This window comes from Nocardia sp. NPDC004260, assembly GCF_053603155.1.
Window position 1 is genome coordinate 1 of record NZ_JBSGEZ010000034.1, and the last position, 56,779, is coordinate 56,779.

53 protein-coding genes and 4 tRNA genes (1 of these 57 cut by a window edge) are annotated in these 56,779 nt (G+C 69.5%); 38 read left to right on the plus strand and 19 right to left on the minus strand.

Annotated elements, in window-relative coordinates; all coding sequences use genetic code 11:
• The first annotated feature begins 226 nt into the window (after positions 1-226).
• Positions 227-2,122: a 1-deoxy-D-xylulose-5-phosphate synthase gene (dxs, locus tag ACWEO7_RS20510; protein WP_452425294.1), complete on the plus strand. Its 1,896-nt coding sequence runs from the start codon at positions 227-229 to the stop codon at positions 2,120-2,122.
• Positions 2,123-2,156: 34 nt separating this feature from the next.
• On the opposite strand, the gene ACWEO7_RS20515 is transcribed toward dxs, so the two are convergent.
• Both ACWEO7_RS20515 and ACWEO7_RS20520 read right to left on the minus strand, forming a co-directional pair.
• Positions 2,157-3,395: an HRDC domain-containing protein gene (locus ACWEO7_RS20515; RefSeq protein ID WP_452425296.1), complete on the minus strand. Its 1,239-nt coding sequence runs from the start codon at positions 3,393-3,395 to the stop codon at positions 2,157-2,159.
• 138 nt (positions 3,396-3,533) lie between these two features.
• Positions 3,534-4,172: a DUF3000 domain-containing protein gene (locus ACWEO7_RS20520; protein WP_084823786.1), complete on the minus strand. Its 639-nt coding sequence runs from the start codon at positions 4,170-4,172 to the stop codon at positions 3,534-3,536.
• A gap of 132 nt (positions 4,173-4,304) precedes the next feature.
• On the opposite strand from ACWEO7_RS20520, the gene hemE reads away from it, so the two are divergent.
• From hemE to hemQ, 4 genes are all read left to right on the plus strand, one after another.
• Positions 4,305-5,360: a uroporphyrinogen decarboxylase gene (hemE, locus tag ACWEO7_RS20525; protein ID WP_452425298.1), complete on the plus strand. Its 1,056-nt coding sequence runs from the start codon at positions 4,305-4,307 to the stop codon at positions 5,358-5,360.
• 324 nt (positions 5,361-5,684) lie between these two features.
• Positions 5,685-7,046, plus strand: a complete 1,362-nt coding sequence (locus tag ACWEO7_RS20530; protein ID WP_452425300.1) for a protoporphyrinogen oxidase — start codon at positions 5,685-5,687, stop codon at positions 7,044-7,046.
• A gap of 88 nt (positions 7,047-7,134) precedes the next feature.
• The gene (locus tag ACWEO7_RS20535) at positions 7,135-7,299 is read left to right on the plus strand and encodes a hypothetical protein (protein WP_452425302.1); all 165 of its coding nucleotides are present in this window, start codon (positions 7,135-7,137) and stop codon (positions 7,297-7,299) included.
• 4 nt (positions 7,300-7,303) lie between these two features.
• Positions 7,304-7,999, plus strand: a complete 696-nt coding sequence (gene hemQ / locus ACWEO7_RS20540) for a hydrogen peroxide-dependent heme synthase (RefSeq protein ID WP_452425303.1) — start codon at positions 7,304-7,306, stop codon at positions 7,997-7,999.
• Positions 8,000-8,096: 97 nt separating this feature from the next.
• On the opposite strand, the gene msrB is transcribed toward hemQ, so the two are convergent.
• From msrB to ACWEO7_RS20560, 4 genes are all read right to left on the minus strand, one after another.
• Positions 8,097-8,540: a peptide-methionine (R)-S-oxide reductase MsrB gene (gene msrB, locus ACWEO7_RS20545; RefSeq protein ID WP_450021905.1), complete on the minus strand. Its 444-nt coding sequence runs from the start codon at positions 8,538-8,540 to the stop codon at positions 8,097-8,099.
• Positions 8,537-9,871 carry a glycosyltransferase family 87 protein gene (locus ACWEO7_RS20550; RefSeq protein ID WP_452425304.1) on the minus strand — a complete coding sequence of 445 codons (1,335 nt, stop codon included), beginning with the start codon at positions 9,869-9,871 and terminating at the stop codon, positions 8,537-8,539. The genes msrB and ACWEO7_RS20550 overlap by 4 nt, the downstream gene beginning before the upstream one ends.
• Before the next feature lie 82 nt (positions 9,872-9,953).
• Positions 9,954-11,510, minus strand: coding sequence for an alpha/beta hydrolase (locus ACWEO7_RS20555; protein WP_452425306.1), 1,557 nt, complete (start codon positions 11,508-11,510; stop codon positions 9,954-9,956).
• Positions 11,511-11,541: 31 nt separating this feature from the next.
• Positions 11,542-12,321, minus strand: coding sequence for a pyrimidine reductase family protein (locus tag ACWEO7_RS20560; protein WP_452425308.1), 780 nt, complete (start codon positions 12,319-12,321; stop codon positions 11,542-11,544).
• Positions 12,322-12,338: 17 nt separating this feature from the next.
• Here ACWEO7_RS20560 and zapE point away from each other — a divergent pair, with 17 nt between their 5' ends.
• The 3 genes from zapE (at position 12,339) to ACWEO7_RS20575 (ending at position 15,033) form a co-directional block, all read left to right on the plus strand.
• Positions 12,339-13,355 (plus strand): cell division protein ZapE, encoded by a 1,017-nt coding sequence (gene zapE, locus ACWEO7_RS20565; RefSeq protein WP_450021913.1) that lies wholly within the window; start codon positions 12,339-12,341, stop codon positions 13,353-13,355.
• 74 nt (positions 13,356-13,429) lie between these two features.
• Entirely contained in the window at positions 13,430-14,212 is a 783-nt protein-coding gene (locus ACWEO7_RS20570) for a tyrosine-protein phosphatase (protein ID WP_452425309.1), read from the plus strand.
• Positions 14,213-14,280: 68 nt separating this feature from the next.
• Positions 14,281-15,033 (plus strand): alpha/beta fold hydrolase, encoded by a 753-nt coding sequence (locus tag ACWEO7_RS20575; RefSeq protein WP_452425311.1) that lies wholly within the window; start codon positions 14,281-14,283, stop codon positions 15,031-15,033.
• A gap of 7 nt (positions 15,034-15,040) precedes the next feature.
• Here ACWEO7_RS20575 and ACWEO7_RS20580 read toward each other — a convergent pair whose 3' ends face one another.
• Positions 15,041-15,583, minus strand: coding sequence for a GNAT family N-acetyltransferase (locus ACWEO7_RS20580; RefSeq protein WP_452425312.1), 543 nt, complete (start codon positions 15,581-15,583; stop codon positions 15,041-15,043).
• A gap of 96 nt (positions 15,584-15,679) precedes the next feature.
• Entirely contained in the window at positions 15,680-16,906 is a 1,227-nt protein-coding gene (locus tag ACWEO7_RS20585; protein WP_452425314.1) for an MFS transporter, read from the minus strand.
• Between the two features lie 166 nt (positions 16,907-17,072).
• On the opposite strand from ACWEO7_RS20585, the gene ACWEO7_RS20590 reads away from it, so the two are divergent.
• The 3 genes from ACWEO7_RS20590 to ACWEO7_RS20600 all read left to right on the plus strand — a co-directional run bounded on the left by ACWEO7_RS20590 (position 17,073) and on the right by ACWEO7_RS20600 (position 21,313).
• Complete coding sequence (locus ACWEO7_RS20590; protein WP_452425316.1) at positions 17,073-18,305, plus strand: cytochrome P450 family protein; 1,233 nt, start codon at positions 17,073-17,075, stop codon at positions 18,303-18,305.
• Between the two features lie 58 nt (positions 18,306-18,363).
• Positions 18,364-19,923: a flavin-containing monooxygenase gene (locus ACWEO7_RS20595; protein ID WP_452425318.1), complete on the plus strand. Its 1,560-nt coding sequence runs from the start codon at positions 18,364-18,366 to the stop codon at positions 19,921-19,923.
• Between the two features lie 418 nt (positions 19,924-20,341).
• Positions 20,342-21,313, plus strand: coding sequence for a LysR family transcriptional regulator (locus tag ACWEO7_RS20600; protein ID WP_452425320.1), 972 nt, complete (start codon positions 20,342-20,344; stop codon positions 21,311-21,313).
• Here ACWEO7_RS20600 and ACWEO7_RS20605 read toward each other — a convergent pair.
• Positions 21,280-22,326 carry a hypothetical protein gene (locus ACWEO7_RS20605; protein ID WP_452425322.1) on the minus strand — a complete coding sequence of 349 codons (1,047 nt, stop codon included), beginning with the start codon at positions 22,324-22,326 and terminating at the stop codon, positions 21,280-21,282. The genes ACWEO7_RS20600 and ACWEO7_RS20605 overlap by 34 nt on opposite strands.
• Before the next feature lie 537 nt (positions 22,327-22,863).
• On the opposite strand from ACWEO7_RS20605, the gene ACWEO7_RS20610 reads away from it, so the two are divergent.
• Positions 22,864-23,808 carry a hypothetical protein gene (locus ACWEO7_RS20610; RefSeq protein WP_450021928.1) on the plus strand — a complete coding sequence of 315 codons (945 nt, stop codon included), beginning with the start codon at positions 22,864-22,866 and terminating at the stop codon, positions 23,806-23,808.
• Here the strand turns inward: ACWEO7_RS20610 and ACWEO7_RS20615 are convergent.
• The 4 genes from ACWEO7_RS20615 to ACWEO7_RS20630 form a co-directional block, all read right to left on the minus strand.
• Positions 23,774-25,003 (minus strand): sigma factor-like helix-turn-helix DNA-binding protein, encoded by a 1,230-nt coding sequence (locus tag ACWEO7_RS20615; protein WP_452425324.1) that lies wholly within the window; start codon positions 25,001-25,003, stop codon positions 23,774-23,776. The genes ACWEO7_RS20610 and ACWEO7_RS20615 overlap by 35 nt on opposite strands.
• Positions 25,004-25,240: 237 nt before the next feature.
• Positions 25,241-25,315, minus strand: a tRNA-Val gene (locus tag ACWEO7_RS20620).
• Between the two features lies 1 nt (position 25,316).
• Positions 25,317-25,387 (minus strand) — tRNA-Cys (locus ACWEO7_RS20625).
• Positions 25,388-25,430: 43 nt separating this feature from the next.
• Positions 25,431-25,503, minus strand: a tRNA-Gly gene (locus tag ACWEO7_RS20630).
• A gap of 394 nt (positions 25,504-25,897) precedes the next feature.
• On the opposite strand from ACWEO7_RS20630, the gene ACWEO7_RS20635 reads away from it, so the two are divergent.
• The 15 genes from ACWEO7_RS20635 to ACWEO7_RS20705 all read left to right on the plus strand — a co-directional run bounded on the left by ACWEO7_RS20635 (position 25,898) and on the right by ACWEO7_RS20705 (position 42,839).
• Positions 25,898-25,969, plus strand: a tRNA-Val gene (locus tag ACWEO7_RS20635).
• 328 nt (positions 25,970-26,297) lie between these two features.
• A complete protein-coding gene (locus tag ACWEO7_RS20640) occupies positions 26,298-28,526 on the plus strand; it encodes a SulP family inorganic anion transporter (protein ID WP_452425326.1) in 2,229 nt (742 codons plus the stop codon).
• A gap of 244 nt (positions 28,527-28,770) precedes the next feature.
• Positions 28,771-31,020, plus strand: a complete 2,250-nt coding sequence (locus tag ACWEO7_RS20645; RefSeq protein ID WP_452425328.1) for a SulP family inorganic anion transporter — start codon at positions 28,771-28,773, stop codon at positions 31,018-31,020.
• Between the two features lie 109 nt (positions 31,021-31,129).
• Positions 31,130-31,555, plus strand: coding sequence for a TIGR02611 family protein (locus tag ACWEO7_RS20650; protein ID WP_450021936.1), 426 nt, complete (start codon positions 31,130-31,132; stop codon positions 31,553-31,555).
• Positions 31,556-31,557: 2 nt separating this feature from the next.
• Positions 31,558-32,172 (plus strand): (2Fe-2S)-binding protein, encoded by a 615-nt coding sequence (locus ACWEO7_RS20655; RefSeq protein WP_452425330.1) that lies wholly within the window; start codon positions 31,558-31,560, stop codon positions 32,170-32,172.
• A 222-nt stretch (positions 32,173-32,394) separates the two neighbouring features.
• On the plus strand, positions 32,395-34,458 hold the full coding sequence (thrS, locus tag ACWEO7_RS20660) for a threonine--tRNA ligase (RefSeq protein WP_452425331.1): 2,064 nt from the start codon (positions 32,395-32,397) through the stop codon (positions 34,456-34,458).
• The gene (locus ACWEO7_RS20665) at positions 34,455-35,054 is read left to right on the plus strand and encodes an HIT family protein (protein ID WP_450021940.1); all 600 of its coding nucleotides are present in this window, start codon (positions 34,455-34,457) and stop codon (positions 35,052-35,054) included. The genes thrS and ACWEO7_RS20665 overlap by 4 nt, the downstream gene beginning before the upstream one ends.
• A gap of 23 nt (positions 35,055-35,077) precedes the next feature.
• Positions 35,078-35,773 carry a phosphatidylinositol phosphate synthase gene (gene pgsA, locus ACWEO7_RS20670; RefSeq protein WP_450021942.1) on the plus strand — a complete coding sequence of 232 codons (696 nt, stop codon included), beginning with the start codon at positions 35,078-35,080 and terminating at the stop codon, positions 35,771-35,773.
• Positions 35,774-35,861: 88 nt separating this feature from the next.
• Positions 35,862-36,830, plus strand: a complete 969-nt coding sequence (locus ACWEO7_RS20675) for a phosphatidylinositol mannoside acyltransferase (RefSeq protein ID WP_452425333.1) — start codon at positions 35,862-35,864, stop codon at positions 36,828-36,830.
• Positions 36,827-37,951: a glycosyltransferase family 4 protein gene (locus ACWEO7_RS20680; RefSeq protein ID WP_452425334.1), complete on the plus strand. Its 1,125-nt coding sequence runs from the start codon at positions 36,827-36,829 to the stop codon at positions 37,949-37,951. The genes ACWEO7_RS20675 and ACWEO7_RS20680 overlap by 4 nt, the downstream gene beginning before the upstream one ends.
• Entirely contained in the window at positions 37,951-38,994 is a 1,044-nt protein-coding gene (locus tag ACWEO7_RS20685; RefSeq protein WP_450021992.1) for an NUDIX hydrolase, read from the plus strand. The genes ACWEO7_RS20680 and ACWEO7_RS20685 overlap by 1 nt, the downstream gene beginning before the upstream one ends.
• A 456-nt stretch (positions 38,995-39,450) precedes the next feature.
• Complete coding sequence (pdxS, locus tag ACWEO7_RS20690) at positions 39,451-40,353, plus strand: pyridoxal 5'-phosphate synthase lyase subunit PdxS (RefSeq protein WP_452425336.1); 903 nt, start codon at positions 39,451-39,453, stop codon at positions 40,351-40,353.
• A gap of 24 nt (positions 40,354-40,377) precedes the next feature.
• Positions 40,378-41,265: a LysR family transcriptional regulator gene (locus tag ACWEO7_RS20695; protein ID WP_452425337.1), complete on the plus strand. Its 888-nt coding sequence runs from the start codon at positions 40,378-40,380 to the stop codon at positions 41,263-41,265.
• Between the two features lie 163 nt (positions 41,266-41,428).
• Positions 41,429-41,926, plus strand: coding sequence for a hypothetical protein (locus ACWEO7_RS20700; protein WP_452425339.1), 498 nt, complete (start codon positions 41,429-41,431; stop codon positions 41,924-41,926).
• 178 nt (positions 41,927-42,104) lie between these two features.
• Complete coding sequence (locus tag ACWEO7_RS20705) at positions 42,105-42,839, plus strand: SDR family oxidoreductase (protein WP_452425341.1); 735 nt, start codon at positions 42,105-42,107, stop codon at positions 42,837-42,839.
• Positions 42,840-42,950: 111 nt separating this feature from the next.
• On the opposite strand, the gene ACWEO7_RS20710 is transcribed toward ACWEO7_RS20705, so the two are convergent.
• Positions 42,951-43,577: a hypothetical protein gene (locus tag ACWEO7_RS20710; protein ID WP_452425343.1), complete on the minus strand. Its 627-nt coding sequence runs from the start codon at positions 43,575-43,577 to the stop codon at positions 42,951-42,953.
• Positions 43,578-43,683: 106 nt separating this feature from the next.
• Here ACWEO7_RS20710 and ACWEO7_RS20715 point away from each other — a divergent pair, with 106 nt between their 5' ends.
• The 3 genes from ACWEO7_RS20715 (at position 43,684) to ACWEO7_RS20725 (ending at position 46,107) form a co-directional block, all read left to right on the plus strand.
• Positions 43,684-44,505 (plus strand): acyl-CoA thioesterase, encoded by an 822-nt coding sequence (locus ACWEO7_RS20715; RefSeq protein ID WP_452425345.1) that lies wholly within the window; start codon positions 43,684-43,686, stop codon positions 44,503-44,505.
• 74 nt (positions 44,506-44,579) lie between these two features.
• Entirely contained in the window at positions 44,580-45,236 is a 657-nt protein-coding gene (gene pdxT, locus ACWEO7_RS20720; protein WP_452425347.1) for a pyridoxal 5'-phosphate synthase glutaminase subunit PdxT, read from the plus strand.
• Positions 45,237-45,354: 118 nt separating this feature from the next.
• Positions 45,355-46,107, plus strand: a complete 753-nt coding sequence (locus tag ACWEO7_RS20725) for a YebC/PmpR family DNA-binding transcriptional regulator (RefSeq protein ID WP_355070459.1) — start codon at positions 45,355-45,357, stop codon at positions 46,105-46,107.
• 160 nt (positions 46,108-46,267) lie between these two features.
• Here the strand turns inward: ACWEO7_RS20725 and ACWEO7_RS20730 are convergent, their stop codons facing one another.
• Both ACWEO7_RS20730 and ACWEO7_RS20735 read right to left on the minus strand, forming a co-directional pair.
• On the minus strand, positions 46,268-46,474 hold the full coding sequence (locus ACWEO7_RS20730; RefSeq protein ID WP_355070461.1) for a DUF5988 family protein: 207 nt from the start codon (positions 46,472-46,474) through the stop codon (positions 46,268-46,270).
• Between the two features lie 42 nt (positions 46,475-46,516).
• Positions 46,517-47,449, minus strand: a complete 933-nt coding sequence (locus ACWEO7_RS20735) for an NADP-dependent oxidoreductase (RefSeq protein ID WP_452425396.1) — start codon at positions 47,447-47,449, stop codon at positions 46,517-46,519.
• Positions 47,450-47,545: 96 nt separating this feature from the next.
• Between ACWEO7_RS20735 and ACWEO7_RS20740 the strand changes: the two genes are divergently transcribed.
• Positions 47,546-48,517 carry a GlxA family transcriptional regulator gene (locus tag ACWEO7_RS20740; RefSeq protein ID WP_452425349.1) on the plus strand — a complete coding sequence of 324 codons (972 nt, stop codon included), beginning with the start codon at positions 47,546-47,548 and terminating at the stop codon, positions 48,515-48,517.
• Between the two features lie 20 nt (positions 48,518-48,537).
• Here ACWEO7_RS20740 and ACWEO7_RS20745 read toward each other — a convergent pair whose 3' ends face one another.
• Entirely contained in the window at positions 48,538-49,974 is a 1,437-nt protein-coding gene (locus ACWEO7_RS20745; protein WP_452425351.1) for an alpha/beta hydrolase, read from the minus strand.
• A 117-nt stretch (positions 49,975-50,091) separates the two neighbouring features.
• Between ACWEO7_RS20745 and ACWEO7_RS20750 the strand changes: the two genes are divergently transcribed.
• From ACWEO7_RS20750 to ruvB, 5 genes are all read left to right on the plus strand, one after another.
• Positions 50,092-50,607 carry an O-acetyl-ADP-ribose deacetylase gene (locus tag ACWEO7_RS20750; RefSeq protein WP_452425353.1) on the plus strand — a complete coding sequence of 172 codons (516 nt, stop codon included), beginning with the start codon at positions 50,092-50,094 and terminating at the stop codon, positions 50,605-50,607.
• 97 nt (positions 50,608-50,704) lie between these two features.
• The gene (locus ACWEO7_RS20755) at positions 50,705-51,157 is read left to right on the plus strand and encodes an acyl-CoA thioesterase (RefSeq protein WP_452425355.1); all 453 of its coding nucleotides are present in this window, start codon (positions 50,705-50,707) and stop codon (positions 51,155-51,157) included.
• An 82-nt stretch (positions 51,158-51,239) separates the two neighbouring features.
• Positions 51,240-51,809 (plus strand): crossover junction endodeoxyribonuclease RuvC, encoded by a 570-nt coding sequence (gene ruvC / locus ACWEO7_RS20760; protein WP_379251073.1) that lies wholly within the window; start codon positions 51,240-51,242, stop codon positions 51,807-51,809.
• Positions 51,806-52,411: a Holliday junction branch migration protein RuvA gene (gene ruvA / locus ACWEO7_RS20765; RefSeq protein ID WP_452425356.1), complete on the plus strand. Its 606-nt coding sequence runs from the start codon at positions 51,806-51,808 to the stop codon at positions 52,409-52,411. Before ruvC ends, ruvA begins: the two co-directional genes overlap by 4 nt.
• A gap of 6 nt (positions 52,412-52,417) precedes the next feature.
• Positions 52,418-53,500, plus strand: a complete 1,083-nt coding sequence (gene ruvB / locus ACWEO7_RS20770; RefSeq protein WP_452425359.1) for a Holliday junction branch migration DNA helicase RuvB — start codon at positions 52,418-52,420, stop codon at positions 53,498-53,500.
• Positions 53,501-53,536: 36 nt separating this feature from the next.
• Here ruvB and ACWEO7_RS20775 read toward each other — a convergent pair whose 3' ends face one another.
• Positions 53,537-54,100, minus strand: coding sequence for a DivIVA domain-containing protein (locus ACWEO7_RS20775; protein WP_452425361.1), 564 nt, complete (start codon positions 54,098-54,100; stop codon positions 53,537-53,539).
• Positions 54,101-54,251: 151 nt separating this feature from the next.
• On the minus strand, positions 54,252-54,917 hold the full coding sequence (locus tag ACWEO7_RS20780) for a TetR/AcrR family transcriptional regulator (RefSeq protein WP_452425363.1): 666 nt from the start codon (positions 54,915-54,917) through the stop codon (positions 54,252-54,254).
• Positions 54,918-54,953: 36 nt separating this feature from the next.
• On the opposite strand from ACWEO7_RS20780, the gene ACWEO7_RS20785 reads away from it, so the two are divergent.
• A complete protein-coding gene (locus ACWEO7_RS20785) occupies positions 54,954-56,444 on the plus strand; it encodes a flavin-containing monooxygenase (protein WP_452425365.1) in 1,491 nt (496 codons plus the stop codon).
• 172 nt (positions 56,445-56,616) lie between these two features.
• Positions 56,617-56,779, plus strand: partial view of a preprotein translocase subunit YajC gene (gene yajC / locus ACWEO7_RS20790; RefSeq protein ID WP_397275911.1) — the 5' end (the start) only. 197 nt of this gene lie beyond the right edge of the window; the window shows 163 of its 360 coding nt (coding positions 1-163); it begins with the start codon at positions 56,617-56,619; its stop codon lies beyond the right edge, outside the window.

Consider the following 56,779-nt stretch of genomic DNA (forward strand, 5'->3'; position numbering starts at 1 on the left):
CTTTCTGTCGCAAGGAGACATGATCAACCAAGGGCTTCACCCATGATCACCCGGGGTATTGAAAACCCAGCCCAGAGGTTAAAACTCAAGCTAGGCCGGGTACCGTATGTCGAGGCTCACATTTCGACGCCATGTCGGTTGGTGTGACCGTTCTCGTGCGGGAGCACCGGCCGCCGCTCCGTAGACTGATCGGATCAGATGCGCTATCCGGAGGGAGCTAGTTCAGGTGGGAGTGCTTTCCCGGGTCGACACGCCCGATGATCTGCGCAGGCTGACCGTGCCGCAGGTGCGCGAGCTGGCGGAGGAGGTCCGCGAGTTCCTGGTGCGCAAAGTCGCCGCGACCGGCGGGCACCTCGGCCCGAACCTCGGTGTGGTCGAACTCACCATCGCCCTGCACCGGATCTTCGACTCGCCGGCCGACCCGTTGATCTTCGACACCGGCCACCAAGCCTACGTGCACAAGATCCTGACCGGGCGCAAAGACCAGTTCGACTCGCTGCGCAAACAGGGCGGCCTGTCCGGCTACCCGAGCCGGGCCGAGAGCGCGCACGACTGGGTGGAGTCCTCGCACGCCTCGGCGGCGCTGTCCTACGCGGACGGCCTGGCGAAGGCGTTCGCGCTGAGCGGGCAGGACCGGCACGTGGTCGCGATCGTCGGCGACGGCGCGCTCACCGGCGGCATGTGCTGGGAGGCGCTGAACAACATCGCCGCATCCGACCGTCCGGTGGTCGTCGTGGTGAACGACAACGGCCGCTCCTACGCGCCCACCATCGGCGGTCTGGCCGAGCGGCTGACCGCGCTACGCACCCAGCCCGCCTACGAGCACGCCCTGGACGCGGGCAAGCGCATCCTCAAGAGCATCCCCAGGGTGGGCGAATCGGCGTACTCGATGGTGCACGCGGTGAAGGCGGGCATCAAGGACGCGGTCAGCCCCCAGGAACTGTTCAGCGACCTCGGCCTGAAGTACGTCGGTCCGGTGGACGGCCACGACGTCGTCGCGCTCGAGGCCGCGCTGCGCCGGGCCAAGGACTTCGGCGGCCCCGTCGTGGTGCACGCGGTGACGCAGAAGGGCCGCGGCTACGCGCCCGCCGAGAACCATGTCGCCGACCAGATGCACGCCTGCGATCCCATCGACCCGCTCACCGGCGTCCCGGTCGGGGGTCCGAAGGCGCGCGGATGGACCTCGGTGTTCTCCGAGGAGCTGATCGCGCAGGCCGAGCGCCGCGCCGACATCGTCGCCATCACCGCGGCGATGCCGGGCCCGACCGGACTGGCGGCGTTCGGGGAGCGCTTCCCGGACCGGATGTTCGACGTCGGCATCGCCGAACAGCACGCCATGGCCTCCGCCGCGGGCCTCGCGCTCGGCGGCATGCACCCGGTGGTGGCGATCTACTCGACCTTCCTCAATCGCGCCTTCGACCAACTGCTGATGGACGTGGCGCTGCTGAAGCAGCCGGTCACCGTGGTACTGGACCGCGCGGGCATCACCGGCTCCGACGGCGCCAGCCACAACGGCATGTGGGATCTGTCGGTCCTCGGGATCATCCCCGGCATCCGGGTCGCCGCCCCGCGCGACGCCGCGACGCTGCGAGAGGAACTGGCCGAGGCGCTGGCCGTCAACGACGGACCGACCGCGCTGCGTTTCCCGAAAGGCAGTGTCGCCGAGGACGTCTCCGCGGTCGAACGGCTGGACGGCATCGACGTGCTGCGGATGGCCGAGCCGGACGGTGGATCGGTGCAGGCGGTGCACGGCGACGTGCTGCTCGTCGCGGTGGGCTCGTTCGCGGGCACAGCGCTGGAGGCGGCGAATCTGCTGGATTCCGAAGGCGTCTCGGTCACCGTCATCGACCCGCGCTGGGTGCTGCCGGTCTCCGACGCGCTGCTGAAACTCGCGGAGAACTACCGGCTCGTGGTCACGCTGGAAGACGGTGGCCTGCACGGCGGCATCGGTTCCACGGTGTCGGCCCGGCTGCGCAACTCCGGGCTGGACATCCCGACCCGCGATCTCGGTGTGCCGCAACAGTTCCTGGACCATGCCTCGCGCGGTGAGGTCCACGCCGAACTCGGCCTCACCGGCCCCGACATCGCCCGCCGGATCAGCGGGTGGCTGGCCGCTCGCTGACGCCGGAGCCACGGGCGAGCCGACGGAGCGGGCGCTAGTCCGACGGCGGCAACGCCGCGGCCAGTCGCGGGACGTCGAGTTCCCGCTGCCACGGCCGGGCGCCGCCGGACTTCAGGAATCCGTCGACGGCGGAGGGCTCCACCACCTCGTAGTCGGGCAGTCCGTCCCAGCACAGGCGGCGAACCAGGTCCGGCGCGAGCAGGTTCTCCACCGGGATCGCGTGCTGCGCCGACAGGTCGGCCATGGCGGCTCGTGCCCGGGTCAGGCGCGCCGCCGCGGCCGGGTCGCGGCGCTCCCAGCGGTTGACCGGCGGCGGGCCGTCGAACGGCTGGGTGAGCGGCGGGAGGTCGCTGTCGGGCAACGTACGGCCGCGCTCGATCGCGGCGAGCCATTCGCGGGAGTACCGGCGCTGGCGCGGACCGCCGAACACCGGCAAGGTGCGCAACTGCGCGATGGACCTGGGTTCCGCGGCCGCCGCGGCGATGATCGCGGCGTCCGGGAGGATGCGGGCGGGCGCCACGTCGCGGGCACGGGCCAGCGCGTCCCTCGCGGTCCACAGCTCGCGCACCACCGCCAGTTGCCTGGTGCGGCGCAAGGTGTGGATGCCCGAGGTACGCCGCCACCGCTCGGCCTTCGGCGCGGGCGGGTCCAAGGTGCGAATGTGCTCGAATTCCTGTATCGCCCAATCCGTTTTGCCCTGCGCATCGAGAGCGTCGGCCACGGCGTCGCGCAGTTCGAGCAGCAGTTCCACGTCCAGGGCGGCGTAGTTCAGCCAGTCGGCGGGCAGCGGCCGGGTGGACCAGTCGGCCGCCCCGTGCCCCTTGCGCAGCGCGTGGCCCAACAGCCGCTCCACCATCGCGGCGAGCCCGACGCGCTCGAAACCAGCCAGACGTCCGCCGAGTTCGGTGTCGAACAGCCGGGCCGGGCGCAGACCCAGTTCGGCCAGGCCGGGAAGATCCTGGTCCGCGGAGTGCAGGACCCACTCCAGCCCGTTGATCGCGTCGGCCAGCGGGCCGAGGGCTTCGGTGACCGGGATCGGGTCGATGAGGAACGTGCCCGCGCCCGCACGGCGCAGCTGGATCAGATAGGCGCGCGCCGAATAGCGGAACCCGGAGGCGCGCTCGGCGTCCACGGCCAGCGGGCCGGTGCCCGCGACCAGCCGGGCGGCGGCTGCGCTGATCTCGGCGGCGGTGTCCAGTACCGGTGGCACGCCCGCCACCGGCGCGAGCAGCGGCGTCGCGGCCGAGGGTTCGGATTCGTCTGGTACGGACATGGTGTTGAACTTTACGTGCCGACGCCACGGCGCCGCCGTCCTATCGGCGCATAAGTGTGTCGGCGAATCGGGCGCGATGTGCCCCGCACCCCGGGCGAGGGGGCTCCGGCGCAGGTCACGGCACGCCGACAGGCGTGCTCAGGGGTGATCGCCGGACAGGCCGGGCCGGATCTGCAGCTGGGTCACCCCGGCCGGCGGCAACCCCGCCGCGTAGGCCAGTACCTCGCAGAACGCCTCCAGATGCGGGCGCATATCGGTGGTGACCGGCGTCCACGACGCGCGTATCTCCAGCTGATGGGCGCGCGGCGGGCCGGCGATGTCCCCGTAGCGCACCGAGCTGGTCGAGGTCACCGTGCCGCCGAGCGCGGTGAACGGCTCGGTGCGCGACTCCAGCGCGTCCACCAGCCAGCTCCACGCCACCTCGGGCAGCAAAGGATCGGTGGCGAGCGCGGCGTCGATGTCGGCCTGGATGTAGGCGACCAGACGCAAGGTGCCGTGCCAGGTGTCGTCGCCGTCCGGATCGTGCAGCAGGATCAGCCTGCCGAACGCGTCGCCTTCGGAATCGGCCGGTACGACAGGGGTTTCCGGATGAGCGACCTCCGCGCCGATGGCGTAGGAGAACGGTGCGAGTCGTTGCGGGGGCCGGATGGGCGCGAGCTCGATCCGAGGGTGCACGGTAGCGGTGCCCATCGCCTCGACCGCGGCGCGAAACTGAGCTGGCTCGCCATGAGGTCCTTCGGTCGGTGCGGCGCCGTCGCGGAAGTCGAGCGGTGTCACGAAAGCTGACGGTAGACCTTGTGCACCCGGCGCAGTCGGAGGCGCGCCGCTACGGGCCATGCGGCGTCCGTGCGGTCATCGCTGCCGCCTCCGCGTCCGCCCCTCCCATCGGGCCCGCATACGATAGCCGTGATGAGCACTCATACCCGCCGCCGGTTGACCGATGCCCCGTTCCTGGCCGCTGCTACCGGCGCGACGCCCAGCAGGCGTCCGGTGTGGTTCATGCGCCAGGCCGGACGCTCGCTGCCCGAGTACCGCGGGGTGCGGGCGGGCATCGGGATGCTCGAATCCTGCTTCGATCCCGAGCTGGTGTGCGAGATCACCTTGCAGCCGATTCGCAGGCACCGCGTCGACGCCGCGATCCTGTTCTCCGACATCGTCGTTCCGCTGAAGGCGGCGGGGATCGACCTGGACATCGTGCCGGGCGTGGGGCCGGTGGTCGCCGCGCCGGTGCGGACGGTCGACGACGTGCGCGGGCTGCCCCGGCTGCGCCCCGAGGAGGTCGGGGCGGTGACCGACGGCGTGCGCCTGCTGGTCGACGCGCTGGGGGAGACGCCGCTGATCGGGTTCGCGGGCGCGCCGTTCACCCTCGCCTCCTACCTGGTCGAGGGCGGTCCGAGCAAGAACCACGAGCGCACCAAGGCGATGATGTACGCCGATCCGCGGACCTGGCACGAGCTGCTGGGCGTGCTCACCGACATCACCATCGCGTTCCTGCAGGCGCAGTTGGCGGCGGGCGTCGACGCGGTGCAATTGTTCGACTCCTGGGCGGGCGCCCTCTCGCTGGCCGACTACCGCAATTTCGTGCTCCCGCATTCGGAGCGGGTGTTCGCGGAGATCGCCGAGGCGGGCGTGCCGCGCATCCACTTCGGTGTGGGGACCGGCGAACTGCTCGGCGCCATGAGCGAGGCGGGCGCCGACGTGGTCGGCGTCGATTGGCGGGTACCGCTCACCGAGGCCGTCCGCCGCGTCGGGCCCGGAAAAGCGTTGCAGGGCAACCTCGATCCCGCCGTGCTGTTCGCCGGACCGGAAGCGATCGAGGAGCAGGCCCGGCGGATCGCGCGCGAAGCGGACGAGGCGATCACCCTCGGCGCCGCGGGGCACATCTTCAACCTGGGCCACGGGGTGCTGCCGGACACCGATCCGGGCGTGCTGACCGCCTTGGTGGAACTCGTCCACGAGCTGTAGCGCGGGCGAACGCGGGTAGGCCGCCACGGCGTCGAGCGCCGCGGTGCGGCGGCTGCGTCGAGCGCTGAGTCCGGATCCGCCCGCTGTCGTCGCGGCGCCCGTGTCGGGCGTACCCGGCCGCCAGGCCGACCCGCGTACCCACGCGCCGATGCCCGGCATCCATCCGCGAGCGGTCGAGGCGGTTCAGGTTCCCATCTGCCGAGTCGAGTCCGGCCGACAACCGTATCCGTCATCGCCGCGGACATCGTGGACACAGTGTGTTCCGAGTCATCCGGGCGCCTACCGTTGGACGGCCGCCGTCGCGGTACGCGATACGGTCGAGGCATGCGTATCGCGGTGGTCGGCGGTGGGATCAGCGGGCTGGTGGCCGCGTATCGGTTGCGGATGTCGCTCGGGCCGGATGCCGACGTACTCGTGCTCGATCGCGCCGAACGGGTCGGCGGCATCCTCTACACGGGCGAACTGGGCGGGGAGCCACTGGATCTCGGCGCGGAGGCGTTCGTCGGGCGACGGCCGGAGGTACCCGCGCTGCTGCGGGAACTCGGGCTCGAGTCGCAACTGGTGACCCCAGCGGGTCTGCGGCCGTTGGTGTGGTCCGCCGGCATCGCGCACCCGCTGCCGGAGGGCACCTTGATGGGTGTCCCGGCGAACGCGGAGTCGATGCGCGGGCTGGTCGACGCCGAGACACTGGCACGCATCGCCGCCGAACCCGACCGGCCGCTGGACTGGGAGCCCGGCTCCGACACCGACGTCTACCGACTGGTCGCCGACCGCTTCGGCGCGCAGGTCGCCGAGCGCACCGTGGACCCGCTGCTCGGCGGCGTGTACGCGGGCAGCTCCCGCTCCATCGGTGTCCGCGCCGCGCTGCCCACGCTCGCCGCCGCGCTGGACGACGGCGCGCCCAGTCTCACCGCCGCCGTCGGCGCCGCCCTGCCGCCGCCCTCGAACGCGCCGGTCTTCGGTGGCATCCGGGACGGCTACCGGGTGCTGCTCGAGGCGCTCGCCGAACGTTCCGGGGCGCGGTTCGTCACCACGACGCCGGGCACGCGTCTGGCCAGAGGGCTGCGCGGTTGGGTGGTCGACCCGATCGGCGCCGTCGACGCGGTGGTGCTCGCCACCCCGGCGCCGGTGACCGCGCGACTGCTGACCGCCGTCGCCCCGGTCGCCGCCGCGGAACTGTCCGGTGTCGAACTCTCCTCGTCGGTGGTGGTCGCGCTGGCGCTGCCCCGCGAGACCGCCCTGCCACAGAACTCCGGCATCCTGGTGGCCACCGGAGAGCCGCTGCGGGCCAAAGCCTTCACCCTGTCCAGCCGCAAATGGACACATCTCGCACAACGTGAAACGGCGCTCGTCCGTGTCTCTTTCGGCAAGTTCGGCGACGACTCCCCACTGTCCTGGCCCGACGCCGAACTCGTCGCCGCCGCCACCGCGGACCTGGCTACCGTCACCGGGGTCGCGATCGAGCCCGTCGAGGCCGTCGTACAGCGCTGGCCGGGTGGCCTCGCCCAGTACGCGCCCGGCCATCCGGCCCGCATCGCGGCCGTCGAAGCCGAGGTCGCGGCGCTGGACGGGCTGGCGGTGGCGGGCGCGTACCTGCACGGCGTCGGCGTGCCCGCGTGCGTCGCCTCCGGCGCGGCCGCCGCACAGCGCATCGCGGCGGAGGTCGGTGCGGGCACCGTACGCTGACCGTCGGGTGTCGCGGTCTTCACCAACAGGCCTAGGTCGAGATCTGCTACGAGGAACCGACTCCCGGCACGGCCGGGCCGATCTCTCGGTGCTGAACGTGCCCGAGGACGCCGACATATACCTCTGCGGTCCATCCGGGTTCCTGGGCGATATGCAACGCCAGTTGCTCGCCCTCGGCATCCCGGACGCCCACGTGCACATCGAGCAGTTCACGCCCGGCGACGCGGGCGCTCCAGAGCGAGTGGCACGATAGTGCTATGGCGCGACTCGACTATCAGGCTCTCAACTCCACCATCCGCTACCTGATGTTCTCGGTCTTCCAGGTGCAGCCCGGAGTGCTGGGCGAGGACCGGGAGGCGGCGACCAAGGAGGCCAAGGCGTTCTTCGACGGCCTGGCCGACCGCGACGTCGTGGTCCGCGGCATCTACGACGTGGCCGGGATGCGCGCCGACGCCGATTTCATGATCTGGACCCACGCCGAACGCGTCGAGGACCTGCAAGCCGCGTACGCCGACTTCCGCCGCACCACCGAGCTGGGACGGGCCAGTGCACCGGTCTGGAGCAACGCGGCGCTGCACCGCCCCGCCGAGTTCAACAAGAGCCACATCCCGGCCTTCCTGGCCGGCGAGGAGGCAGGCGCCTACATCTGCGTGTACCCGTTCGTCCGGTCCTACGAGTGGTACCTGCTGCCCGACGCGGAGCGCCGCCGGATGCTGGCCGAACACGGCAAGGCCGCGCGTGGCTACCCGGACGTGCGGGCGAACACCGTCAGTTCGTTCGCGCTCGGCGACTACGAGTGGATCCTGGCCTTCGAGGCGCCCGAATTGCACCGGATCGTCGATCTGATGCGTGACCTGCGCGCCACCGACGCCCGGCGGCACGTGCGCGAAGAGATCCCGTTCTTCACCGGCCCCCGCGTGGAGATCGAGCAGCTGATCGCCGCTCTGCCCTGACGCGCCCTGCCCCGGTGCAGGCAAACGCTTGCCCGAAGTTTTCGGGGCATGCGCCGAGCGCCGGGGCTTCGTACGCTGCCCGTGAGCGTCGGGCTGGTTACTCCGCTGCGCTGTCCGAGGGGTGCAGTCGCAGGGCGATGGAGTTGATGCAGTAGCGCTTGTCGGTGGGCGTGTTGTACCCCTCGCCCTCGAACACGTGGCCGAGGTGGCTGTGGCAGTTCGCGCACAGCACTTCGACCCGATGCATGCCGAGCGAGTCGTCCGACCGGAGAATCACCGCGTCGGACGCGGCCGGATCGAAGAAGGACGGCCAGCCGCAGTGCGAGTCGAACTTCTCGGTGCTGCGGAACAGCTCGGTGCCGCAGGCCCGGCACACGTAGATGCCTTCGGTTTTGGTGTCGGTGTACTCGCCGGTGAACGGCCGCTCGGTGGCCGCCTCGCGCAGCACCGAGTACTCCTCGGGGTTCAGCTTCGACCGCCATTCCTGCGGCGAGAGCTGGATCCGCGGCGCGGGCAGGGACGTGTCGGCTTCGGAACTCATGGCTCCACGCTAATACGATTCTGCTCCGCGGGGGCCGAACCGTTTTGTGGCCTGTGGGTTTCCGCCGGGAGAGCCGCGGCGACCGGCGGCTGCGGCTGTTCGCCGCGCGGGTCCGGGGCGGAACTCATCCACGCGGGATCGATGCCGAACGGCAGTCTGCCTGCCCGCCGCGCGGCCAGATAGCGGTCGCCGAGCACGCAGAACACGACGATGAGCAGCAGGCCCCAGCCGAAGGTGATGCGCAGGTACTCCAGGTTGCGGCCGATGTGCTGCCAGCGGTCCGATAGCCACTTGTCGTAGCTCATGAACCCGAAGATCGCCAGCCAGGCCGGCCAGTTGCGCAGCACCGAGTTGCGCAGCACGACGGTCATCAGGAAGGGGAACAGCATCATCGAGTAGTACATCTGCCCCAGCGAGCTGAGCAGGAACGAGGCCGTCAGCAGCACGCCGGAGGAGGTGCAGACGAAGAACAGTTCGTCCTCGCGGTAGTAGCGGTACAGCAGCCACAGCGAGATCAGCACGAGCACGCCGAGCGCCACGCGCATGCCCCAGGTCAGCCACGGCGGCAGTCCGTAGTACTCGCCGTTGCCGACGATGGCGCTGTTGAAGTAGTCGCGGGATTCGAAGAGGTAGGGCGCGGTGCGGGTGATGAACTTCTCCGGATCCTTCACCAGCGGCCAGGCGATCGCGGTCAGCGCCAGCGGCACGCCGAGCGCCGTCACGAACACTTTCCACTGCCCGCGCGCGAGCGCGATCAACAGCAACGGAGCCAGGGTCGGTTTGACCGCGATACTCAATCCGAGGGCGGCGCCCGCCCAGAGGTCGCGCCGCTTCAGCAGCAGGTGGATGAAGATCAGTTCCGCCAGCAGCACGCAGCCGTTGACGTTGGTGAACACCAGCGTGTTGATCACGGTCTCGGAGGAGAACATCGCCAGCAGCAGCGCGGGCGCGGCGACCGAATTCAGGGTGTACCGGAACAGCCGCAGCAGCAGGTACCAGGCGATGAGAATCGCGATCGCGTTGAGGGCGATGAACAGCCAGCGCGACTTCTCGTAGTCGATGGCGGCGATCGGCGCGATCAGCAGGGTGCCGCTGGGCGGGTACAGGTAGTGCGGGTCCACCGAGTCGAAATTCGCGGTGTAGACCGGCCGCCCGTTCAGGAAGTCGAACGACGCCTGGTAGACAGGCCTGTAGTCGTCGGTGATGAAGCCGTTGACAGCCTTGATGAAAACCCGGTTCAGCACGGTCATGACCGCCAGGGGCCAGAGCGCGAACTTGATCACCTCGGCGGTGGTGCGAGCGGTCCTGGGCTCGAGCTGTCGAAGGAACACTGGGGCACGGTACACCGGATGGGTTACCGGCGGTTGGCCGGACCTGTCGGACGCGCCGCTCGAACGGCTCCCCACGCCCGGGCTACGCCGGGCAGGCGGTGCCATCCGCGGGAAGTTTGCCGTCCTTCAAATAGTCGAGCACCGCCCGCTGCGCGCAGCCGGAATGCGTGGACACCGGATGCCCGAAGCCCTGCCAGGACAGCGCCGCGTGCCGGGCGCCCGCCGCGCCTATCGCGCCGGTCACCGAGGACTGACCGCCGTTACCGACCACCGGATCGGCCACCCCGCCCAGCACGAACACCGGAATACCCAGCTTTTCGGGCAGCGGAGGCGCGGTCGACACCGGCCAGGCAGCGCACTCCATCAGGCCGATGGCCGCCGCTTTGCCGAAAACCGGATACTTGCCCGCCCATGAGCCCGCGAGTTCGTTCGCCTTGGCCGGTGTCGGCGGCAGCTGTGTGTCGGTGCAGCGGTTGACGAACTGGCCGTCGCTCGCGGTGGCAGCGGCCTCCTGCCTGATCAGGTTGCTCAGCGGCCCGCGGTCGCCGCGTCCGGCCGCGGCCAGCGTGTCGGACAGCTCGGTGACCCGAGTGGCCTGGTCGGCGCGCGGGCTGCCGAGGAAGCCCGACACCGCGGTCAGCAACGCGTTCGCCGAGATGTCGCCGAGTTCGCCGCCCGCGGCACGGTTCACCAGATCGGTGACCGCGGCGCGCGGATCGGCCCCGAGTGAGCAGCCGACGCCGACGCAGCGCTGCGCGAAGGCCGTCAGCGCCGCCTCGGCACCCTGCACCGCCTGTTCGGCGCGGGTCACGGCGTCGGTGCCGACCGGTTCCGGGGAGTCGAGCACCAGCCGGGCGACGTGATCGCCGTACTTGCGGGCGTAGCTGAGCGCGACCTTCGCGCCGTTGCCCGTGCCCAGCAGCGCGATGTGGTCCACCTGCCATTGCCTGCGCAACTGCTCGATGTCGTCGGCGGCGTGCGGCGCGTCGAAGGTGCCTTCGTAGGGCTGCAGGAAGTCGCGGCAGGCGATGGTGCCGTCCTGGCTCAACTTCGTCATGCGCGCCACCGGGTCGCTTGCGCCGGGACCGGACTGGGCGTTGTCGGCCAGGCCACGGCGGATCTCCGTGGGCAGGCAATCGATCGGCTGCGAGCCGCCGATGCCGCGCCGGTCCACCGCGACGATCGGGCGGGCGGCCAGCAGCGCGGAGGCGGGGCCCGCGGCCAACCCGGCCAGGGTGGCGGAGGAGGAGCGATCCGAGCCCGAGGTGAGTACCAGCGGCGGCGCGTCGGCCGGGGTCTGCGCCAGCCTGGCCCGCAACGCGGCCGCGCGGAAACTGCCCAGCACCGTGCCCGTCGAGTCGATCGGGGTGGCGTACTCGGCGCAGTCGAGCACCAACCCGGCGGGCGCGGGGCCGAGTCCGAACTGATCCAAGGTGGGCTGGGTGCACTCGCGCCAGCTGAGGTCGGTTCTGGGCAGCTCGGCCCTGGGCGGAGGAGCGGGCGCGGCGGAGGTGGTCGCGGTGCCCGCGACCGGCGGGCGCTGCACCGCGACACCGGGACGATCCGACGGTCCCGCGCCGCAACCGGCGGTCACGATCGAGAGGGTGGCGGCAAGCACGGCGGCCCGAGTCCAGCGCATTGCTACAGCCTGCCAGGTTCGGACGGTTCTTTCATCGACGGGCCCACCGGGTGAGCATGGTGCCGTCGTCGTCCAGCAACACGTGCGCGCGCGTCATGCGGACGCGGAATTCGTGCGCCGACAGCGAGATTCGCCGCGCCGCGCCGCCGACCAGCAGCGGCGCGGTGGTCAGGCACAGCTCGTCGACCACATCCGCCTCCAGCAGTTCGCCGAACAGATGCGGGCCGCCTTCGGTGAGTACCCGCAGCAGGCCGCGCTCGGCGAGCACCCGCAGCAAGCCGCTGGGCGTCACCGCGATGCCACCCGCTTCGATCACCTCGGCGCCCGCGTCCGCCAGCCGCTGCTTGCGGTCGGCGGGCGCGGTGGACGTCGTGATGATCAGCGGCGGCACCTGGGTATCGGTGAGCAGGCGCGCGCCGGGGTCGATCGCCGCGCTCGCCGTGACGACCGCGATCGGCGGCGGTGCGCCGTCGGGATGCCCGCCGATGCCGCGCTCGTGGAACGCGCGGCGGCGCGCCGGGTCGGTGCGCGCCCCGCCGTAGTTCTCCGCGCGCGCCGTGCCCGCGCCGACCACGATCACCTCCGCCAGTTCACGCAGCAACATGAACACCGTTCGGTCGGCCGGGGTGCCCAGCCCTTCGGTCAGGTTGCCGCTGGTGGCGGCGCCGTCGATGCTGGAGACGAAATTGGCGCGGACCCAAGGCGCGTCGAGCGCGGCGGGGAAGGCGTACATCTGCGCGAGGTCGTCCGGGCCGAGTGCTGTGAGCTGGATCGCATTCTGGCTACGCTGCATGAAATCAGATCTCACCACGTCTTTAGGCTTCGTCCATGCAAGAACGCCTCGTCGATCGTCACCCGGAGGTCCCGGCCGATCAGCTCGTCGCCCAAATGGTGCCGCCGCCCATGTTCGACGAGGTGAGCTTCGCCTCCTACATTCCCGATCCGAAGGAACCGAGCCAGGCGGCCGCGGTCGGCAAGGCCGAGGAGTTCGCCGGGCAGGTCGCCAAGATCAGCAAGGCCGCGGGCAAGAAGAGCCTCTTCGGTAAGAAGAAGCAGGTCAGCGGCGCCGGCCTGTACCTGGACGGCGGATTCGGCGTCGGCAAGACCCACCTGCTGGCCTCGATCTTCCACAGCTCGCCCGCGCCCAAGTCGTTCGGTACGTTCGGCGAGCTGACCAATCTGGTCGGCGCGCTCGGCTTCGCCAATGCCCTCGAGCGGCTCTCGGGCAACAGCGTGCTGTGCATCGACGAATTCGAGCTCGACGATCCCGGCGACACGATGCTGGTCTCGCGCCTGCTGACCGAACTGTCCGCGGCCGGTGTCTCGATCGCGGCCACGTCGAACACCTTGCCGGGGCAGCTCGGTGAAGGCCGTTTCGCCGCACAGGATTTCATGCGCGAGATCAAGAAGCTGGGCGCCATCTTCGAGGCGGTACGCGTGGACGGGCCGGACTACCGCCACCGCGATCTGCCGCCCGCGCCGGAGCCCACCGCCGCCGCGGTCCTGGCCGAACGGGCGGCGCGCACACCGGGTTCCACGCTCGACGAGTTCGACGCGCTGCTGAAGCACCTCAGCACCCTGCATCCGTCGAAGTACGGCGCGCTGATCTCCGGGGTGTCGTCGGTGTTCGTCTCCGGTGTGCATCCCGTCACCGATCAGGCCGTGGCGCTGCGCATCGTGGTGCTGGCCGACCGGCTCTACGACGCGAGCGTGCCGGTGACGGTGTCCGGCGCGAAACTGGACGAAATCTTTTCCGCCGAGATGCTGGAGGGCGGCTACCGCAAGAAGTACCTGCGCGCCATCTCCCGCTTGCTCGCACTGTCGCGGTTCGAGGTGGCGGCCTAGCGCTGCGTGCCCGGCCTCGGCGGTCGGCGAGAGAACGGGGCAGATCCCACAGATCCGATGATTGGAGCAGCCGAATGGCCACTCGTTTCCGCGCCCCGGTCGCGATGGCGGCCGGCCTGGCGGTCGCCTTCGGGCCGGTAGCCGCCATCGCGCAGGCCGACCCGCCTGCGGCCGTCGTCGCCGATCCCTCCCTGCACCTGCAAGGGGTGCAGAACGCGCGGGACATCGGCGGGTATCGCACCACCGACGGCCGGATCGTGCGCACCGGTCTGGTGTATCGGACCGGGCAGCTGAACAACGCGACGCCGGAGGATCTGGCCGCGCTGACCGGCCGCCGCGTGCGCTCCGTGCACGACCTGCGCACGGTCTACGAGCGCGCGCTCGGTCCGGACCGGCTGCCCGCGGGCGCGACGGCGCACTGGGCCGACGTGATCGGCCAGGCTCCACCGGAGGTCATCGCCACCACGCTCACCGGAGGCGACGGCCTGTATCGCGCGTTCATCACCGCGCCCGGCGCGAACGAGGCGTTCGCTTCGGTGCTGCGCGATCTCATCGGCGCCGACGGCGCGGTGTTGTTCCACTGCACCGCGGGCAAGGACCGCACCGGCTGGACGGCGGCCGTGCTGCTCACGCTGCTCGGCGTCGATCGTGCCACGGTCACCGAGGACTATCTGCTGTCCAACCGATTCCGCAACGCGAGCGAAAAAGACCCGCTCAACGGCGTTCAGGGAGCCTGGCTCGACGCCGCCTTCGACGAGGTGGATCGAACCTACGGAAGTTTCGACGACTATGTCCGGGACGGCCTGGGACTCACCGGCGGCGAGATCGCGGCCTTGCGGGACCGACTGCTGGGCTGAGCGCGGCCTTCGGCCCGATACGTCCGCTTCGGCAGTTTCGGTGGCGTGCCGTGCACTACGATCCCGGCATGGCGAAGTTTGAGACATGGGACGGCCTGGAACTCAATTACCGGGTGTGGGAGGGCGAGGGCATCCCGGTCGTGCTGCAGCACGGAGTGGTCGCGGATACCAACGCGAACTGGATGAGCACCGGTGTGGTCGCCGCACTGCAGTCCGCCGGGCACACCGTGGTGTCCCTGGACGCGCGCGGTCACGGCCGTTCCGGCAAGCCGCACGACGCGGCGCGGTACTCGTGGCAGGCGATGGCGCGTGACGTACGCGCCCTCTACGACGAACTCGAATTCGAGGAGGTCGCGCAGGTCGGGTACTCGATGGGCGGGGTGATCTCGCTGATGGTGGCCGCGACCGACCGGCGGGTGCGGCGGCTGGCCGTCGGCGGTATCGGGTCGGGTGTGCTGGACTGCGGTGGCGTCGATCGCCGCGTGATCGACCTGCCGGATCTGCAGGCCGCGATGACCGGAGACGGCGCGGACGCGTCGCCGACCGCGAAGATGTTCCGGGTGCTCGCCGACGCGGTGCAGGCCGACGTGCAAGCCATCCACGCGGTGGCGACGGGTCTGGACGATCGTCCCATCGAGACGCTGGCGGACATCACCATGCCCGCGCTGGTGCTGGCGGGCGAGGGCGACCCCTTCGCCGCCGAACCGGAGCGACTCGCCGACGCCCTGCCGAACGGTGAACTGGCCGTGGTGCCCGGCGATCACCTGATGGCGGTGCTGGACCCCGCGTTCCACACCGCACTCGTCGATTTCCTGCGCTGAGGCGGGATCAGAAGACCAGCCGCAGCACGTAGTCGTGATGCACCTGGGTGCCGATGGTGAACGTCCTGGTGCCGGCCTCGGTGAAACCGTGTTTGGCGTAGAAGCGCCGAGCGCGGACGTTCTCCTGGTTGACGCACAGCCAGACGCCCGGATATCCCGCGGCACGCGCCCAGTCCAGCGCGGCGTTCATCAGCGCGGTGGACACCCCGGTGCCGTGCCAGCCGGGCAGCACGTACATCTTGCTGATCTCCACCATCATCGGGTGCGGCCCGACCGGCTCGGCCACCGCAGGGTCCGCGGGGCCGCCCGTGACCACCATCGCGTAACCGACGATGTCATCGTCCGCGACAGCCTTGAGCACGATCCGGGCCGGATCGCTCAGATATTCGCCGAACCGTTCGTCCGACAGGACCTCGCCGACGAACACCGCGATGTCGTCGGGCGTCGCCTCGGGCGGGCACGCCAGTGGAAAAGTCGCGGCGGCAACATCACTGAGCGCTTCCGCGTCCCACAGCCCGGCCCGGTCGACGATGACGGGGATGTTGTGCATGGCTACATCAGAGCATACGGATTTAAGAGAATGTCATTTCCAGTGGGACTTCTTCCTGGCGCATCCGCTGGAAGGTCCGCTGCACCGCTGATCGCACTACCCGGTGGCAGGTCCGAGTTCGGTGGGCTGGTCGAGCGTCCGCGAAGGAGGCGCGCTCGCGACCCGATCGGAGCGGAAGACGCGGGAGAGCCCGATCAGGGCCACGGCGAACAGCAGCGGGATCACGAATCCCACGCGGTGCCCGACGCTCGCCGCGACCGCGCCGACCAGACCGCCGCCGAGCAGTGTCCCCGCGTAGTTGAACAGGTTGAGACGCGCGATCAGTGCGTCGAGCTCCCGTCCGGTCGCGAGTTGCCCGGCCGCGCTGAAGCACAGCGGCGCGATCACGGGCAGCCCGGCGCCCGCGACGAGGAAGCCGGCGATCGCGACCGCCGGACTCGGCGCGGCCACCACGAGAGCCAGACCGAGGACTCCCGTGCCCGCGGCGGCCCGCACCACAGGGCGCGGACCGAAACGGCGCACCAGCGAATCCCCGGCGGTCCGGGAGACCAACGACGTGCCCTGATACGCGGCGAAGGCGAGCGCCGCCGTCGCCGAACCGGCGAGCAGGTCGTCGGTCAGGTACAAAGCCGACCAGTTGCCCACCGCGAGGTCGACCGCGAAGACGAACGCCATCGCGATCCCGAACCCGGCATACGCGCGCAGCGCGACGGTGGGGCCGGACGCGGCGGTCTCGATGGGACTCGTCTCCGCGTCCCGCACGCCGAGCAGTCCTCGTCCGAGCGCCCAGCCGAGCAGCAGCACGATCGCGGCGGCCGCGAGCAGCGATTCGCGCAACGTCACCTCCAGCGCCTCGCACCCGGACACGAACAATGCCCCGGCTATCGTTCCGGCGCTCCACGCGGCGTAGAACGACGACAGGATGAACGTCCCGTAGCCGTGCTGGATGAACACGGCCTGCATGTTGGTGCTCGCGTCGACGATGCCGACCGCGATCCCGTAGCAGCCGAGTGCGGCCACCAGCAGCGGCGTGTTCGGCGCGAACGCCGCCGCCGATCCGGTGACGGCCACGAGCAGCAGCCCCGTCCGCACCGCCGCTCGGCTGGACCAGCGCAGCGCCAGCCGCTCCGCGAGGACGCTGCCGCCGCCCGCCAGCAACGAGATCAGCACCACCGAGACGGCGATCACGCCGTCCGACAGCCCGAAACGCTCCTTCTGCTGCGGCAACTCGGTCAGCACGACGGCGAGGAAGAAGCCCTGTGCGCCGAACGCGAACGAGTTCGCGATCCGGGCACGCCGCAGGACGGGCGCGATCGAACTCATTGGCGCAGGGTAGCCGGACCCTGACGGCGACGCGCGCCGGGCCGGGCCGCGACAAGGGGCAACGCTGATCACAGGATGGTCCGGTCGCGCGGCCTGGCCGAGATCCGTGATCGGTGTCACCATCGAAGGGCCGCAACGATACTCGCGAATCAGGGGAACCGATCGGATGAGAGAGCTGCCCGCGGATTTCTTTCGCACGCCGCATGCCTTCTACCAGCAGTTGCGCGCTGAAGGGCCGGTGCATCAGGTCCGGTTGCGCACCGGTGTGCGCGCCTGGCTGGTGGTCGACTACGACGCCGCCAAGGAGGTGCTGCGCCATCCCGACGTCCACAAGGACCCGCACGCTCCGAAGGGCGCCCAGGCGCGGCGATCGGCCGCGGGTGGCAGCGGCGTCACGGCGGTCAACCCGCGCCTGAGCCTGCATCTGCTCAATTCCGACCCGCCGCGGCACTCGCGGCTGCGCAAACTCGTCACACCGGCGTTCGCGCCCGCGCGGATGGAGGCCCTCGCACCGCGGATCGTGGCGATCGCGGACGATCTGCTCGACGCGATCGATCGTTCGGCGGGCGCCGGTCCGGTCGACCTTCTCGCGGAGTACGCGTTCCCGCTGCCGATCACGGTGATCTGCGAACTGCTCGGCGTGCCGGTCGAGGACCGCGCGCGCTTCCGGGAGTGGTCGGCGGCCGTGGTCGACACACCCATGTCCACGCCGGAGGGCATTCGTGCCGCGACCGACGCCATCGTCGACTACTTCGACGACCTGGTCGCCCGGCGGCGCGCGGAGGGCTTGGGTGAGGATCTGATCTCACAACTGCTGCTCGCCACCGAGGAGGGGGACCGGCTCAGTCACGACGAGCTGATCTCCATGGCCTTCCTGATCCTGGTCGCGGGCCACGAGACCACGGTGAACCTGATCGGCAACTCCGTGCTGGAACTGCTCGCCGATCCCGCCCGCTACCTGGCCCTGCGCGACGACCCGGCGGGCGTCACACCGCTGATGGAGGAAACGCTGCGCCACAACGGCCCGGTCAACGTGGCGACCCTGCGTTACACCACCGCGCCGGTCCACCTGGCCGGCAGCGTCATCCCGGAAGGGGAGCTGGTGCTGGTCTCGGTGGCGTCGGCCAACCGTGACGAACGGCACTTCGCCTCGCCCGCGGCGTTCGACCCGGACCGCGGCACGAACGGGCATCTGGCCTTCGGCCACGGCATCCACTACTGCCTCGGAGCGGCGCTGGCCAGGCTGGAGGCCCGCATCGCGCTGACCCGGCTGGTGCGGCGCTATCCGCAGCTGCGGCCCGCCGTCGACGACGCGGACCTGCGGTGGCGGGAGAGCATTCTGATCCGTGGGCTGCTCGAGCTTCCTGTGGTTCCGGTGGGTACGCCCGTAGTGCGCTGAAGAGCGGATTCGGTCGACCGACTTTGCTGTGCGCCGCTGGCGACGTAATCTCTCGCGCATGACAAGCGGAAGCCGCATCGGGATCGTCGGTGCGGGTATCGCAGGTCTCGCCTGCGCGAAAGTGCTGAAACAGGCGGGTTTTCCGGTCGAGGTTTTCGACCGTGCACCCGATGTCGGTGGTGTGTGGAGCGCGACCCGGCGATACCCGGGACTGCAGACGCAGAACTCCAAGGACACATATCACTTCTCCGACTTCCCCATGCCTGCCGACTACCCGCGCGTCCTCGACGGGCAGCACATGCAGGCGTATCTGGCCGCCTACGCCGAGCACTTCGGGCTGACCGAGCACCTGCGGTTGGGCACCGAGGTGGTCGCCGCCGACCCGGTGGACAGCGGCTGGTTGCTCGAGATTCGCGATGAGAGCGGAATCCATCGCGCCTCGTGCGATCACCTGGTCATCGCCAACGGCGTTTTCAGCGAACCCGCGATGCCGGAGTACCGCGGCGCCGACTGGTTCCGCGCCGCGGGCGGGCGCTTGTGCCACTCCTCGGAGTTCACCGATCTGGAGTCGGTGCGTGGCAAGTCGGTCGTCGTGGTCGGCTACGGCAAGTCCGCCTGTGACATCGCCACCGCGGTGAGCGAGGTGGCGGCGTCCACCTCGGTGGTGGCCCGGCGGCTGTTCTGGAAGATGCCGCGCAAGCTGGCGCGGGTGATCGACTACGAGCGGCTGATGCTGACTCGCTTCGGCGAGGCGCACTTCCACTACCTACGGCCCCGCTGGATGGACCGGTTCCTGGACGGCCCCGGCGAATCGGTACGGATCAGCAACTTCGATCTGATCCAGGAACTGGTCATCAAGCACTCGCAGCTGCGTGAACTCGGTCTGGTGCCCGGCGGGCGGTTCGAGCAGATCGCCGAGAGCACCGTCAGCCTGGTGAGCGAAGGCTTCTACGAGCAGGTCGCCAACGGACGTATCACGGTGCACCGGGACACCACGATCACCGAGATGGGCGGTGGTCCGAAGGCGGCGCCCGGGATCCGGCTGTCCACCGGGCAGGTGCTGCAGGCGGACGTCGTGATCTGCGCGACCGGCTTCCAGCAGCGCGTGCCGTTCCTCACGCCGTACATCCAGCGCAGGCTGACCGATGAGCACGGCAATTTCCGCCTGCACCGTCAGATCCTCCCGTTGGAGGTCCCGAATCTGACCTTCGCCGGCTACAACTCCTCGGTGATCAGCACGCTGAACGCCGAGGTCGCCGCGCACTGGACCGCCGCGCTGCTCAACGGCAGCCTCGTCCTGCCGCCCGCCGAGAAACTCGACGAGGAGATCGACGCCCGGCTGCGCTGGATGGAGGAACGCACGCACGGTCACCACGCGCACGGCACCGCGGTCGTCCCGTTCTCCATCCAGAACATCGACGAGATGCTCGCCGACCTGAAGTTCCGCCTGCCGCTGCACACGCGCGTGGCGCAGGTGTTCCGCCGGATCAAGCCGGAGTCCTACCGGGGACTGGCCGGCCGTCGCAAGCCGGGGCCAGGGCCGGTGGCACGCCCGGCGGCGCCGATCGAGGCGGAGTTGCTTCCGTACGAGGGCGACAGCGGCCGGGTCAGCCACTAGAACATCGGGGCGGACCCGGGTAGGACCGGTCCACGCGGTCAGCGAGCTCTCCGATCGGTCCGGGCCGCGGGGTGGGCGACTGCGTGCGCACACTTGCATCGACTGCCGAACCGGCGGCCATCATGCGGCAAATCGTGCCGGGCCGTCCGATGGCCGATCGGTCTGCGGCGCTGCTTCATGGGTCCGGCGTGCTCGACGAGCACTGTCGGGCCGCCGCCCAGTCGGCCCGCGCGGGACGTATCCCCAGCTCACCGGCCAGCCGAATGCTGGCAACGGTGCCGTGCCCGCGGCGGCGGCCCGCTCGATCACGGACGGTTTCGCCTCCGCCTGTCCGGTGGAACCGCTCGGTTCGGACTCGCCGCGAGTTATCGTGCGCGCAATACCGGGGGCCGCTGTTTGCGTTGGCGATAATCCAAGGGTGGAAGCGCTGGACATGAATCTCCTCGTGGCCCTCGACGCACTGCTGGACACCAACAGCGTCACCTTGGCCGCGGAGCGCCTACACACCTCGCCGCCCGCGATGAGCCGGACGCTGGCCAGATTGCGCGACGTACTGGGCGACCCGCTGCTCGTGCGTGCCGGTCGCAACCTGGTGCCGACGCCGCGCGCACTGGAATTGCGTTACGAGGTCAGCACGCTGGTCGAGCAGGGACGCGCACTGCTGACGCCGCGCGACGACCTCGACCCGGCCGCGCTGCGCCGGACGTTCGCGATACAGGCGGGCGACATGGTGCTCACCGAACTGGCCGGGCCCCTGCTGTCCGCGGTGCGCGCCCGAGCGCCGGGCGTGACGCTGCGCTTCCTGCCCGACAGCGCCGAGAGTACCGGGGCCTTGCGGGACGGACGCGTCGACCTGGAGGTCGGCGTGATAGACCACACCGACCCGGAGACCACTGTGCGCAGAGTGCTCACCGACCGGGTGATCGGAGTCGCCGCCACCGACCATCCGCTGGTCACCGATCGCGTCACCGTCGCCGCGTACGCCGCCGCGCCGCACCTGAGCATTTCGCGCACCGGCCGTTCGCACGGCCCGATCGACGACCGCCTCGCCCTGCACGGCCGCACCCGGCGGGTGGTGGCCACCGTGCCCACGCTGACCAGCGCGCTGTTCGCGGTGCGCGGCAGCGACCTGGTCTGCCCCGCGCCCGCCTTGCTGAGCGCCGCCACCCTACCCGCGATCGGATTGAGCGCGTTCGAGATACCTCTGCCGTTGCCCGAAGTCGCCATCGGGATGGCGTGGCATCCGCGCAACACCGCCGACGGGGGGCATCGCTGGCTGCGCGATCTCGTCCAGCAGATCCTGTTGCGTTCGTACGCGGCGGCGCGTCCGCCGAAGCGGCGTCGCGTCAAGGCCCTTCAGGACATCGGGGGCGGGCTGGATAGCCGGTAGTCGGCCGGTCGGCGCTGCGCGTCGGTGCGGTCGGACTGATAGCCATTCGTCGTCGAATCGCCCGGCGCCGGCCCGAAGAGGTCGGAGCGGCCAAGCGGAGCCGCCGCCGTGCGCTTGAGTTCGTCCAGCATGGCTTGCAGCTTGTCCACGTGCGTGTTCTCGACCGGGGTGCGGTCGTCGTCGCCGGCGCGGTGCGCTCCGGTGAGTCCCACGCCCGGGGTGCCGGGGGCTGTGCCGTTCTCCGAGCCGTTGTGCGTCGTGCTGGGGGCGGACGCGACGATGCTCTCGTAAGCGGCGTTCTCACCGGGGGAGTACGAGGTGGCGGGTTCGCGCGAGGCGGTGAACGCCTCCTGCTGTCCCGTGCTCGGGTCGCGCGGTGCCGGCGCGGTGAAAGGCGATGCGGGCTCCCGTTGGACCGGAGTGGTGAAAGCGGGCTCACGGGACGGCGGGGCGGTGAAGCTCGCCGCCGGGTCGCGGGGCGCGGTGAAGTTCTGCCCGGACGTGGCGTTCGAATCGAGGGCGGTCGGCGTGGGCTCGCGCGGCGGTGTGAAGCTCGTCTGCGCAGCGGAACTCGGTTCGACCGCCGCGTGCACCGGCTCTCGCGGCGTGCGCTGCGGTCGCGCGCCGTTCGTGGCACCGGCCGGCTCACGGGAATCGCTCTTCTGCGCAGTGGGTTCGGCGCCGCCGTGCTGCGGCGCGCGCGCGTTCGATGGTCCCGCGGCTGCCCGGGGTAGCGGGCGTTGCGCAGTTCGTCGGTCCTCCTGCGCTGGGTCGTCACCGGATTCCAGGCGCTCCACCCTGGCATCGAGACTCGAGATGTCCTGTCCGGCACGGAAAGCCCACGCCTCGAGTTCGGCCAACCGCCCCTCGACGGTCGGTTCGCTCACCACGGTCTGCGCACCGTCGATCCGGGCCGCCACCGCGTCGAGCTTCTCGCTGACCTCTCGGAGAGCCGACGCGATACTCGCCAACATCGCGCCGACCGACTCGCCGGTCTGCTGACCGTGCTCCATCCAGTACCCACTTCCCCGTATCGGCCCAGCTCGCACTCGGCCGGACGATTCTATCCGCCCAGTTGGACATCCGCGGCTCGCGAAAGATTCGGCGGTGCACCGCCGATTCAAGACCTGATCGAAGCAGCCTAGGCCCCCGGAATCAGCCCCCTGCAGGCGGATTATGCGGCGAGCCGGTTTGTCCGGAAACGGTGATCGGTCATTATCCGCCCGAATCGCGTCCTGCGCGAGTTCACGCCCAGGGTGGCCGCGCGAAGGGCGTGCCGGTTGCCGAGGGGCCAGGGTTGTGAGCGGCCGGGCGCGTCGTGGGATGGCGGCAACTGTCAATTCAGCGTTCCCGCAGTGGCCGATGCCGTCCCGTGGCATGATGAAAGCCCTTGTGCCGCAGAGTGCAACGCTGATCTCGTCGCCAGGCCATGTGTGTGGCACACCCGGGCGCGGGGTGAACGGGACTGGCGAGGTAGCCGAGTCTGACGCACTCTTGATCTATGGCGTAGGTCGCCGGGCCTGCGGTGGTTTGTGCAGGGGAGTGGTCGCGTGAGAACGAAGCAGCGGGCGGAGATCGCCTGCGGGCGCCGAGCGATGCTCGCCGAGTTGGGTATCGGAGAGGCTTCCGGCCGTACCCGTGGATCGAAGACCGGTTACGCCTGCGGGTGCCCGGAATGTGCCGCCGCCCAGTGGGATATGCGGCGGCTCAAATACTGGTTGTGCGGCAGGCTGCTCGCCTACGGAGCCGACGAGGCCGAAGTGGATCAGCGCATCGGGACATTGCCGGTGGACGTGTACTGGCGCAAGGGCGACCGGATATACGCGATCGAGGTGCGCAGCGGTCCGCTGGAGCGTGGACTCGCTCAGGAGCACACCGAGCGGCTGCGCGCCGAGGGTTGTACGGACGTGTTGTGGCTGTGCCCACCCGGCTACTGGGTGCCGTACCTGCACGCCCTGGGCATCGCGGACTTCGCGCCCGCCGCCTGTGATTATCGCGCCGTCACCGGCGTGCTGGACACCGAGCACGCGATGGCGGCGCCGCGGCGTGAGCCGGTCGAGCTGCGCGAGTTCATCGAGGGCTGGGTAAGCGGCGAGTATGTCTGGGGCCATCGGGACGAGAGGACAGGAGGCTGGGCGACCGTGACCGACTGGGAGTACCACACGAAGACGCAGGCCACGGTCATCGCCCGGCAGCGCCAGGAGCTGGTCAACCAGCGCACCTCGCTGGCGGTGGCCCGGAAAGCCTTGCGCGACAAGCAGAAACATTTGCTGAAGATGACCACGCGCCTGGAGCGCGCGGAGCAGGCCGCGCAGGAACGGGCCGACGCGCTCGCCGCCGCCCAGCGCACGATCGCCGATCACGACCGGCTCGACAAGGCCCTGCGCAACACGATCGCCAAGCTCGAGGTGACCATCGGCCGCTGGCAGCTGATCACCATCTGCGCGATGCTGCTGATCGTCACTTTCCTGGCGGGGGCGATGGTGGTGCGCTGAGCCGGAACGGCGCGCGGTCCCACCGCCATTCGTGGCGCAGCACCAGCGCGAGGAAGTCCAGCAGTTCCAAGGTGGTCTTCGCGCGCACCTCGCGGAGCGCGGCCCAGTGCACGGGGCCGCGCTCGACGAGGTCGCGCAGCATCCGCTCACCAGCGGCGTCGACGGGGCGGGCGCGCAGATCCGGGACGCCGATGCGGCTGCCGGTCCATACCAGCCAGCCCCAGCCGTTGTCGTGCGCGTATGCCCGAGCGGCGGCGGATTTCACGACGTTCACGTGGAAGCCGACATGGCCCAGCGGCGTGACGTCGATCAGTACCGTGCGGCCGTCGGTGAGCCGCGCGACGATGCTCGGATAGTGCACCCGCTCCGCGCCGTCGAGTTCGTAGACGACCGCCGCGGGCTGTTCGAGAAAGGTCTCGACGAGATCGCCGGCGTTGAGGATCCGCAGCAGCCTGGCCTCCAAGCCGGAGTCGAACGGCACGTCGCGACCGACCTTGTCCAGATAGAAGCGCCCCCGGCCGTCGTCGTCGCTGTCCACGGTGCGCGCGGACGCGGTCGGGATCGCGGCCGCGGCGCCTGCGTGGGGCCAGTCGACCTGCCCCACCCAGGCATTCAGCTGACTCGTGGCGCGCGGCTCGGCGTCGTGTAGTTTCGCCAGGCGCCGGTTGGTCTTCTTCTGCCACGCCGCGATGCGCTGGGTGACGAATCCGGCGATTCGCTTGGCGTCCTCGGCGGGGTGCCCGGCCAGCCGGAGTTTGAGGTACGACAGCTCGGTCGCGGCGATATCGGTGTCGGTCGCGTACGTCTCCACCAGCAGCGCGCGTGTGAGTTGCCGGTCCATGGCGTCGAGGGGGTAGCGCGCGGACAGGACCGCGGCGGCGCGATGTCCGGAAAGCTGTGCCATCCGGATCATCTGCCCGACCGCTTTGGTGTGCAGTTGCCGCACCCGGTCGCGGGAAAGGTCGTAACGAGCGCCGATCCGGGCCAGTGTCTCGGGCTTCTCGCCACCGACTCCCAGCCGAGCTGTCAGCAGGTCGCCGTCCTTGGCCTTCCGGTCGGCGCGCAGCGCGATCAGCTCCCCGAGCACCTCGTTGACCTCTTCGAGTTCGAACGAGATGTCGTCGCGCAGGTCGAGTGACTCGGGATCGTCGTCATCCGGCGCCGCGCCTTGCGCGACCTCCGCACTGATCGTCACGCGACAACCCCCTGACTCGGCTCCGGCACTGTGCGCCACAGCGTATCCCCACCCACCGACACCCGGCCTTGTCCCGGCCAAGGGAGCACGCCGCCAGTAGGTACGGGATTGCTCACGGGTAGCCGACTATCTGTTCTCGAGCCGGACCGCGACGAATGGCCAGTGGAGGCTCGATCCGTGTGCGGGGCACAAACAAAATCAGACCCGGTGAAAACCGGGTCTGACCTCGTGAGACGGTGGTGCGCGATACTGGGATTGAACCAGTGACCTCTTCCGTGTCAGGGAAGCGCTCTCCCGCTGAGCTAATCGCGCGAGGTGGAGACGGGAATCGAACCCGTGTGCACGGCTTTGCAGGCCGTTGCCTCACCACTCGGCCACTCCACCGCGCAAAGGGGGACGGCGTAATGTTGCCTGGCCCTACCTCTCGAGCGGATGACGGGATTCGAACCCGCGACCCTCACCTTGGCAAGGTGATGCGCTACCAGCTGCGCTACATCCGCATTTCTGCCTCCCCGGGGCTCTTTTCCGGCCTCCGTGGTGCGAGACAGAACATTAGCGGACGCTCGGTGAAAGGTACAAATCCGCTGGTAGAACGGCGGAAATCGAGAAAGTTGCGAGCTGTGACTGTGGTGGCGCATGTGATGGATGGGGGAGGCGAGACGCGCGGTCGTCATCTCGATGGCCGAGGCGCATCGAATCGGCCATCAAACCTGGTTCGGTCGCGACCGGGCATGCCCGCCGGCGCGGGCCGCGCGCGGGGCGGGATGCCAGTCCGCGGCGGCGACTCCCCGCCGAACCGTCTCTGTCCGGATGGCGATTTGGTGAACCGCCGGTGGCGCGTGCTAATGTTTCGTCTCGTCCGGAGGGCATCTCGACGCCGCCGGAAACCCGTCAGGTCTCATAGCTCAGCGGGAGAGCGTCCGCCTCACACGCGGAAGGTCGCTGGTTCGATCCCAGCTGGGACCACTTCATTCCCCCCGATGTCCATGCTGGTCGGGGGGATTTTTTTATGTGGTCGGGCTTCCCCGTCCGGTGCGGGGTGCTTCGGGCCGCCGCTGCTCGTGCTCATTGTGTTGCATTGTGACCTGAGTCACATTATGGTAGCGGTTGCCGTCAACGGGAGCGGAAACCTTTTCACGCGCTTTGCGAACTCTTTACTATCATCTCGATCGCTGCGTCACGGGTCGCGCTTCCCTCGACCGGAGGAACGGCCCGAGCTTCGCCCGCCGCTCGCTTTCGATGCCAAGAACATGTTTGACCGACGAACCGGGGCCACCCCGGCGAAGGAGAAAATATGTCCACCGACACCGATTCCGCACCACGGACGTCGCCGCACGCACACCTCGCCGGTCGTCTGACCAGCGTCGGCCGTGCCGATCTACCTGCCTCGATCGTGGTTTTCCTGGTCGCGCTTCCCCTTTCGCTCGGTGTGGCGGTGGCCTCCGGCGCTCCGGTGGCGGCAGGACTCATCGCAGCCGTCGTCGGCGGTGTGGTGGCCGGATTGCTGGGTGGTTCCGCGATCCAGGTGAGCGGGCCCACCGCGAGCCTCACCGTGGTCGTCGCCGAGAGTGTGCACCAATTCGGCTGGGCGGCAACGTGCTTCATCACCGTCGGAGCGGGTGTGCTGCAGATCCTGTTCGGGCTGAGCCGGGTCGCGCGCGCCGCGCTGGCCATCGCCCCGGTGGTCGTGCACGGCATGCTGGCGGGCATCGGCGTGGTGATCGCGCTGCAACAGGTGCACGTGCTGCTCGGGGGCAGCTCGCTGAGTTCGTCGTTCGCCGCGCTGGTGGGGTTACCGCGGCAGCTGTTGTCGGTGCGCACCGGCGACCTGTGCGTCGGCCTGGTCGTCATCGGCATCCTGGTCGCTTGGCGCTTCGCGCCACCGCGGGTGCGCGTGCTCCCCGCACCGCTCGTCGCCGTGGTCACCGCCACGCTGCTGGCGCTCGTCCTGCCCACGCGGGTCGAGCACCTCGTGCTGAACGAGTCGTTGCTGGAGTCCCTGGGTCTGCCCGTCGTTCCCTCCGGCGGCCCGGCGGCCGTCGCCTCGACGGTGATCACGATCGCGCTCATCGCCAGCGTCGAAAGCCTGCTGTCGGCCGTCGCGGTGGACAAGATGCGGCCTGGTCACCGCACCGATTTCGACCGGGAGCTGATCGGGCAGGGATCGGCCAACGTCGTCTCCGGCCTGCTCGGCGGCCTGCCGATCGCGGCCGTCATCGTGCGCAGCATCACCAACGCGAACGCAGGCGCTCGCAGCAGGGCGGCGACCGTGCTGCACGGAGTCTGGATCCTGCTGTTCGCGGTGGCCCTGGCCGGCCTCGTGCGGCAGATCCCGACCGCCGCGCTGGCCGGACTGCTCATCTTCGTCGGCGCGCAGCTGATCAAGCTGGCGCACATCCGGCTGGCCAGGCGGGCCGGTGAAATGTACGTCTACCTGGCCACGGTGCTGGGTGTGGTGTTCCTGAATCTCTTGCAGGGCATGCTGATCGGTCTCGTGCTCGCGTTCGCGCTGCTGCTGTGGCGGGTGGTGCGCGTGCTGATCGTCGCGGCCCCCGTACCCGGCTCGCGCCGATGGGTGGTCGCTATCGACGGCACGTGCACCTTCCTGGCCTTGCCGAAGCTCACCGCGGAACTGGCGAAGGTCCCGGCCGACGCCGAGGTGACCGTCGAGATGGCCGTCGACTTCCTGGACCACGCTACGCACGAGTTCCTCACCGAATGGGCTCGCGAGCGCGAAACGCACGGTAGTGCAGTGGAATTCGTCGAACTCGGCGGCGAAAGGATGGCAACCGCCTTGGCCGGACCGCCCGAGCGCGGGCACTTCAGGCAGGTCGTCGACCAGGTCATCGGACCGTGGCGGCGCACGGGCGACCGGGAGGACCGCATCGCGGCGGGCATCGCCGCCTACCACCGCGGCCACGCCCACCTGCTGCGCCCGCACCTGGACAAGTTGCGCCATCGGCACGACGCCGACTCGTTCTTCCTCACCTGTGCGGACGCCAGGATCGTGCCGAACGTCATCACCAACAGCGGCCCCGGTGACCTGTTCACCGTGCGCAACGTGGGCAATCTGGTGCCTGCGCGCGGTGGGGACGTCTCGGTGGAGGCGGCGCTGATCTACGCATTGGAGCGGCTGAACGTGCGCGCGGTCGTGGTCTGTGGTCACTCCGGCTGCGGTGCCATGGAGGCGTTGCATCGCGAGGTGCGGGCCGGGGCGGGGCTGGGCGACTGGCTGGCGCACGCCCGGCCGAGCCTGGAGCGCTACCGGCTGGGGCATCCGGTCGCCGCCGCGGCGGCCGTCGCGGGATTCGGCCCGGTGGATCAGCTGGGCATGGTGAACGTCGCCGTGCAGCTGGAGACGCTGCACGCGCACCCGGTCGTGCGCCGGGGGATCGAGGAGCGGGGCGTGGCGGTGTCGGGATTGTTCTTCGACCTCGCCACGGCCCGGGTGATCGAGGTCATGGCCGACGGCATCGCGGAGTTCGGCGACGAGCGGCGCGGTATCGCGGCGGAACCCGTCTGAACAGGCATCGTGCGGTGGATCATGCTGATGGACGACGACCGGACAGTGGGGAATCGCACACAATCGGCGAACTTCTCAGGCTTTGCTAAGTCTTTACCAATAGACTTGCACTCGTTTACATCTCGACTCATCGCTGTGTCGGGACTGCTTCACCGCGAGATGCCGGTTCGCGGTCTTGTGCCCTGCTGGACATGTTGATCGTCAACCGACCTCGGCGAAACAGCCGAGTCGGCGAAGGAGAGTCATGGCTATCGATCACGATTTGGCCCCGCCACCATCGATGCCCGCACCGGCGGGCTCGGGCCGCGGTTCCGGACCACTGTCCGACCGCTTCACCGACATCCTCCGCCACGATGTGCCCGCTTCGATCGTGGTTTTCCTTGTCGCGCTGCCGCTTTCGCTCGGCATCGCGATCGCCTCCGGAGCCCCCGTCGCCGCCGGGCTCATCGCCGCCGTGATCGGCGGTATCGTCGCCGGAAGCCTCGGTGGTTCGGTCCTGCAGGTGAGCGGCCCCGCCGCGGGCCTCACGGTCGTGGTCGCCGAGACGATCAATCAATTCGGTTGGCGCACGACCTGTTTCATCGTCTTCGCCGCAGGTGTGCTGCAAATCCTGCTCGGCCTGAGCCGCGTGGCCAGGGCGGCGCTCGCCGTGGCGCCCGTGGTGGTGCACGCGATGCTCGCCGGAATCGGCATCACCATCGCGCTGCAGCAGATCCATGTGCTGCTCGGCGGTTCCTCGCACAGCTCGGCCTGGCGGAACATCGTCGGGCTGCCCGGGCAGTTGTCGTCCCTGCACGGCGGTGGCGCGCTGATCGGCGTGGTCGTGATCGCGATCATGCTCGGCTGGAAGTACCTGCCCGCCAGGGTCCGCGTCGTGCCGGGTCCGCTGGTCGCGGTGCTCGTGGGTACGGCGCTGTCGCTGTTGCTTCCGCTCGACGCCGTGCGCATCGTGCTGAACGGCTCGCTGTTCGACGCCATCGGCCTGCCCGCGCCGCCCCGCGGCGACTGGTCGGGCCTGGCGCTGGCAGTCGTCACCATCGCGTTGATCGCCAGCGTGGAGAGCCTGCTGTCCGCGGTGGCCGTGGACAAGATGCACTCGCGTAAGCGCACCGACTTCGACCGAGAACTGATCGGCCAGGGCTCGGCGAACGTGCTGTCCGGTCTGCTCGGCGGCCTGCCGGTCACCGGCGTGATCGTGCGTAGCGCCACCAACGTGCAGGCGGGCGCCCACAGCCGCGCCTCCGCGATCCTGCACGGGGTCTGGGTGCTGGTGTTCTCGGTGGCCCTGGTCTCCGTGGTGGAGCAGATCCCGAAGGCCGCGCTGGCCGGTCTGCTCATCGTGATCGGCATCCAACTGGTGAAGCTTGCCCACATCAAACTGGCGCGGCGCACCGGCGACCTGCTGGTCTACGCCGTGACGGTGCTCGGCGTGGTGTTCGCGAACCTGCTCGAGGGCGTGCTGATCGGTCTGGGCCTGGCCTTCGGCCTGCTGCTGTGGCGGGTGGTGCGCGTGGCGATCGAAGCCCGACAGGTACCCGGCACGCAGCGCTGGCTGGTCACCATCGACGGATCGGCCACCTTCCTCGCGCTGCCGAAGCTGTCGGCGCAATTCGCGAAGATTCCTCCGGGAGCCGACGTCACGGTGGAGATGACCGTCGACTTCCTCGATCACGCGGCGTTCGAGGCCATCGAGGAATTCGCCCGCCAGCAGGTGAACAACGGCGGCAACGTCGATTTCGTGGAGATCGGCGGCGCCAGGATGGCCCACGCCGCCGCGCAGCCGCCCGCGCGCAGCTTCGCACGCTCGGTCTGGGACGACATCCTCGGCCCCTGGCGGCGCGACGAGCGGCACGAGAATCCGGTCGCGGCGGGTGTGGCGGCCTTCCACCGCAGCCACGCGCACGTCGTCCGGCCGCATCTGGACGAGTTGCGCGACACGCAGGACCCGGATTCGTTCTTCCTGACCTGCTCGGACTCGAGGATCGTGCCGAACATCATCACCAACAGCGGGCCGGGCGATCTGTTCACGGTGCGCAACGTGGGCAACCTGGCGCCCGCCGAGGGGGACGCGTCGGTGGAGGCCGCGCTGGTGTTCGCGCTCGAGCAGCTGAACGTCCGCTCGATCGTGGTCTGCGGGCATTCCTCGTGCGGTGCGATGAAGGCGTTGCACGCCGGGGCCGAGGTCCCCGGCGTGGACGCCTGGCTCGCCCATGCGCGACCGAGCCGGGAGCGGTTCCACGCGGGCCACCCGGTGGCGGGCGCCGCGCGGGAGGCCGGTTTGGGCGAGGTCGATCAGCTGGCCATGGTGAACGTCGCGGTGCAGCTCGAGTTGCTGCACCGGCACCCCGCGGTGCGCAAGGCGGTCACCGAGCGCGGCGTCAAGGTGTCGGGACTGTTCTTCGACATCGCCAGTGCCCGGGTGGTCGAGGTGACCGAGAACGGGATCGCGCACATCGATGACGCGGGCCATCAGCCCGCTCCCGCACTCGTCTGATCGGACGGGGATGGGTGATCCCGCCCGGGCGGCCTGCTCGGGCGGGATCACCGTGTCCGGGCGAGTGGGATCGCGGTTCGCTGTGCCGAACCCTCGTACCCTGGGAAACGTGACGGCAGACCTGGAAACGAGCTCGGCAGATCGGCCGACCCGCTGGCGCGCCTTCCGTGCCGGGCTCGAACGACGACCTACGCTGTATCTCGGCTACCGGATCGTGGTCGCGGTAGTCGGTGTAGCCGTGCTCGCGGCCGGTGTCCTCGCGATCCCCTATCCCGGTCCCGGCTGGGCGATCGTGTTCGCCGGGCTCGGCATCCTCGCCACCGAATTCGCCTGGGCGCGCAAGGTCTTGACCTGGCTGCGGGACCGGTACCGGCAGTTGATGGACTGGTATTCCCGGCAGGGGCCGGTCGTGCAGGTGGCCGGAGCGGTCGGCACCGCCGCGCTGGTCGTGGCGACGCTGTGGGTATTGGGAACCTTCGGGCTTGTGGGTAGTTGGATCGGAGTCGAATGGGAATGGCTGCGCAGCCCCCTGTAGCGGTGACCACCGTTCCGGGGCGCATGCTCACCCAACCGGAATGGCTGGCCGCGCGTATCGCGGAGATGGGCCATTCCTGGGGGACCACGTCGCTGCGTATCGCGGGCACGCTGTGGTGGTGCATGGTCGCGTCCGCGCTGGTGGAGCAGATCGCGCGGGCGTACGCGCACGACGCGGAGGCCCCCGAGGCCGCGCTGGACCGGCTGGAGTGCGAAGTGCGCCCCGACGGCGGCATCGAACGGGTGCGCATCCCGGTGGACGGCGCCCGGGCTTCCGGTAGCGCGTCGGCGTTGCGCGAGACGCTGGCGACTGTCATCCCGCCGGTCGCCCGGGTGTCGAGCGCAGGCGTCCCCGCGTTGTGGGCGATCGTGGCCGACGCGATCGGCAACCGCGCACTGGATGCCGGGTCGCCGGACGCGGGCGCACGGCTGGCCGTCGAGGTCGGCGGCAAACTTCCGGTTCCGCGTTTCGTCGAGATCGGCGGACGCACCTTCGTGCGGCGCATCTCCTGCTGCCTGGTGTTCGAAGTCCCCGGCTGCGAGATGTGCACCAGCTGCCCGAAACGTTCTGCCGCCGAACGCATCGCACTGCTCGCGGACTTGGCCGCCGAGGGCTGACCATCCGGCGCGCGACAACTCGACGGGAACGCCGGGAATTTCGGCGTCACCCGGAGAGAGACCCGAACGCAGATCTCGCGCCACCCGACCGCTACGGCCCAAAACCCGGAGGGGCGGGCCGAAGCGGCGGGACAGTAGCATGGTCGCGCCGGACGAACTTGCGATCGGCCACCATCCAGCGGGACCCGCCCGCGCACGAGAAACGCCAAGGAGAGCGCAGCCGTGACCACCTCAGCCGCCATCAGCCCAGTCGCCCTCGTCCGGGTGCCGGCCGGGACGACGGCGGGCGCCGCGGTGCGCGAGGCCGGACTGTCCACCAAGGGGCCGGAGACAGTCGTCGTCGTCCGGCTGGACGGCGAACTCAAGGATCTGTCCTGGACCCCGGACGAGGACGTCGACGTGGAGCCGGTCGCGGCGAACACTCCCGACGGCCGCAACGTCATCCGGCACTCCGCCGCGCATGTGCTCGCCCAAGCGGTGCAGCAGGAATTCCCCGAGGCCAAGCTGGGCATCGGTCCCTACATCAAGGACGGGTTCTACTACGACTTCCGGGTCGAGCGGCCGTTCACCCCGGAGGATCTGGCCAAGCTGGAATCCCGGATGAAGAAGATCGTCAAGGGCGCGCAGCGGTTCTCCCGCCGGGTGGTCGAGGTCGACGAGGCCAGGGTCGAGCTGGCCGGTGAGCCGTTCAAACTGGAGCTGATCAGCGACAAGTCCGGAATCGATGATCCGGAGGTCATGGAGGTCGGCGGCAAAGAGCTGACCATCTACGACAACCTGGATCCGCGCACCGGCGAGAAGATCTGGGGCGATCTGTGCCGCGGCCCGCACATCCCGACCACCAAGTTCATCCCGGCCTTCAAACTGACCCGCAGCTCGGCCGCCTACTGGCGCGGTGACCAGAGCCGGGAGGACCTGCAGCGCGTCTACGGCACCGCGTGGGAGTCCCAGGAGGCGCTCGACGAGCACCTGCACCTGCTCGCCGAGGCGGAGCGCCGCGATCACCGCAAGCTCGGCCTGGAGCTGGACCTGTTCAGCTTCCCCGACGAGCTCGGTTCCGGTCTGCCGGTGTTCCATCCCAAGGGCGGCATCATCCGCAAGGAGTTGGAGGAGTACTCGCGCCGCAGGCACGTCGCGGCGGGCTACGAGTTCGTCAATACCCCGCACATCACCAAGGGCCATCTGTTCGAGGTCTCCGGCCACCTGGACTGGTACCGCGACGGCATGTTCCCCGCGATGCATCTGGACGCCGAACTCAACGAGGACGGCACGGTCCGCAAGCCCGGCCAGGACTACTACGTCAAGCCGATGAACTGCCCGATGCACAACCTGATCTTCCGTGCCCGCGGCCGGTCGTACCGGGAGCTGCCGCTGCGGCTGTTCGAGTTCGGCTCGGTCTACCGCTACGAGAAGTCCGGCGTGGTGCACGGCCTGACCCGGGTGCGCGGCATGACTCAGGACGACGCGCACATCTACTGCACCAAAGAGCAGATGCACAGCGAACTGACCGACACGCTGCGGTTCGTGCTGGATCTGCTGAAGGACTACGGCCTCGACGACTTCTACCTCGAGCTGTCCACCAAGGACCCGAAGAAGTTCGTCGGTTCCGACGAGATCTGGGAGGAGGCCACGGAGACCTTGTCCAAGGTCGCCTCGGCCTCCGGTCTCGAGCTGGTACCCGATCCCGGCGGCGCCGCCTTCTACGGCCCGAAGATCTCCGTGCAGGCCAAGGACGCGCTGGGGCGCACCTGGCAGATGTCGACCATCCAGCTCGACTTCAATCTGCCCGAGCGCTTCGACCTGGAGTACACCGCGTCGGACGGCACCAAGCAGCGGCCGGTCATGATCCACCGCGCGCTGTTCGGCTCGATCGAGCGCTTCTTCGGTGTGCTCACCGAGCACTACGCGGGCGCGTTCCCGGCCTGGTTGTCTCCGGTGCAGGTCGTCGGCATCCCGGTCGCGGACACTTTTGCCCCGCACCTGGACCGGGTGATCGAACGGTTGCAGGACGAGGGCATCCGCGCACAGGTGGACCGCAGCGACGACCGGATGCAGAAGAAGATCTTCAACAACACCGCCCAGAAGGTGCCGTTCATGCTGCTGGCCGGTGAGCGCGACGTGAACGCGAACGCCGTGAGCTTCCGCTTCCGCGACGGTACGCAGGTCAACGGCGTGCCGGTCGACGATGCGGTGGCCACCATCGTCGCGTGGATCGCCCACCGGGAGAACGCGTCGCCGACGGCCGAGGGTTTCGAAATCCGATCAGCGAACAAGGGTGGGGAATGACCGAGCGGACGGTGCCGGAGGGGCTCGCGGATCTGGACGGGACCGCGACCTCGGCCGACCCGGGCAGCATCGTGGACACCGGCGCCGGCGAACCGGATCGGCTGCAGCGCCTGTGGACGCCGTATCGAATGTCCTACATCGCGGAGGCGGCCACCCCTCCCAAGGATTCGACCGGCCACCCCTTCACCGACATCCCGAAGATGTCCGACGAGGACGGATTGGTCGTCGCCAGGGGCGAGTTGGTGTATGCCGTGCTGAACCTGTACCCGTACAACCCGGGACACATGATGGTGGTGCCGTACCGGAAGGTGGCGAACCTGGAGGATCTCACCGAGGCGGAGAGCGCCGAGTTGATGGCCTTCACCCAGCAGGCGATCCGGGTGATGAAGAAGGTGTCCCGGCCGCACGGCTTCAACGTGGGGCTGAATCTCGGCGGGGTGGCCGGTGGGTCGCTGGCCGACCACCTGCACCAGCACATCGTCCCGCGCTGGGGTGGCGACGCGAACTTCATCACGGTCATCGGCGGGGCGAAGGTGATGCCGCAGCTGCTGCGGGAGACCAGGGCGCTGCTGTCGGCGGCCTGGAAGGAGGCGTAGATGAGCGACCGGGCGGATCGGCCGTGCTGAGTTTCTTCGGCCGCGAGACGTTCGCCAAGGCGACGGCTCCACTGGGCCGCGCGCTGGTCGGCACCGGACTGACGCCGGACACGATGACGCTGATCGGCACCACCGCCTCCATCGTGGCCGCGGTCACGCTCTTCCCGACCGGACACCTGTTCTGGGGAACCATGGTGATCTGGTTGTTCGTCATGTTCGACATGCTCGACGGGGCGATGGCGCGGGCACGCGGCGGCGGCACGAAGTACGGCGCGGTGCTGGACGCCACCTGTGACCGGCTGGCCGACGGGGCCATCTTCGGCGGGCTGGCCTGGTGGGCGGTCTTCCACGAGCAGCACAAGCCGTTGTTCGCCGCGACGCTGGTCGTCTTGGTGACCTCTCAGGTGATCTCTTATGCGAAGGCACGCGCCGAGGCCAGTGGGCTGTCCGCGGACGGCGGCCTCATCGAGCGGCCGGACCGGCTGATCATCGTGCTGGTGGGCGCCGGATTCACCGGCATCGGTGGCTACTGGGGGATCGAATGGCTGACCTACGCGGTGCACGTGGCCATGTGGATCCTCGCCGTGCTCAGCATCGTCACCGTCGTTCAGCGGGTGCTGGCCGTACGCAACTCGCCGGGAGCGCGCACCGTGATCCCGACCGGGCAGTCGCAGCGCCCTGGCGCGGGCACCGCCGGCACCTCGGGGCTTCCGACGTGACCTCACCCGATGCCGGGCGCGAACCGATCGACGGTGGCGTCCGGGTTTCCGTCACGATGAATTGCGGACCTGCGGCTCGGGGGCTCGGATGACGATCGGGGAACAGCTCGGCGCCGCCGGATACGCGGCGGGCTGGCGACTGGTGCGTGCGCTGCCGGAGACGACGGCACGACGACTGTTCGAGTGGGGCGCCGACCGGGTTGCCCGTCGCGCCAATCGGGAATTCCACGCGGGCGGCGCGCCGAACCAGTTGCGGCGCAATCTGGCGCGCGTGCTCGGTGTGCTTCCCGCCGACGTGCCGGACGAACTGATCGTCGCCAGCATGCGGTCCTACGCGCGGTACTGGCGGGAGGCGTTCCGGCTGCCCACGATGGACCATGCCGCGATCGACTACGACGTCGGCGGGCTGGAGCATCTGGATGCCGCAATTGCGAAGGGCCGAGGCGTGCTCTTGGTGCTGCCGCATTCCGGCAACTGGGACATTGCGGGCGTCTGGCTGGTCCAGCACTACGGCGGCCCAACCACCGTGGCCGAGCGGCTGAAGCCGGAGTCGCTGTTCGAGCGGTTCGTCGCTTATCGGGAGAGCCTCGGCTTCGAGGTGATCCCGCTGACCGGCGGTGAGCAGCCGCCGTTCGGTCTGCTGGCGGCCCGGCTGCGACAGAACAAGATCGTGTGCCTGATGGGCGAACGCGACCTCACCGGCAAGGGCGTGCCCGTGCAGTTCTTCGGTGAGCGCACCTGGATGCCAGCGGGTGCGGCGAAACTGGCGATCGAGACCGGCGCGGCATTGCTGCCGGTGCACGCCTGGTTCGAGGTCGACGCCGATGGCCGAGAGGACTGGGGCCTGAAAGTCGAAGCGCCGCTGAATGTTTCCGATGGCGTGGCGGCGGCCACCCAGGCGCTGGCGGAAACTTTCGCGGCGAATATCGCCGAGCACCCCGCGGATTGGCACATGCTGCAACCATTGTGGGAGAGCGATCTCTCGCCGCAGCGGCGTGCCAGGATCGCCACCGCGCAGGCGAGCATCAAAGCCGAACAGGGGGACGTATCGCCATGAAGATCGGCATGGTCTGCCCCTATTCGTTCGACGTCCCCGGTGGGGTGCAGGCGCATGTGGTCGAACTGGCGCGAGTGTTCATCGAACGCGGGCACAAGGTGAGCGTCCTGGCGCCCGCGTCCGAGGGCACCCCGCTGCCGGAGTTCGTGGTGTCGGCGGGGCGCGCCGTGGCCATCCCGTACAACGGGTCGGTGGCGCGGCTGTCGTTCGGGCCCATGGCCTACACCAGGATCCGCCGGTGGATCGAGGGCAACGACTTCGACGTGCTGCACATCCACGAGCCGAACGCGCCGAGCCTGTCCATGCTCGCCCTGAAGATCGCCGAGGGCCCGATCGTGGCGACCTTCCACACCTCTACGACGAAATCGCTGGTGCTGAGCACTTTTCAGGGTGTGCTGCGGCCGTATCACGAGAAGATCGCCGGCCGTATCGCGGTGTCCGAGCTCGCGCGCCGCTGGCAGGTCGAGGCGCTCGGCTCGGACGCGGTGGAGATTCCCAACGGCGTCGACGTCCCGGCGTTCGCGCGCGCGCCGATGTTGCCCGGTTATCCGCGGCCCGGCGGGACGGTGCTGTTCCTGGGGCGCTACGACGAGCCGCGCAAGGGGATGGAGGTCCTGCTCGGCGCGCTGCCCGAGCTGGTGCGCAAACATCCCGACGTCGAGATCCTGATCGTCGGCCGCGGCGACGAGGACCGGTTGCGCCGGGAAGCGGGCGACCTGTCCGGCCACTTGCGTTTCCTCGGCCAGGTGTCCGACGAGGAGAAGGCTTCCGCGATGCGGAGCGCGGACGTGTATGTGGCGCCCAACCTGGGCGGCGAGAGCTTCGGCATCATCCTGATCGAGGCGATGGCGGCGGGCACCGCGGTCGTGGCCAGTGAATTGGACGCCTTCCGCCGGGTACTGCGGGACGGTTCGGCGGGCATGCTGGTCCCGGTCGGCGACTCGGCCGCGCTGGCCGCCGCGCTGCATGCCGTACTCACCGATGATGTACGCAGGGAGGGGCTCGTGCACACCGCGACCCAGGTCGTCGGCGAGTACGACTGGCCGGTGGTGGCCGAACAGATCCTGCGCGTCTACGAGACGGTGACCGTGGGTGACACGAGAGTGCGGGCCGCCGGATGATCACCTTCTCCGCGACGACCGTTCTCGTCCTCGCGCTGATCGCGGCGGTCGTCGTCGCGATCGGCCTGTGGGCGTACTCCACCGCCAATCGGCTCGACCGGCTGCACGTGCGCTCGGATCAGTCCTGGCAGGCGCTCGACGCGGCGCTGGCCCGCCGGGCGGTGGTGGCCAGGGCGGTCGCCATGGCGATCGCGGGTCCGGTGTCCGATCCGGCTCTATCGGAGCAGGCCGGACAACTGGCAGCGCTGGCGGACCGGGCAGAGCGCGCCGGCCGCGCCGAGCGCGAAACCGTGGAGAACCGCTTGTCCACCGCGCTGTCGGCGGTCGACATCGGCACGCTGCGCCCGCAACTCGTCGCCGAACTGGCCGACGCCGAGGCCAGGGTGCTGATCGCACGCCGCTTCCACAACGACGCCGTACGCGACACGCTGGCGCTGCGCACGCGCCGCCCGGTCCGCGTCCTGCACCTGGGGGGTACCGCGCCGCTGCCGTCCTACTTCGAGATCACCGAGCGCGCTACCCCGGCCGCGTCCACCGGCCTCGCGGTGGACACCATCCGCACCACCGCGCGGGTGGTGCTGTTCGACGAGAACGACCGCACTCTGCTGATGCGCGGCAACGATCCGAAGACGCCGCAGGTGTCGTTCTGGTTCACCGTGGGCGGCGGCGTGGAGCCGGGGGAGAGCCTGCGCGCGGCGGCGGTACGGGAACTGTACGAGGAGACCGGATATCGCGGGGATCCGGCCGCCCTGCGCGGTCCGATCTGGCGGCGGGTAGCGGTATTCCCCTTCAACGGGGAGCTGATCCGGAGCGAGGAGTTGTTCTTCGCCCTGCGGGTGCGTGGTTTCGACCCGCAACCGGCGAACCTGACCGCGATCGAACGCCGCTCCATCACCGGGCACCGATGGTGCACCGCCGCCGACATCGTCACGCTGGACCGCTCCGGCGAAACCGTCTACCCGTATCACCTGGACGAACTGCTGGCCGAAGCAGCTCAGGCCGCGTCGGGCACCGGCGATCCGGAGGTCCGCTCCATTCGCTGACCGGCCACGGAACACGTGTGATGTGTTTCACGATCGTGATAGCGTCGCGATGATCCAGGGCGCCGGAGGGTACTGCTGTCAGGGACGCATCTGCTTTCGGTGTCGTGGTCCCGCCGACGGCGGGGCTGTTCCTGTTCGGTTGTGGAGGTAGTTGGTCCATGTCGTACCTGCTGTTCGATTTCCTGTTGCCGCTGATCGGTCCCGCGGCCGCGGAGTACTGGGCGCAGTTGCTGGTGGTCGGCCCGCTGTGATCGGGCGCCCGGCGCGGACCGGGCAGGCCAGTGCGGCGCCGGGACGGCACGGCGGTCGAGTCTTCCCGGCGTAAGGCGCCATAACCGAGATCACACCAGGCCAGTGCACTTCAACTGGCTATCAAGTGGCCTTTTGCGGCCACCTAGAATCGTGACGTTCGTATGCGAGTGATTGATTGGCGCACATTGCCTGGAGGAGTTTGCCGTGACCACCCCCGAGACCACCCAGACCGTCGGTACCGCCCGCGTGAAGCGCGGCATGGCCGAGATGCTCAAGGGTGGGGTGATCATGGATGTCGTCACGCCGGAGCAGGCCAAGATCGCCGAGGACGCCGGTGCGGTCGCGGTGATGGCGCTGGAACGCGTCCCCGCCGACATCCGTGCCCAGGGCGGGGTCTCCCGGATGAGCGACCCGGACATGATCGACGGCATCATCAACGCGGTCTCCATCCCGGTCATGGCGAAGGCGCGCATCGGTCACTTCGTCGAGGCGCAGATCCTGCAGAGCCTCGGTGTCGACTACATCGATGAGTCCGAGGTGCTCACCCCCGCGGACTACGCCAACCACATCGACAAGTGGAACTTCACCGTGCCGTTCGTCTGCGGCGCCACCAACCTCGGCGAGGCCTTGCGCCGAATCACCGAGGGCGCGGCCATGATCCGCTCCAAAGGCGAGGCCGGTACCGGTGACGTCTCCAATGCGACCACGCACATGCGCAAGATCCGCCAGGAGATCCGTCGCCTGTCGTCGCTGCCCGAGGACGAGTTGTTCGTCGCGGCCAAGGAGTTGCAGGCGCCCTACGATCTGGTCCGTGAGATCGCCGAGACGGGCAAGCTGCCTGTCGTGCTGTTCACCGCGGGCGGCATCGCCACTCCCGCCGACGCCGCGATGATGATGCAGCTCGGGGCCGAGGGCGTGTTCGTGGGGTCGGGCATCTTCAAGTCCGGCAACCCGGCGCAGCGCGCCGCCGCCATCGTCAAGGCCACCACGTTCTACGACGACCCGGACGTGCTGGCCAAGGTGTCGCGCGGGCTCGGCGAGGCCATGGTCGGCATCAACGTCGAAGAAATCGCCCAGCCGCACCGACTGGCCGAGCGCGGCTGGTGATCTCCGGCCGGTAGCGTCGGCCGCGTGGAGTTGCGGCAGCTGCGGTACTTCGTGGTTCTGGCGGAAGAATTGCACTTCCGTCGGGCCGCGGAGCGATTGTTCATCTCGACGCCGACGCTCAGCCAGCAGATCAAGGTGCTGGAGCGGGAGCTGGGCGGCCCCTTGCTGGTCCGGGAGCCGCGGGTGGAGCTGACGGCCGCGGGCGCGGTGCTGCTGCGCTCCGGTAGGACCGTGCTGCGCGCGATGGACGAGGCGATGCGCGAGACCAGGCGCGCTGCCGCCGCCGGTGCCCCGGTGCTGCGTCTCGGGCTGTTGAACGGCGTCCCGCCCTGGCTGCCCGCCCACATCGGCGGCCTGCTCACCGCCGCGCTGCCCGATGCCCGGATGGTGCTCACCGGTGGGACCACCGCCGATCAGGTGCGCTTTCTCGATGACGACGAAGTCGATCTCGCGTTGGTCCGCGCCCCGGTGGAGCTGCCGGAACGCTTCGCGCAACGTCCGGTGGCAAGCGAGGAGCTGGGCGTCGTGATGTCCGAGCGGCATCCGCTCGCCGGGGCGGCGGCGCCGCTGGACCCGGCCGAGCTCGATGGGCACGAGTTGATCTTGTTCTCCCGCGAATCCGCTGCGGGCCTGCATGATGCGCTGTTGCGTACGCTCGCCGACCACGGCGCGGCGGTACGGCTGAGCGACAGCGCGATGGGCCATGCGCAGATGCTGGCCGTGCTGCCGTCACGTCCCGACGCGATCGGGCTCAGCTCGTCGCGCGTAAACGGACTGAACGGTCTGGTTTGGCGGCCGTTACGTGGCGCGCCCCTGCGGGTGACGTATGCGATCGCCTGGCGCGCGGCGGTGCGCGATCCGGCCGTCGTGGCGCTGCTCGCGGCACTGGCGTCCGAACTGTCGCCGGAATGAGCCCGCCGGGACCGCTTCCGATGCTAGGTTCACTTCTTACGGCGGCCAGAAGGTCGTCTCATGGTTCTCACAATCACGCTCAGTAGCTTCGCCATTCGATGGCCGTCCCGGCCATATCGCGCCCTATCACCGTCGGATCGATCCGAGTGCAAAGGACGAACAGTTGAAGCTTCTCAAGACCGGACGCATCGCAGCAGCGGGCCTGGCTCTCGTGGCCGCCCTCGGCCTGGCCGCCTGCGGCAGCGACGATAAGAGCGATTCGCACAACTCCACCCACACCACCACAGCCGCCGCTTCGGCGACCGCGAAGGTGCCTGCCCCGCCCACCAAAGAAGAACTCAACGCCAACCTGCAGCGTGCGCTCGACCCCGCGGTGCCGAACGAGGAGAAGCTCGACCTCGTGCAGGGCGTCGAGGCCGATCCGGGCCTGCCCAACCGCTTGGCCCAGGCGTTTCAGCAGGCCAACGCCACGGCAGTGGTCACGGGCGTGACTGCCTTCGGTGACACGGTCACCGCCCAGGCCACGTTCACCGTCAACGGGCAGGCGAACCAGGTCGACGTTCCGTTCGTCCTCGAGGACGGCAAGTGGAAGGTGCAGAAGGCCTGGGCCTGCCAGGCGCTGGCCAACCTGAACCAGCAATCCCCGGCCTGCACCGCCTGATGACCGGAGCCGGCCCGGCGCGCGGGCGGTGACGTTCGTTTCGTCGTGACCGGCGTCGGCTCCACCCACCGCGGTCCGTGCACCGAATCGGTCCACGGCCTGCGGTGTTAGCCCGCGCCTAAGGCGTATTCGGCAGTGCGACATGGACACTCGACCGCGGCGATGGTCGGGTGGAGTCATGACAGCAAGCAGCACAACACCCGAACGCGTCGTCATCGTGGGCGGCAGCTCCGGCATGGGACTCGCGCTGGCGGCATCGCTGATAAATGCGGGCGCGCAGGTCACCATCGCGGGCCGTTCCGCCGAACGGCTCGCCGCGGCGGAGCGCACCTTGTCCGCGGGGCCTGGCACGGTGCGCTCGGTCGTCGCGGACATCACCCGCGAAGCCGACCTCGAGCGTTTGTTCGCCGAATCGGAGCCGGTCGATCATGTCGTCACCACCGCCGCCGATGTCACCGGCGCCTATCAGCAGCTGGATCGGTTCGACGCCGACCTGGCTCGGGACCTCGTTGCCGCCAAGCTGATCGGCCCCATGCTGCTCGCCAAGCACGCCCGGATCGTCCCGGGCGGCTCGGTGACGTTCACTTCCGGCGTCGCGGCGTATCGGCCCGCGCCGGGCGGCGCCATGGTGGCGGCGGTCAACGGCGCGCTCGCCTCGCTGGCCTACGCGCTGGCCCTGGAGCTCGGCCCGGTCCGCGTCAACGTGGTCTCGCCGGGGTGGGTCGACACACCGATCTGGGACACCATCGCGGGGCCCGCGAAAACCGAACGCCACCAGCAACTCGCCGCACGCCTGCCCGTCGGGCGCATCGGCCGCCCTTCCGATATCGCGCAGGCGATGCTGGGCGTGATGCGCAATCCCTTCATCACCGGCACGGTCCTGCACGTGGACGGCGGGCATCGGCTGGTCTGACCGCCGGGCGACGGAAACGCATATTGCTACGCGGTTATGCGCATCCGATCATGAGATCGTGCCGCCCCGCAGAAGCCGAGCTCGAGCGGTAATCGGCAAGGACCCGCGACCCTAGTTCGTCCGGTCCTGGTCGACTCGAAGCGCCGGGCGATCAGGGTGGTCCCAGCGCACGAAGAAGGTCGGCATGTAGGGGTTCTCGGCATCGTGCCGCAGCAAGGCCGGGATGGTCCACTGCGCGTCGGGCGGGGTGCGGCGGCGGAGCGCGCCCTCGGACAGGTCCAGCCGGAGGATCAGGTCGGCGTCGAGGTGGCGGCCCGCGAGCATCGGGCCCGCGACGACAACGGTGGTCGCTGGCGGCGCCGTGCGGATCGCGGCGCGCGCGGAACGGTCGGCGGCTTCATCCCACAACGCGGGCAGCCACCGGCCGTGCTCGCGCAGCGCCTCCACGACTTCGCGGCGCAGCGCGGCGTAGTCGAACCACGCGGTGCGATAGGACATCTCGTCGGTGCGGCCGAACTCCATGCGCAGCGAGGCGGGACGCACGTAGTCGTGCAGGGAGACCACGTGGGCCGACCGGCCCGCATCACGCAGCGCCTCCACGATCCGGTCGGCGAGCGCCACCGGCTGTGCGGCGTCCGGGCCGTCGACGGCGATCACCGTGTGTGCGTTCGCGGTCAGCACGGGCTGGATCACCTGCGTGACGAGGGCGTCGGGCGTGATGGGCAGGAAGCGCGGCACCCGTCCATCTCAGCAAAGCGCGACGGCCGGTGCGGCGTGGGCCGTTGCCAGGCGTTCACCGGCGGCCGCACGGCGGCGCCCTGAGCGGCCGGGATAATCTCAGCGCATGGCGACAATCGAAGAGGCGCTGGAAATAGAGCGGCTGGAGCGGGACATCTTCCGTGGCGCGTCCACCAAGACCCAGCTCGCGCGCACGTTCGGCGGCCAGGTTGCCGGCCAGGCGCTCGTGTCCGCGGTCCGGACGGTGGAACCGCGATTTCAGGTGCACTCCCTGCACGGCTATTTCCTCCGTCCGGGCAATCCGCAGGAGCCGACGGTCTACCAGGTCGAGCGCATCCGGGACGGGCGGTCGTTCTGCACCCGCCGGGTGACCGGCATCCAGGACGGCGCCGCGATATTCACCATGTCGGCCTCGTTCCACGTCGGCGACGAGGGGCCCGAGCATCAAGATGCCATGCCCGATGTCCCGATGCCGGAGGATCTGCCCGACGCCAGCACCACGATGACGCCCGAACGGCTATGGGCGATGCGGGAGTGGGAACACTGGGACATACGCATGGTCCCGCACGAGAAAGTGTCCCGCCGCGATGGTGTGGTTTCCCAGCAGCAGGTGTGGTTCCGGTACCGCCACCTGCTGCCCGATGATCCGCTGGTGCACGTGTGCACCCTCGCCTACATGAGCGATATGACGCTGCTGGGTTCCTCGAAGGTGATCCATCCCGACGAGTCGACCCAGAATGCCTCGCTCGACCACGCGATGTGGTTCTTGCGCCCGTTCCGCGCCGACGAATGGCTGCTCTACGATCAGTCCTCGCCGTCAGCGGCTTTCGGCCGGGCGCTGACCGGCGGCAAGATCTTCACCCGAGAGGGCACGCTGGTAGCAGCCGTGGTGCAGGAAGGCCTCATCCGCAGGCTGCGGGAGGACTGACCCGTCGCCATCGCGACGCGGATGCGGCCGACCGTGAGCGGGCCCACATCGGTACGGCTCGTAAGCTTTCCGGCGTGAACGCTTCCTCGGTCACCGCACCCGCCTCCGACACCGGACAGGCGAGGTCCCGTCCCACGATCGGCGTGCTCGCGCTGCAAGGCGACGTCCGGGAGCACGTCGCCGCGCTCGCGCACTGCGGCGCCGAGCCGGTGCTGGTCCGGCGCGAGGCGGAGCTCGCGGCCGTGGACGCGCTCGTGCTGCCCGGTGGCGAGTCGACCGCGATCAGCAAGCTGCTGCAGGCCTTCGACCTGCTGGAGCCGCTGCGCGCGCGGCTGCGCGACGGTATGCCCGCGTTCGGTTCCTGCGCGGGCATGATCCTGCTCGCCTCGGAGGTGCTCGACACCCGCCCGGACGCCCAGCATCTGTCCGGCATCGATATGACGGTGCGGCGCAACGCGTTCGGCCGTCAGGTCGATTCGTTCGAAACCGACCTGCCGTTCTCCGGCCTGACCGACGGCCCGGTGCGAGCGGTGTTCATCCGCGCACCGTGGGTCGAGCGGGCGGGTGAGGGCGTCGAGGTGCTGGCCACGGTGCCGGATGGCCCCGCCGCGGGGCGGATCGTCGCGGTGCGGCAGGGCAACGTCCTGGCGACGTCGTTCCATCCCGAGGTCACCGGCGATCTGCGGGTGCACCGCATGTTCGTTGAGATCGTCCGTTCGGCCGCCGCGTAGTCGGGGCCGCTCTGTACGGCCGTGGTGGAGGCCCGAGTAGGCTGGAGAAGTTGTCCGCCCGGCGGTGCCGGTACCGTACACACCACCAGACGTGCCACCGACCTGAAGGAAGTAGGGAATGAGCGGCCACTCCAAATGGGCCACCACCAAGCACAAGAAGGCTGCGATCGACGCGAAGCGCGGCAAGCTGTTCGCGAAGTTGATCAAGAACATCGAGGTGGCGGCCCGGACCGGTGGCGGTGACCCGGAAGGCAACCCGACGCTGTACGACGCCATCCAGAAGGCGAAGAAGTCGTCGGTCCCCAACGACAACATCGAGCGCGCCCGTAAGCGCGGCGGCGGCGAGGAAGCCGGCGGCGCCGACTGGCAGACGATCATGTACGAGGGCTACGGTCCCAACGGCGTCGCCGTGCTGATCGAGTGCCTCACCGACAATCGCAACCGGGCCGCGGGCGAGGTGCGGGTCGCGATGACGCGCAACGGCGGCAACATGGCCGACCCGGGCTCGGTGGCCTACCTGTTCCATCGCAAGGGCATCGTCACCCTGGAGAAGAACGGGCTGTCCGAGGACGACGTGTTGCTGGCGGTGCTCGACGCGGGCGCCGAGGAGGTCAACGATCTCGGCGAGTCGTTCGAAATCGTCAGCGAGCCCGGCGATCTGATCGCGGTCCGCTCCGCGCTGCAGGGCGCCGGTATCGACTACGACTCCGCCGAATCCGGCTTCCAGCCGTCGGTGTCGGTCGCGGTGGACGTCGACGGCGCCCGCAAGGTGATCAAGCTCGTTGATGCCCTCGAGGACAGCGACGACGTGCAGAACGTCTACACCAACGTCGACATCCCGGACGACGTGCTCGCTGAACTCGAGGACTAGTCGATCGACCGCGCGCCGTACTCCCGCACGGCGGGATGCTGAGCGCGAAATCGGGGCGGCCGGTCTGTGTACGGGCCGCCCCGAGTGGGTTCATTCCTGGTTCCCAGCGCACCCGCACCTTCCGGTCGGCGCTGCGGCCGCCGGGGAGGTGGGGCCGGACTCACTCCGCGATCTCGGTGCGGTCGCACCACTCGTACACGCGCAGCCGCCCTTCAGGCGTGTCCTGCTCCCGCTGACTGACCTTGAAGTGCTCGTATCCGCCGCGGAACGGCACCTTCAATTCCACGCCGGGCGGGGTGATCGGGACGATGCGCGAGGGCAGATCGTGCGGCCCGCCTTCGAGGACTGCTTTTGCGCCTTTGCTCATTCTGGGATGGTAGAAGCGCGAAGGTCCTGATCGTGGCACATTTCATGGCACGGTGAGTACCAATTTGCCGACGGTTCGCCCGGTATCGCCGAGCGCGTGCGCCTCGGCCGCCGCGGACAGCGGGAACGACCGGGCGACCGCCGGGCGCAACGCGCCGGATTCGACGAGTCCGGCGAGAGCGAGCATGCCCGCGTGATCGTGCTCCACCAGCATCCGGATCGCGCGCACGCCCAGCGCCTCCGCCTCGCCTGCCAAGTCGACCGCGCCGAAGGCCCGCAACGTCACCAGCAGTCCGCCGGGGCGCAGGGTGCGCAGGGACCGGATGCTGTTGTCGTCGTCGAAGTCCAGCACCACGTCGACGTCGCGGACCGCCTCGGCGACGTCGGTGTCGCGATAGTCGATCACCTCGTCGGTGCCGATATCGCGCAGGAACGCGTGGTTCCGTGCGCTGGCGGTGCCGATGACGTACGCCCCGCGCGCTTTGGCGATCTGAACCGCGAAGTGGCCGACGCCGCCCGCTGCCGCATGGATGAGTACGCGTTGCCCGGGGCTGAGCCCGGCGGTGTCGACCAGCGCCTGCCAGGCGGTGAGCGCGGCGAGCGGGATCGCCGCCGCCTGTGTGTGGTCGACCGCCGCCGGTTTGGGGGCGAAGGCGCGGGCGGGGCCGACGACGTATTCGGCGCAGGAACCGTGACCGTACGGGTACGGGAGCATGCCGAACACCTCGTCGCCGGGGCGGAACAGGGTGACGCCGATGCCGGTGGCCGCGACCTCGCCCGAGACGTCCCAGCCGAGGACGAACGGCGGCTCGGGAAGGAACAGTCCCGCGGTGGCGCGATGGCGCCAGTCGGTCGGGTTGAGCCCGGCCGCGCGGACCCGGACCAGGATCTGGCCGGGGCCGGCAACCGGCTGCGGCAGTTTCACTTCGGTGAGCACCTCGGGTCCGCCGAGGGTCTGCTGGCTGATCGCGCGCATGGTCGCGGTGCTGTCGATTTCGGTCACGGCTTCAGCCTGCCGGTATCCGACGGTAAAGAAAATGGCACGATTGCCATTCTTCGATATGATCATGCCATGGATTCGACGGCGCCTCATCGAGTGGTGGTGTTGGCGCTGGCAGGGGTCTACCCCTTCGAACTCGGTATCCCGAATCGGGTGTTCGGCAGTGCCGCGGGTAGATACGAGGTGATCACCTGCTCGGTCGACGGTCGTCCGGTGCGCAGCGCCGCCGATTTCGACATCGCGGTGGCCCACGACAGCCGCGCCTTGCGGAACGCCGACACCGTGGTGCTGCCCGCCTGCGACATCACGACGGCTCTTACCGGCACGCTGCCGCAGCCGGTCCTCGACGCGTTCGCGCTGATTCCGGCGGGGGCCAGGATCGTCGCGATCTGCACCGGCGCTTTCATCGCGGCGGCCGCGGGGCTGCTCGATGATCGACCGGCCACGACGCACTGGAATCAGGCCGGTCTGTTCCGGCGCACCTTCCCGGGGGTCCGCCTCGACCCGGACGTGCTCTATGTCGATGACGGGGATGTCCTCACGTCGGCGGGTGCCGCGGCAGGACTGGACGTCTGCCTGCATCTGGTGCGGCGCGATCACGGCAGCGCCGTCGCGAACGCGGTCGCGCGCCGCTGCGTCGTCCCCCCGTGGCGCGACGGCGGCCAAGCGCAATACATCGAGCAACCCGTGCCGCCCGAGACGTCGGCCGGGACCGCCGCGGCCCGGCAATGGGCACTGGAGAACCTGCGCCATCCGCTGACCGTCGATGAACTGGCAGCCCGCGCCCGGATGAGTAAACGCACCTTCGCCCGGCGCTTCCGAGACGAGGTGGGCATGAGCCCGGGACGGTGGCTGATCCAGCAGCGGGTCTTCCGCGCCAGGCATCTGCTGGAAAACACCGACCTGACCGTCGATCGCATCGCGGGCGAGGTCGGCTTCGCCACCGGGACCTCGTTGCGTCAACATCTGGCCGATGCGATCGGCGTGTCACCGCAGGCTTATCGGCGTACGTTCCGTGCACGAGAAGGCGTCGCGGCGAGCTGAACGCCGGTGCGCCGACCGGTTCAGTCGGCGGCCGTGCCGGGCAGACCCACGCGGCCTGCGATCCACGGCAGCGACGAGGTGAACGCTGCCGAAGCGAACTGCCAGGTGTGGCCGCCCTGGGTGGTGTAGACGGTGCAATCGATGCCGACCGAGCGTCCTGCGGCGCAGAGTTTGTCGGCGGCTCCCACCTCCCCGGAATCAGGTATCCCGTCATGGCCGCCGAGGCCCGCGCGGTCGTCGTCTGGAACGGGCGCGCGCCTCGTCCCCCCGCCGGAGCGTTGTGCGGGGACGAGGTCGTCGAACAGGCCGGCGACGCCGCTGTAGGGACCGTGCGCGGCCATGACGGTCAGCGGGTCGAACGCGGCCCATGCGGCGGCGTCACCGCCGAAGAGCCGGGCGATGGTCTGCTCCTTGGTGCCGGACGACGGCCCGAGGTCACCGGCGATGTCGACGAAGGTGTGGACCAGATCGGGGTGCATGACCGCGAGGTCCACCGCGCAGGTGCCGCCCATGGACCACCCGACCACCGCCCAATTCGCGGGATCGGCCGAGGCGCCGAACCGCGACTCGACATAGGCGGGCACGTCCTCGGTCAGATGGTCCGCGGCGTCGCCGCGGGGGCCGTCGACGCATTCGGTGTCGTTGTTGAAGCTGCCGCTGGAGTCGACGAAGACGAGGATCGGCGCGCGGCCGCCGTTGGCCTTGGTGAAGCTGTCCAGGGCGGGCATGATCTGGCCGCTGCGGATCCAGTCCGCCGGCGTGTTGAACTCGCCGCCGATCATCATCACCACCGGCAGAGCGGGCGGGGTCGGCCCGGCGAACCACGCGGGTGGCAGGTAGACGTATTCGGTGCGGTGCGGGAATCCGCTGCCCGCGTCGGGAATGCGCACCGGCACCAGTTTGCCGTCGGTGACGGCGTTGTCCCGGAGGCCGGGCAACGCCGAGAGGTCGGTTTCGTGCGGGAGCGGACCCGCGGTGGCCGCGCCCCAGGCGGCTTGCACGGTGGGGTAGTAGCCGACCCACTGGTTCAGCACGATTCCGGTGCTCACCAGGGTCAGCGGGATGGCGAGGACCGCGATCCCGCGCCGCCACCAGCGTGCGCCCGGCCAGCCGACGACCGCGACGGCGACGGCCGCGGCGGTCGCGCCGACCCATGCCCACAATCGGGTGGGCGCCGGATCGGAGGCCAATCCCTCGTCGGCTACGTACCACGCGGCGCCCAGCGCTCCCGCGACGCCGACCGCCACGCAGACCGGCAGCTGGATCAGCCACCACCGTCTGCCGCGCCGTGCGACGGCGAGCAGCACGACCACCGCGGCGAGGAGCGCGACGGTCACCGGCAGCCAGCCGTGCAGCAGTGAGATCCCGTGGTGGAAGGTGTGCTGCTGGTTCGAGGCCGGACTCGCCGGGGGAACCTGCGGTGGCGCCGGAGACGTGGGCGCGGCGAGTATCGGCACGTCCGGCATTGTGCAGGCGGTTCCTCGAGAGACGCTGTGAATCGGCTCAGGCCCTTCTGTGTGACCGGCCTTCGAATATTGTCGTGCCGTCCGTGGTGCGCGAGGCAGAATGCGAGCATGGTCGAACTCGTGCTGGTGCGCGGCGACATCACCGAACAGGAGGTCGACGCGGTGGTCAACGCGGCGAATTCGTCGCTGCTCGGCGGCGGGGGAGTGGACGGAGCGATCCACCGGCGCGGCGGCCCGGAAATCCTGGCGGAATGCCGCCGATTGCGGGCGTCGCACTACGGCGCGGGACTTGCCACCGGAGCGGCGGTGGCCACCACGGCGGGTCGGCTTCCCGCGCGGTGGGTCATCCACACCGTCGGGCCGGTGTGGTCGGACGTCGAGGACCGCTCCGCTCTGCTGGCCTCCTGTTATCGCGAATCCTTGCGTGTGGCGGACGAATTGGGGGCGCGCACGGTCGCCTTCCCGGCGATCTCGACCGGGATCTTCGGCTGGCCGATGGACGACGGGGCGCGAATCGCTGTCGACACGGTTCGTACGACGGAGACGGCGGTATCGGAGGCGCGATTCGTTCTCTTCGACGAACGGGCTCACGGTGCGTTCGCGCGGCATGTCTCCGGGACTTGAGACCTCCTGCTCCGGCAGCCGCCGTGTCGTCACGGGTACGGCAGGTTTACAGAACCGGTGGGCCGAACTTGTCGGTCCCCGCTGACATAGTCGGCGCGTGTCGTTCAGTACTCGCATCGAAATCCGGGTCTCTGACCTGGATTCCCAGTTGCACGTCACCGGCGCGGCCTACCACCAATTCGCCGATCACGCCCGTTTCGCCTGTGTTCAGGCGGCGGGTGTGTCGGTGGACGAGCTGATCGCGTCCGGGCTCGGGCCGGTCAACTTGGAAACCGTGCTCCGCTTCCAGCGCGAACTCCGCGGTGGCGACACCGTGGACGTCTCGTGCGCCTGGCAGTGGGGAGACGGCAAGACCTATCGTGTCGAGCACGTCCTGACCCGCGCCGACGGCGTGGTCGCCGCGACGGTGACCAATGTCAGCGGCTTGCTCGATCTGGCGGCGCGGCGCCTCGTGGCCGATCCCGCGCGGCAGTGGGCGGCCCGCGCGAGCCGTCCGGAGTTGCTGGGGTTGCCCGGCGCCGCGCGGGAAGCGGCGGCTGTCGGCGAATAGCCGGGGCTGTGTCGCTGGACGGCGAAAGGCGAAGCCTCCGCTAGACTTCGAACAATTGTTCGTGTCTGCGAGAGGGGTTGTCGTGCGGGTGATGGGCGTCGACCCCGGACTCACTCGCTGCGGCCTCAGCATCGTGGAGGGCGGATCGGGGCGGAAGGTCACCGCCGTGGACGTCGACGTGGTCCGCACTCCCGGCGATATGGATCTGGCGCAGCGCCTGCTCGCGGTCGCGGACGCCGCCGAGCGCTGGATGGACATCCACGAGCCGGGGGCCGTCGCCATCGAACGCGTCTTCGCTCAGCACAATGTCCGTACCGCCATGGGCACCGCGCAGGCGGGCGGCGTCATCGCGCTGGCCGCCGCGCGCCGGGGAATTCCGGTCGCGTTCCACACACCCAGCGAGGTGAAGGCCGCGGTGACCGGCAACGGCACCGCGGACAAGAAGCAGGTGACCGCCATGGTCACCCGTATCCTCGGGCTGCCGTCCGCGCCGAAACCGGCGGACGCGGCGGATGCGCTGGCGCTGGCGATCTGCCATTGTTGGCGAGCGCCGCTGCTGGAGCGGATGGCGGCGGCGGAGGCCAAGGCGGCCGCGGCGCAGCGCCGATATCGGGAGCGGCTGGCCGAACAACGGAAGGCGGTGCACGGGTGATCGCGTCGGTACGCGGTGAAGTGCTGGAGATCGCCCTCGACCACGCGGTGATCGAGGCGGCAGGCGTGGGCTACCGGCTCAATGCCACTCCGTCCACCCTGGCCGGGCTCACCCGAGGCGAGGAAACCCGGCTCTACACCGCGATGATCGTCCGCGAGGACTCGATGACCCTCTACGGTTTCGCCGACACCGAGGCCCGCGACCTGTTCGGCCTGTTGCAGACCGTTTCGGGCGTCGGGCCTCGCCTGGCCATGGCGGTGCTGGCCGTACTCGAACCCGAAGCGCTGCGCAAAGCGCTGGCCGAGAGCAACGTGGCGGCACTGACCCGGGTTCCCGGCATCGGCAAGCGCGGCGCCGAGCGCATGGTGGTGGAACTGCGCGACAAGGTGAATCTCGTTCCCGTGCCCGCGGGCCCGCCCGGATCCGCGTCCGCCGCGGTGGTCACCCCCGTGCGTGACCAGGTCACCGACGCGCTCGTCGGCCTCGGTTTCGCCGCCAGACAGGCCGAACAGGCGATCGACGCGGTGCTGGCGGAACAGCCCGCCGCCGACACCTCCGCCGCCCTCCGGGCGGCGCTCGGCCTGCTCGGCAAGAACCGGTAAGGCGTCATGGATCATCCTGAGGAACCCGACGAATCGCAGGTCAGCGCCGACTATCTCAAGTCCGACGGCGAGATCGAGGCGAGTCTGCGCCCGAAGTCGCTGGACGACTTCATCGGTCAACCCCGTGTCCGCGAACAGCTCGCGCTGGTGTTGCGCGGGGCCAAACAGCGCGGCGGCACACCGGATCACGTCCTGCTGTCCGGGCCGCCGGGTCTGGGCAAGACCAGCATGGCCATGATCATCGCGGCCGAACTCGGCACCGCGCTGCGGATCACGTCGGGTCCCGCGCTGGAGCGGGCCGGAGACCTCGCCGCCATGCTCAGCAACCTGGTCGAGGGCGACGTGCTGTTCATCGACGAGATCCACCGGATGGCGCGCCCCGCCGAGGAGATGCTCTACCTGGCGATGGAGGACTTCCGGGTGGACGTCGTCGTCGGCAAGGGGCCGGGGGCGACCTCCATTCCCCTGGATATCGCACCGTTTACGCTGGTCGGGGCCACCACCAGATCCGGAGCGCTGACCGGTCCGCTGCGCGACCGTTTCGGCTTCACCGGGCACATGGACTTCTACGAGCCCGGCGAGTTGCTGCGCATCTTGCAACGGTCGGCACACATCCTCGGTGTCGTCATCGAGGAGGAGGCGGCGGCCGAGATCGCGGGCCGTTCACGCGGCACGCCCCGTATCGCCAATCGCTTGCTGCGCCGCGTGCGCGACTACGCGGAGGTGCGTGCCGACGGCCGGATCACCCGCCCCATCGCCCAGGCCGCGCTGGAGGTCTACGACGTGGACGTGCTCGGCCTCGACCGGCTCGACCGCGCGGTGCTCGGCGCGCTCGTCCGCAGTTTCGGCGGTGGCCCGGTGGGGGTGTCCACCTTGGCTGTGGCGGTCGGGGAGGAGGCCGCGACCGTGGAAGAGGTCTGCGAACCGTTCCTGGTTCGCGCGGGCATGGTCGCGCGCACACCCCGCGGCCGGGTCGCCACCGCGGCCGCGTGGGAGCATCTCGGTCTCGTTCCGCCGCCCGACCTGGTGTTCGGTTCCATCGAAGTGCGCGGTCGCGAGCCGCACCCCACGCTCGACCTGTTCGAATGAGCCGGGCGCTCGGGTGATCGCGGCCGCGGTGGCGGGTCAGCTGCGATGGCGCAGGGCGGCGGCGACCAAGTCGCGGAAAGCGTCGACCTCCTCGCGCTGGTAGCCGCGAGTGCCGAGCCGGGCCTCGGTGAAGCGGACGGCCTCGACGTCGGTGAGGGTGAGGCTGCCCGGTCCGCCGTGCGCGAGGGTCGCGGCGACCAGATCGAGGAACGCGCCGACCTCTTCCTCGTTGTATCCGCGCCTGCCCACCGGGGCCTGGCTGAATCGCATGCGCTGCACATCGTCGAAGGTGAGCATGGCGTGGCCGTTGCCGTTCGCGGCGGGCACCGGACGGACGCCGCGCTGCCGGAACTCCAGTTCCGCGCGCAGCTGGTCGAGGTACTCGTCCACCTGGTCGGCGCGGTAGCCGCGCTGGCCGAGCCGGGGCGCGCCGAAACCGACATGCCGCAGATCGTCGGCGGCGAGCACGCCGTGCCCGGCCAGCGTCGCGGCGACGAGTTCGAGGAAGGCGTCCACCTCGTCCGCGTGATAGCCGCGATGCCCGAGCGTCGGGGTCGCGAAACGGGTGCGGCGCACGTCCTCCGGAGTCACGGGCGACATTCTGTCAGGCTCGGCGCGTCCGGCCGATCGGAAGGGAAACTTCGCGCTTCCCTGGCCTTTTGCGAACAAGGGCCGTCCCCCTGGCGAAAGCGTCGGATCAGTGCGCCTCACCCTAGCGCCGGTGGGGGTGTCAGGGGGATTGCCGAAGTGCTCAGTCCTTGCGCACGCCGTCCACGAGCAGGCGGCGGATCGCCTGGTTCAGTCCCGCGATCGCGGCCTCGTCGGGTTCGCGTAGCGAGTAGACGATGCCCCCGATCAGCATGCCGGTCACCGCGCGCGCGGTGTTCAGCGTGTCCAGGTCGGCGCGCAGGTAGCCCTGCTCGACACCGTGGTCGAGATAGCCCGCGGTCAGCGCGTCGGCGGTATCGAGGAGTCCGTACAGCCGCTGGGTGAGTTCGTCGTCGATGCCGGTGGCGTGGAACAGCAGCAACTGGGCCACCCGGCGATCGGTCAGCAGGATCTCGGTGAGGGCCACGCCGATGCGGTCGATCTGGGCGCGGTATTCGTCGAGGGTGGCGGCGGCGTCCGGGGCGTTCTCGGTGCCGAGGGCAGCGATGATGCGCGCGGCGAGGTCATCGATGACGTGGTCGATGATGTCGCGCTTGTTGCTGAAGTAGCGGTAGAAGGTGCCGTGACCGATGCCGAGCTGTCCCGCGATGTCGGCGATGCCGGTGGGGTGATAGCCCTTCTCGGCGAAACAGACGAAGGCGGTGTCGATGATCTCTTGCCGCAGTTCGGCTTTCCGTCGCTCGGCACGCGTGGATGGCTTCGTCACCTTCCCGATGATACAGTCATCACAAACGGAATGATGTGTCATTCCGTGATATGTGGTTCAGCTAGCAGGAGGTTCGGTGTGGCGCCTCAATACGACGCGGTTGTGGTCGGTGCGGGGTTCGGCGGTATGGGGGCCGGTATTCAGCTCGATCGGCTCGGCCTGAGCAATTACGTCATCCTCGAACGCGAGGACGATCTGGGCGGCACCTGGCACGTCAACCACTATCCGGGTCTCGCGGTCGACATCGCCTCGGTCACCTACTCCTACTCGTTCGAACCGAATCCGCACTGGTCGCGGCTGTTCGCGCCGGGCGGGGAGCTGAAGAAGTACGCCGCGCACGTCGCCGACAAGTACGGCCTGCGCCGCCGCATGCGCTTCGGCACCGTCGTCGACGGCGCGCGCTGGGACGAAGAGCGGCAACACTGGGTGGTCTCGATCGCGGGCGGGGAAACCGTCACCGGCCGGTACCTGCTGACGGCGACGGGATTCCTGTCCCAGCCCTACACCCCGCCGTTCCCCGGCATCGACTCGTTCGCGGGCAAGATCATCCACACCACCGCGTGGGAGGACGACTTCGACCTCACCGGCCGCACGGCCGCGATCATCGGCACCGGCGCAACCGCCGTGCAGCTGGTGCCCGAGGTGGCCAAGAAGGCGCGGGCGCTCACGGTGTTCCAGCGCACCCCGATCTGGGTGGTGCCGAAGGTCGACACCGCGATTCCCGCCCCGGTGCGCAAGCTGTTCGAACGGGTCCCCGCCACGCAGAAGGCCGCGCGACTGGTCAACACCAGCCTGCTGGAGGCGCTGATGGTGGTCGGGGTGCTGCACTTCAAGCAGGCCAAGCTGCTGAACAAGGGGGCGGGAGCGTTGGCCAAGGCGCACCTGCGGGCGTCCGTGCGCGACAAGGAGACGCGCAGGCAGCTGACACCGCACTACGATTTCGGGTGCAAGCGGCCGACCTTCTCCAACCGCTACTTCACCACGTTCAACCAGCCGCACGTGCGCCTGGAGACGAATTCGATCGACCACATTCAGCCGGACAGCATCGTCACCGCCGACGGGCACAAGACCGAGATCGACACCCTGATCCTGGCCACCGGATTCAATCTGTGGGACGTGAACTTCCCGGCCATCGAGATCATCGGCCGGGACGGGGTGAACCTCGGAAAGTTCTGGCGGGACAACCGTTTTCAAGCCTACGAGGGCATCACGGTGCCGAAGTTCCCCAACTTCCTCAGCCTCAACAGTCCGTACTCCTACAGCGGCCTGTCCTACTTCACCACCATCGAAGCCCAGATGAAGCACATGGGCAGGTTGTTCGGCGAGTTGCGCCGCCGGGGCGAGACCACCTTCGAGGTCAGCGAGCAGGCCAACGCGGCGTTCCTGGACCGGGTGACCGACAAGCTGGGCTCCTCGGTCTTCTACGGCGGCGACTGCGCCACCGCGCGCAGCTACTACTTCAACCAGCACGGCGAGGCCGCCCTGCTGCGGCCCACCAGCACGCTGAACGCCCATCGCGAAGCGGTCGCCTTCCCGCTGGAGGACTACGTCTACGGCAAGACCGCCTGACACCGCTGTCTCCGCTCGCCCGCCGGAGCGTTCCCCGGCGGGCGAGCCGGTGTGCGATCTAAGCCGTTGTAGCTGCCCAGCGGGCGTGCGGGTGTGGCACCCGCGCAGCGAACTGGCAGACTGTGTGGGTACTTGCCCATCCCACCCACGACACTAGGGACTGACTTCGACGATGGAACTGCTGTTTCCGCTGCTACTGGTAGCCCTGCTCGTGCCGATGTTCCTCGGTGTCCGCCGTCAGAAGCGGGAAGCCGAGAAGGTCACCCAGATGCAGGACAGCCTGAAGATCGGCGATCAGGTCGTCACCACGTCGGGTCTGTACGGCACCGTGGTCG

Excerpts from the sequence above, each read along its gene's own strand:
- ACWEO7_RS20515 (WP_452425296.1), bottom strand. The coding sequence starts at position 3,395 with ATGTCCGTACCAGACGAATCCGAACCCTCGGCCGCGACGCCGCTGCTC.
- hemE (WP_452425298.1), top strand. The coding sequence starts at position 4,305 with ATGAGCACTCATACCCGCCGCCGGTTGACCGATGCCCCGTTCCTGGCC.
- ACWEO7_RS20530 (WP_452425300.1), top strand. The coding sequence starts at position 5,685 with ATGCGTATCGCGGTGGTCGGCGGTGGGATCAGCGGGCTGGTGGCCGCG.
- hemQ (WP_452425303.1), top strand. The coding sequence starts at position 7,304 with ATGGCGCGACTCGACTATCAGGCTCTCAACTCCACCATCCGCTACCTG.
- msrB (WP_450021905.1), bottom strand. The coding sequence starts at position 8,540 with ATGAGTTCCGAAGCCGACACGTCCCTGCCCGCGCCGCGGATCCAGCTC.
- ACWEO7_RS20555 (WP_452425306.1), bottom strand. The coding sequence starts at position 11,510 with ATGCGCTGGACTCGGGCCGCCGTGCTTGCCGCCACCCTCTCGATCGTG.
- zapE (WP_450021913.1), top strand. The coding sequence starts at position 12,339 with ATGCAAGAACGCCTCGTCGATCGTCACCCGGAGGTCCCGGCCGATCAG.
- ACWEO7_RS20570 (WP_452425309.1), top strand. The coding sequence starts at position 13,430 with ATGGCCACTCGTTTCCGCGCCCCGGTCGCGATGGCGGCCGGCCTGGCG.
- ACWEO7_RS20575 (WP_452425311.1), top strand. The coding sequence starts at position 14,281 with ATGGCGAAGTTTGAGACATGGGACGGCCTGGAACTCAATTACCGGGTG.
- ACWEO7_RS20580 (WP_452425312.1), bottom strand. The coding sequence starts at position 15,583 with ATGCACAACATCCCCGTCATCGTCGACCGGGCCGGGCTGTGGGACGCG.
- ACWEO7_RS20585 (WP_452425314.1), bottom strand. The coding sequence starts at position 16,906 with ATGAGTTCGATCGCGCCCGTCCTGCGGCGTGCCCGGATCGCGAACTCG.
- ACWEO7_RS20590 (WP_452425316.1), top strand. The coding sequence starts at position 17,073 with ATGAGAGAGCTGCCCGCGGATTTCTTTCGCACGCCGCATGCCTTCTAC.
- ACWEO7_RS20595 (WP_452425318.1), top strand. The coding sequence starts at position 18,364 with ATGACAAGCGGAAGCCGCATCGGGATCGTCGGTGCGGGTATCGCAGGT.
- ACWEO7_RS20605 (WP_452425322.1), bottom strand. The coding sequence starts at position 22,326 with ATGGAGCACGGTCAGCAGACCGGCGAGTCGGTCGGCGCGATGTTGGCG.
- ACWEO7_RS20640 (WP_452425326.1), top strand. The coding sequence starts at position 26,298 with ATGTCCACCGACACCGATTCCGCACCACGGACGTCGCCGCACGCACAC.
- ACWEO7_RS20645 (WP_452425328.1), top strand. The coding sequence starts at position 28,771 with ATGGCTATCGATCACGATTTGGCCCCGCCACCATCGATGCCCGCACCG.
- ACWEO7_RS20665 (WP_450021940.1), top strand. The coding sequence starts at position 34,455 with ATGACCGAGCGGACGGTGCCGGAGGGGCTCGCGGATCTGGACGGGACC.
- ACWEO7_RS20675 (WP_452425333.1), top strand. The coding sequence starts at position 35,862 with ATGACGATCGGGGAACAGCTCGGCGCCGCCGGATACGCGGCGGGCTGG.
- ACWEO7_RS20680 (WP_452425334.1), top strand. The coding sequence starts at position 36,827 with ATGAAGATCGGCATGGTCTGCCCCTATTCGTTCGACGTCCCCGGTGGG.
- ACWEO7_RS20705 (WP_452425341.1), top strand. The coding sequence starts at position 42,105 with ATGACAGCAAGCAGCACAACACCCGAACGCGTCGTCATCGTGGGCGGC.
- ACWEO7_RS20715 (WP_452425345.1), top strand. The coding sequence starts at position 43,684 with ATGGCGACAATCGAAGAGGCGCTGGAAATAGAGCGGCTGGAGCGGGAC.
- ACWEO7_RS20725 (WP_355070459.1), top strand. The coding sequence starts at position 45,355 with ATGAGCGGCCACTCCAAATGGGCCACCACCAAGCACAAGAAGGCTGCG.
- ACWEO7_RS20730 (WP_355070461.1), bottom strand. The coding sequence starts at position 46,474 with ATGAGCAAAGGCGCAAAAGCAGTCCTCGAAGGCGGGCCGCACGATCTG.
- ACWEO7_RS20735 (WP_452425396.1), bottom strand. The coding sequence starts at position 47,449 with ATGCGCGCGATCAGCCAGCAGACCCTCGGCGGACCCGAGGTGCTCACC.
- ACWEO7_RS20740 (WP_452425349.1), top strand. The coding sequence starts at position 47,546 with ATGGATTCGACGGCGCCTCATCGAGTGGTGGTGTTGGCGCTGGCAGGG.
- ACWEO7_RS20750 (WP_452425353.1), top strand. The coding sequence starts at position 50,092 with ATGGTCGAACTCGTGCTGGTGCGCGGCGACATCACCGAACAGGAGGTC.
- ruvB (WP_452425359.1), top strand. The coding sequence starts at position 52,418 with ATGGATCATCCTGAGGAACCCGACGAATCGCAGGTCAGCGCCGACTAT.
- ACWEO7_RS20775 (WP_452425361.1), bottom strand. The coding sequence starts at position 54,100 with ATGTCGCCCGTGACTCCGGAGGACGTGCGCCGCACCCGTTTCGCGACC.
- ACWEO7_RS20780 (WP_452425363.1), bottom strand. The coding sequence starts at position 54,917 with ATGACACATCATTCCGTTTGTGATGACTGTATCATCGGGAAGGTGACG.